Genomic DNA, 51,253 nt, shown 5'->3' with positions numbered 1-51,253 from the left:
CGACCGGAGCAACGTTGCTCCGGTCGCCCACCCTCCCGGCTCGCCGGGGTTGCTACAACCACGCCACTCGCGTTAGTGCTTGTGGTGGTCGCCGAAGTACTTCGCGGCCGGGTCGGCCTTGCCCCACACGTAGGCGAGCAGGTCGAGGATCTCGTCGCGGGTCAGCTTGTCGAGCAGGCCCTTCGGCATGATCGACGTCGTCAGCTTCTTCCGCTCCACGATCTGAGACGCCTTCAACTCCAGCGGCTTCGTGCTCGCCAGGGGGTTCTCGATCACCTTCACGACGCCGTCCTTCTCCTCAACGATCATCACGGTGATGACCTTCTCGTTGTCGAGCACGATGCGGTACATCGCGTACTTGTCGTCGATCCGCTTGGCGGTGTCGAGGATGTGCTCGGTGACCGCGGTCGCGTTCGTGAACACCTTCGGGTCGAGCTTGGCGAGGTCCGGGCCGAACTCGTTCCCCTGGCCGCCGAACTTGTGGCACGCCACGCACGTCGCCACGGTGAACATCTGCTTCCCGTTGGCGAAGCTGCGGCCGCCCTTGGCCTCCATCTCCTTCACCGCGTCGGCCAGTTCGTCGAGCTTCCACTCGGTCCGCGGGCGGTTGAACTTCAGCAGGTCGTCCTTCACCGGCAGCGGGTTCTTCGCGAGGTACTCTTCGGGGTTTTCCAGGTAGGCGTCGAGGTCCGCGACGACGTACAGCGCCCCGTGCATCCGCCGCCAGTGCCCCGGGTACGTGCAGACGTACGGGTAGATGCCGGGGTCCTTCGGGGCGGCGAACTTCAGTTGCTCGGCCTGCCGGGTCTGGAGCAGCTTGCTCGCGAGGAGCACGGTGCCCGCGGGCATCGGCGGCACGTACTGCTTCGCGGCCGCGGTTGGGTCGTTGGCGAACGCCTCGGCCGCGTTGCCGACCTTCTCCAGCGTGCCGGCCGCCACGATCACGAAGTTGTGCGGCATGATGTCGGTGTTCTCGAAGTGGAACTCGACCGGCTTGCCGGCCGCCACCACCAGCCGCTCCTTGTCGTAGCTCATCTGGTCGAAGAGCGTGCCGACGCGGATCACCCGCACGCCGACCTCGGACAGCTCCTTGCGGGCGGCCCGGGCGTCGGCGGCCGGCAGCAGCCCGGCGAGCCCCTCGCCGAGTTGCATCATGTCGAGCGCGACCGGCGTGGTCCGTTCGGCGACCGGCAGCGACCGGATGAACTTCAGCACCGCGTCGAGTTGCGGCTTGGCGTCGTCCTTCGGCCAGTCCTTGGCGGGGATGCGGAGCAGAGCTTGCACGGCCGCGCCGCGGTCGCGGTCCTCGGCGAGGAACTTCGCGATCGCCTTGAACGCGTCGGCCTCCTGCCCGCGGACGCTCGTGAGCGCGAACATCGCGGTCTTCCGCACGATCCGCTCGGGCGCTGTGGCCCCGACCGCGATCTCGGCCGTCTCCTTCGGCGTCGGGTTCTTCTCGCTCAGGAAGACCTCTTGCTTCTTGGCGTCGAGGACGCGGACGGTGAAGTCCTTGAGCCGCGTGTTGAGGTTCCCGTCGGTGCGGTTCCACACCACGATCTTCTCGATCGGCAGGTCGGCCCCGAGGTCCACCTCCCACCACGGGTCGTCGGTCCCCTCCTGGGTGTGGGTCTGGCCGCCGTCGGCGAACGCGCCGCTGCGGTTCCCGTCGATCGCCTTGCCCGCACCGGCGTTGTTCGAGGTGCTGGACTGGGTGGCCTTGCCCTTGCGGGCGACGTTCGTGCCGTCACTGAACACCTCCACCTCGGCCAGCGTCAGCGTCCGCTGCTTGCCGGGGAGTTCGATGCGGACGTACCGACCCACGGCCGCCTTCCCGCTGTTCAGGGTCTTCGCGAGTTCCGGCGGGAGCCCGGCCAGGAGCTCTTTCACCTTCGGGTACAGGGCGGCCCGCAGTGCCGGGTCGCGGACCATCGGGACCGCCGCGACGAAGTCCTGCAGCGCCGCGGTCGAACCCGTGGCGAGCTTCCAGGCCGGATCGACACCGGCGTCGGCCGCCAGCACCGCGACGTACCCGATCTGCCGGGTGAGGGCGGTGCGGCCCCTGGTCGCCATCGCTTCGAGGTCGCCGCGGCTCCTGGCGAGGTCCGCCTGCGGCTGCGACGTGAGGAGCCGGGCGAGGTCGAACGCGACCGATTCCTCGGTCGAGGCCGAGTCGTCGTGCGCCTTGATGGCGGTCACGAGGACGGCCGCCCCGGGCTTGTTGTCGATCTTCGCGAGCCCGACCAGCGCGTCGCGGCGGAACTCGTCGCGGACCCCGGGGCGGAACAGCAGTTCGAGCAGCACGCCCGGGGTGCGGTCCATCTTCAGGAGTTCGTCGGTGCCGACCGACTTCAGGAAGAACCGCGCGCCGGCCGGCGTCGTGAACTTGATCGGCCGCTTGTCGGCGATCGCCTTGTTCACGATCGGCGTCAGCGCCTTCATCGTCTCGGCGGCGACGTGGTTCACGAACTGGTCGGCCGGCTTGTCCTGGGCGATGAACACGACCTCGGCCGCCTCGGGGACGGTGAGGTAGCTCGCGGCCCGCACGGCTTCGAGCCGCACCCTCGGGTGGTCGTCGCCCGCGGCCACCTTGAACAGTTCAAGTGCCTCGGGCACGCGGTCGCGCCACGCCCAAAGCACGCGAACCGCGGCGGCACGGGCCTGGTACGTCGGCGACTTCAGCACGGTCTTCAGGAGGTCGGCGTGGACCGAGTTGTGGTACTGGTGGAGCCACAGGGCCTCGAGGCGATTGTGCTCGAAGTCCTTGTCCTTCTCGTCAAGTTTTGCGGCCCACGCCTGCACCGCGGGGATCACCTCCTCGGTCTTCCGGCCGCCGAGTTCGACCTTCGCCCGGTAGCGGACGCGGTCCTCGGGGTGCGTGAGCAGCTTCAGCAGGTTCTCGACGCTCTCGCCGGCGATCTTCGGCGACTGCGACGGCTGGCGGCCGTCGGCCGAGACACGGTAGATGCGGCCGTGGAGCCGGTCGCGGCTCGGGTCGCGGAGGTTGTGCTGCATGTGCCCGATGATCGGGTTCTGCCAGTCGGCGACGTAGATCGCGCCGTCCGGCCCGGTCTTGCAGTCCACCGGGCGGAAGTTCGGGTCGCTGCTCTTCAGCACCGGCTCCAGCTCCTCGCCCGCGAGGCTGCCCCCGACGTCGGAGAGCTTGTACCGCAGCACGCCGAGGAACCCGATGCAGTTGGTGACGAGCAGGTTCCCGTCGTACTCCGGGGGGAAGTGCTGGCTGGAGAGGATCTCCATGCCGCCGCTCGGCCGGGTCCGCTGCTGGTACACCTGCGGGGTCCGGGCGTGCTTCTGCGGGAACGGCAGGTACCCCGAGAACAGCGCGGCGTGGTACGGGTTCGCGCCGGTGCCGTCGATGACGATGTCCTGGCCCCACTTGTCGAACACGTGGCCGTGCGGGTTGGCGAACCCGTAGGTGACGTACACGTCGAACTTCTGGGTCCGCGGCTCGTACCGGAACACGCCGCCGTTGGCGAGCCGCTTCGGCGCGCCGTAGGGGTCCTCGACCTGCGAGTGGTGGAACGTCCCCTCTTGGAAGTACACGGCCCCGCCCGGGTCGAGCGCGAAGCTGTTCGAGGCGTGGTGCGTGTCGGCCGTGTCGAGGCCGTGGATCACGCGCTGCCCGACGTCGGCCCGGTCGTCGCCGTCGGTGTCCTTGAGGAACCACAGGTCCGGGGCCTGCGCGACCAGCACGCCGCCGTTGTAGAACTCGAACCCGGTCGGGTTCTGGAGGTTGTCGGCGAACACGGTCATCTTGTCGGCCTTGCCGTCCCCGTCAGTGTCCTCAAGAATCAGCAGCTTGTCGTTGTAGGGGTCGCCCGGCTTCCAGTGCGGGTAGTTCGGCCACACGGCGACCCACAGCCGGCCCTTCGCGTCCCACGCCATCTGCACCGGCTTGGCGAGCTCCGGCCACTTCTCCTCGCTGGCGAACAGCGTGACCTTCAGCCCCTTGGCGACGGTCATGCTCTTGATCGCGTCCTCGCCGGTCTGGAACAGGTGCTTCTTTTCCGGCCCGGCCCCGGGCTTGTTCGTCGGCACCGCGATCTGCTTCGGGAGGTTGCTGTCGTCGGGCTTCATCTGCTGGCCCTGCGCCGCGGCCCACACGACCTTGTCGCGGTTCCCGGTCATCAGGTCGAGGATGTCGAGTTCGCGCTGCGCGACCTCGTAGTTGGTCTGCCCGCCGACGAACTTGAGCCACGCGCGGCCGCCGTACACCGAGTACCCGTCGGTGACGCGGTGCCGCTGGAACCAGTGGAAGTTCCGGTCCTTCACGGCGGGAACGAGCTTGGCGACGTCATCCGCGGCGACCTTCGGAGCGGGGAACAGGGCCGCGTCGATGATCTCGGCGACCGCCCGGTTGCCGGTGTCGGTCAGGTGGACTCCGTTGATCGTCAGCGGCGTCTTCGCGGTCGCGTACGCGGCCTTGGTCGGGGCGTAGAGGTCGACGAACGGAACGTTCGCGGCCGCCGCGACCTCGCCCATCGCCTTCGCGTACAGTTCGAGGTTCTTGTTGGTCTCCTCGCCCTTCGGCAGGTTCGGCGACTTGTGGTCCTCGAACGCGATCGGGGAGAACAGGACGACCCGGGGGGCCGACTTGCCGTTGTACTTCTGCGACTGCTGGTGCTTGATGAACGCTTCGAGATCGGCCTTGAACTTCGGCAGCCCGGCCTCGCCCGCGAACGACTCGTTGTAGCCGAAGAACGCGAGGATCACGTCCGGCTTGGTGTTCACGTTCTCGAACCGGTTCTCGTTCGCGGCGCTCTTGTCCGCGACCTGGTTTGGCTGCGGGATGGGGGCCTTGCCGCCGAGCCACTGGTCGGCGGACCCGAAGTCCTGCGACCGGAGCCGCTTGTTGAAGTCCGGCTTGTCGGTGTACCCGCCGACCTCGTCGCCCGAGTACCCGAGGTTGCGGATCACGAGGTCGTGCTTCGGGAACCGGGCGTGGAGCCGGGCGTCGAGCCAGCCGTCGTGCTGCATCCGCTCGGCGAGGGTGTTGCCGACGATGCAGACGTGGTCGCCCTTCTCGAACGTGAAGGGCTTCACCGCCGGTTGCTCGGCCGCCGCGACCGCGACGGGCCGCGTGCCGGTTGGGTGGATGGTCAGCGCCGCGATCGCGGCAACGAGTGCGGCCGGCGCGAGGGCCGCGCTGGCGAGAGAACGTCCGCCGGGCATGGGAACTCTCCGGGGGGGAGAAGCGAAAAGTACGGTGGGCAAGAACCGTGATTGTACTCAGGGATCGCGACGGGGGGAACGAGTTACCGCGGAGCGATGGGAGCGAGCAGGCACCCGACGAGTTCACGCTCGAACGCGGCCCAGTCGAGCGCGTCCGAGAACACCTCCAAGCGGCTGTCGCGGCGGTACGCGGTGGGAGCGACGCTCACGGCCGTGCCCGAGCGGTTCACCGCCTCCCACTCGTCGGGCAGGTGGAACACGCCCTTGAGCCGCGCCACGCCCTTCGTGCCCGAGAGCAGCGCGAGGAGTTTGTTCTCGTCGAACACGTCGTCGGCGTGGAACACCCACCCGCAGCACGCCGGCAACACGCCGGGCGGCGAGGGGTAGCGCACCGGCGCACCTGGTTTGGCCGCAAGCCCGCCCATTGCGATGGGGGCGCTCTCATCGTGATGGTGGTGCGCGTGTGCCTCGGGGAACAAGGGCAGCCGCTCGTCGTTCGAGGTGAGGTCGAGCCACGCGGGGTCGAGGCGGCCGTTTGTCGTGCCGGCGATCAGCAGCTTGGGCGGGAACAGCCCCTCGGCCCACGCTTGGAAGTCGCCGACGAGTTCGGGCGTTGCCGTGTCGAGTTTGTTCATCACGACGACGTCCGAGAGTTGCACCTGATCGACGAAGATCGGGTTCGCTCGCATCTCGGGCTTGGCGAAGTCGGCCGGATCGACAATGCCGAGTGTGGCCCGCACGTCGAGGCGGTCGGCGTAGTTCTGGCGCAGCATGTCGAGGAGCCGGGCCGGGTGGCCGAGGCCGGTCGTCTCGATGATGAGCCGGTCGGGCTTGGCGTCGAGCAGCAGGAAGTGAATGGCGACGGGGAGGTACGGGGCGGTGGCGCAGCACACGCACCCGCCGCCGACCTCGCGGACCGAGACGCCGTCCGGCCCGCTGCCCTCGATCATCGCGCCGTCGATGCTGACGTCGCCGTACTCGTTGACGAGCACCGCCCACCGCGACCCGGCGGCCTTGTTCTTGAGGAGGTCGATGACCGCGGTCGTCTTGCCGACGCCGAGGAACCCGGTGATGAGATTAACGGGGATCGTCATGCGGGAATTGTATGCGGTCGGTTCACCAGAACTTCCACCACGGCCGCCGCGGCTCGGGTTCCGGGGCGGGCACCCGCATCCGCCCCATGCGGATGTCGCCCGGCCCGCCCGAACCGGAAAACACCTTACGGAGGCTGGGAGCGAGCGCGACGCACAGGCCGAGTTCCGAACGCTTCCGGGCCTCGCGGAAGGTCAGGCAGTAATAGACCTTCTTGTCGCACGTCTCGCAGTGACGCACTCGGGTGTCGTTCGTTCCCTTGAGTTGTTCCCATTGCTTCGGGCACTTGAACGCGAACTCGTCGTCGCAGTTGTCGATCGGCGGGCGCTCGAACACTGCCAGCCAGTCGGGGTCGAGCGACGGACGGAGTTCCTCGATCCGGTCGAGAACCCCAATCGGGTCGGGCCACATTCCTTCAGGATTCAGGAGCCGCACCTGTAGCCGAACGAACTCGGCGCGCGGGTCGTCGCGCTCGTCGAGCCAGTCGGCGTAGGCGAGCCAGCCGGTGAGGTCGGCGGGGTTGGTGAGGATGGCGCGGACGAACGCCTTGTCCTCGTCGCTGAGCGGGGCGGACATGACGGAACCCGGAACGGGGTAGGGGACGTGATGCGTTCAGCGTACCGCACACCGGGGTTGACCGCAAATTGCCCACCGGCCACAATCCGCCGCCCGAGTGTTGTCGGAAAGGAGTTCCCGTGCGGCCGTTGAACATCGCCGTCCTCGACGAAGAGTTGCCGTTCCCGCTCACCTCGGGCAAGCGCATCCGCACCTTCAACCTGCTCCGCCGCCTCGCGGACCGGCACCGCGTCACCGTGCTGTGCCACCGGAACCCGGACCGCCGCGAGGAACTCGACGCCGAGGACGCCTGCCGCTCCGCCGGCATCGAGACCGTCGTGGTCGAACGCGCCGTTCCGTCGAAGTCCGGCCCGGGGTTCTACGCGCGGCTCGCCGGGAACCTGCTGTCGCCGCTGCCGTACTCGGTCGCCACGCACACCAGCCCGGCCCTCGCACAGGCGATCCGCGAGTTCGCCGATGCCAACGCCGTGGACGTGTGGCACTGCGAGTGGACCCCCTACGCGCAGGTGCTCCGCACCGCCCTCGGCGACGCCCTCGACCACTCGGCGTGGACCGTGATGGCGCACAACGTCGAGTCGCTCATCTGGAAGCGGTACCTCGAAGCCGAAGCGAACCCGGTGCGGCGGTGGTACGTCCGCAAGCAGTGGCAGAAGTTCGAGCGGTTCGAGCGGTGGGCGTACTCGGCCGCCACGCGCGCGATTGCCGTGAGCCCCGAGGACGCGAAGCTCATGCGCGAGGAGTACGGGGCGACGCGGGCCGACGTGGTCGACAACGGCGTCGACGTCGGGTACTTCCAACCGCAGCACGACGTCGACCGCGACCCGAGCAAGCTCCTGTTTCTCGGCAGCCTCGACTGGCGGCCGAACCTCGACGGCGTCGTGCTCCTGCTCGACGACATCTTCCCGAAGGTCCGCGAGAGGCACCCGAGCGCGACCCTCTCGCTCGTCGGCCGCCGGCCCCCGGAGTGGCTCAAGGAGCGCGCCGCGAATACGCCCGGGGTGCGGGTGTTCGCCGACGTGCCGGACGTTCGCCCGTTCCTCGCGACCTGCGGAATGCTGGTGGTGCCGCTGCGGATCGGCGGCGGCTCGCGGCTGAAGATCCTCGAAGCGCTGGCGATGGAGACGCCGGTCGTCAGCACGCGGGTCGGGGCCGAGGGATTGACGCTCGCACCCGAGCGCGAGTTGATCGTCACCGAGACGCCGGCCGAGATGACCGAGCGCATCCTGGAAGGCATCCGCCGGCCCGACGAACTCCGCGAGACCGCCGAGCGCGGCCGCCGCCGGGTGCTGGCCCGGTACTCGTGGAACCCCCTCGCCGACAAGCTCGAAGCGGTGTGGCGCTCGGTCGCCCGCACCCCAGCGGCCATCCCCGCGTAACGGCCCGGACGGGATTTTTTCGCCCCCCGCAAGCGCGCGGGGATGCTCCCTCGTCGGGTAAGGTGAGACTCGCTCACTGGCCCCACCGGGCCACCGGCACACATCTCATCTCTCTGAGGGTAGCGCAATGGCATCGAAGTGGCTGAAGGTCGCCCCGGTCGCGGGCGTGGTCGGGCTCGGCGTGGGGCTCGGGATCGGGGCCGACAAGCTCGTGAGCGCCGCCCCCGAGGCCGCCGCGAAGCAGGACGTGAAGCCGGCCGTGTCGCTCCCCATCACCCGGGTGGTGATGTTCAACAGCGGCGTCGGGTACTTCTCGCGGTCCGGCGAGGTGACCGACGATGCCCGCGTCGACCTGTCGTTTCAGGAAACGGACATCAACGACCTGCTGAAGAGCATGGTCCTCGAGGACTTCGGCAAGGGCCGCATCGCCGCGGTGTCCTACGACAGCCGCGAGCCCATCTCCCGCACGCTATCCAGCTACGCCATTAACCTGAACGGCCAGCCGACGTTCGCCGGGATCGTCGCCCAGATGCGCGGCGAGCGCATCGAAGTGGTGACCACCCCCGGCGCGACGAACCAGCCGGGCAAGCTGTCGGGCGTGATCGTCGGCGTCGAGACCCAGAAGGTCCCGGCCGGCACGACGACCGTCGACGCGCAGGTCATGAACATGTGGTGCGCCGAGGGGCTCCGGGCCATCAAGCTGAGCGAGGTCCAGCAACTGCGGTTCGCGAACCCGGTCATCGAGAGCGAGTTCCGCCGCGCCCTGGACACGCTCGCGCTCACGCACGACTCGCAGAAGAAGTCGGTGTCGCTGCACTTCGCCGGGGACGGCCCGCGGAAGGTGCAGGTGGGCTACGTGGTCGAGGCGCCGATCTGGAAGACCTCGTACCGCATGGTCCTCGCCGACAAGGAGAAGCCGTACCTGCAGGGGTGGGCGCTGGTCGAGAACCCGACCGACGAGGACTGGGCCGGCGTCAAGATGGCGCTCATCTCGGGCCGCCCGATCTCGTTCAAGATGGACCTGTACAACCCGCTGTACATCAACCGCCCGACCGTCGAGCCCGAGCTGTTTGCCTCGCTCCGCCCCGTCACCTACCGCGGCGGGTTCAAGCAGAACGCCGACGGCGTGGCCTTCGAGCCGAACGCTGCGATGAAGGACCAACAGGCGGCTCTGGGCAAGGCGGCCCGCAGTGGGGCGATGCCGCCGGCGGCCCCGGGTGCGGGGTTCGGTGGTGGCGGCCCGGGGCGGATGGAGCTGGCCGAGGTGGAGAAGTCCCAGGACGCCAAGAAGTTCGCCGCCGACGTCGGCCGAGAACTCGGCGGCCGCATGAACACCAACACGGTCGGCAACTCGGCGACGGCCGGTGCGTTGGGGGACTTCTTCCAGTACACGATCGACCACCCGGTGACCCTCGGCCGGCAGAAGTCGGCGATGCTCCCGATCGTCGGCAAGGACGTCGAGGGCCAGAAGGTCTCGATCTACAACCAGAGCGTCCAGAAGACGCACCCGCTGCTCGGGCTCAAGTTCAAGAACACCTCGGGCGCGCACCTCAATCAAGGCCCGATCACCGTGCTCGAGGGCAGCGTGTACGCCGGGGACACCCGGGTCCTCGACGTCCAGCCCAACGAGGAGCGGCTCGTCAGCTACGCCATCGACCTGGGGACGGAAGTGGACCCGCAGGTCGGCCCGGGCACGCAGAAGATCACCAGCGTCAAGGCGGTCCGCGGCATCATCACGACCAAGACCCGGCTCACCGAGGAGAAGAAGTACCGGATCGTGAACCGGTCGCAGACGGACCGCACGCTGCTCATCGAGCACGCGAACCGCACGAACCAGCAGTTCAAGCTCGTGGACACGGACAAGCCGGTCGAGGACACCCCGGACGTGTACCGGTTCCAGACCCCGGTGAAGGCCCAGGAGACCAAGACGTTCGTGGTCAAGGAGGAGCGGGAGCTGGCGAACACGGTCACCCTGACCAACAACGGGGACGACACGATCCGGCACTTCATCAACCTGGCCGAGGCGGGCCCGGAGCTGAAGGCCCAGCTCACCGAGGCGCTCAAGGTCAAGGGGACGTGGGACCTGGCCCGGCGCGAGCTGGCCCAGGTGAACCTCGACCTCCAGCGGCTCAACGCGGACCAGGACCGGATCCGCAAGAACCTGCGGGAGACGCCGAAGGAAGCGGAGGTGTACGCGACCTACCTCAAGAAGCTGTCGGACCAGGAGAAGGAGATCGACGCCCTGACCGATCGGCAGAAGGCGCTGATGACCGGCGAGTTCGCCGCCCGCAAGAAGTACGACGACTTCCTCGCCAACATCTCCGACTGACGCGCGGTAATGCGAAACACCCCCGGCGTGCCGGGGGTGTTTTCGTTGATCCGCTCACTTTCCCGCGAGGGGCAGGTCGATGGTGTTGGCCCCGGGCTTTACGGTGAACTCCAGGCCGCTGGTCTTCGGGTCGCCGTACCGCCGCGGCGAGAGCGGGATCGCGGCCGGCGGCTCATTGCCCCTGGGCGGCGGGGGCGTGTCCATGACCTGCACCGCGACCCTGTAGACGCCGGCCGGCAGGCCGGTCCTGGCCCCGACCCTGAGAGTGTACGAGCCGTCCCGCTCGATCATCCCCCGCGGCGTCGGGCGGGCCGCGTCCCCGTCGGCGGGGTAGAACGTCACCTCGCCGATGGGCGCGTCGCGGCCGCCCACGGTGACCCTCCCGGTCACCGTGGCGTCCAACTCGTTGCGGCACCCCGTCAGGAACAGACCCGCGGTCAGAACCACCGCCCCCGCCCACGTTCGGTGCATCGCGTTTCCTCCGGTGCCGGCGTTCCTCGGGGTGGTCACGGGAGGTTCGCGACCTCCCCGCCGGCCTTCGTCGCGAGCTGGCGGTACACGACGACGTTGACGCTGTCCGGGACGAAGCGGACGGACCCGTCGGCCAGGCAGAAGTTCGCCCCGCCGAGGTGCAGGCTCCGGAACGAAATGGTGATCGGCCAGTACGTCGGGTCCGAGTGGAACGTGTTCAGCGCGACGTGGCACGAGGCGTAGTCGCCGTTCGAGAAGAACGCCGCGGTGTGGGTGTTCCACTTGGCCACGTCCTCGCCGACCGCGAACGTGTTGCTCAGCCCGTCGGTGATCTGGGTGAGGCGGACCGGCTCCTGGTAGTTGTTGCGGTAGAACAGGCCGGAGCACCCGACCGTGCTGTGGCAGTCGCTCGCGTCCACCCCCGGCTGGCCGGCGTTGTACCCGCCCATCGGCGTGGCCCCGATGTTCCCCTTGTAGTTCGTGTTCGTCTGCTCGACGCCCGACATCTGGTGCGGCTGAACAACGAGGGACGCCGCGTTCGGGTCGGTCGGGCACTGGAGCACCTTCACCGGCGCCTGGAGCACGGTCGACCCGTTGGCCGTCGAGCACGCGAACAGGCCGCCGCTCGGGCTGCCGAGGTTGCCGGCCCGCGTCGGTTCGAGCGCCTGGTACAGGCCCGCCTGTTCGAGGTACGGGAGCGCGGCGATGACCCACCCGCGGCCGTTGAACGGCGCGACCGGGTTCGGCCCCTGGGAGCCGTAACTGCGGCTGGTCGGAAGGGCGCCGGTCGCGTCGTGGTGGGCGTGCAGCGCGATGCCGATTTGCTTGAGGTTGTTCTGGCACTTGAGCCGGGCGGCGGCCTCGCGGACCTTCTGCACGGCCGGCAACAGGAGCCCGATCAGGATCGCAATGATGGCGATCACCACTAACAGTTCAATCAGTGTGAACCCGCGGTTCCGGCGACTGGACATGAGGCACCTCGAACAATGACGTGACGAACGGTGCGAAACGAAACCCGCGGCGGGCGGGCGGGGACGCGATGCCGATCACTGCCGCGGCGACCAACCAACGGGACCGATTCGACGGATGACATGCGGACGCGGTCCGGAGGCGCTTCAACCCCGAGTCCGCGTCCCTTCAAGAAAGCACATTTTCGCACGCCCGTCCGTTCAATGTCTTGGAGGGCGACCGCAGGAAAGTGTAAAATCGCCGCACCCCGACGCTCGTGCCGAGTCGCGAACTTGCACGCGGCCGCGTCCCGCGCGACGCTGAACGGGGCCTTCCACCTGCCGGAGCCGCAACAATGCCCCCGCTGGACGAACTCGGCCGCAAGCCCGCCAGTGCCGGTTCCGAGGCCGAGATCGACCCGTGGGTCAGTGGCCTCGTCGCGTTCCTCCTCAACGGCGTCGATTTCGTCGCCGCGGGGGCGGTGTTCCGCTTCGCCGAACTGGAGGCGTACTACCACGGGCCGGGGCACCTCGACCTGTTCGCCCACCGCGACCCTGTGCAACTCGAGAACGGCCGGTGGTACTTTCACCGCACCCGGGGCGAGTACCGCGGCGGGTCGTTCAAGGGGCTGGACCTCGCGTTCGGCGACGGCACGGCGCACTTCGGCATCCTGATCCGCACCGTGGTCGGGGCCGACGGCACCGTCCTCGACGGCCCGTGCGTGACGGTCGACCACCTCCTGGGGCTCACGAAGGCGAGGGACGTTGCAACACTCGACGGCGTGATCTCGGGCCGCAAGGTGTGGGACGCGACCGCCCCGCTGTTCATCCGCGCGAGCGCCGAGCGGCGGGCGGCCCCCGTGTACCGGTGCTCGCGGGTCGGTCTGTCGCTGAAGAAGGCGAAGGGGAAGCCGGACGCGCCGCGGTTCGTCGGCCGGCCGTACCGGTTCCTGACGGAGCCCCGGCTCGTCACGAAGGGCAAGCCGCACCTCGTCCTCGCGCTGCACCGCCGCGGCGAGACCGCCGACGCGATCGCGGTGCTCACCGGGTGCCCGAAGAAGACCGTGGAGCGGTACATCAAGGACTTCGAGGCGGGGAAGGCCGCAGACGCCTTCGACGGCTACGTGGGCAAGGATCTGAGCACGGGCGAGTTGTGCAACATGCTCGGGACATGGGCGGCGAAGTACGGCGGCCCGACCACCTGACCGGCCGGTCACCCCGGAGCCGCGGGGACGAACGCGCGAGCCCACTCGGCGTCGGCCGGGTCGAGCGGGGGCTCGGGGGGCGTACCGTAAATGCGGTACGCGTACCCGCCCTCGTCGTAGGTCGCGTCGAGGACGGCCTTGAGGTGGAGAACGGGTTCGGGCTCGTTCGGGCGCAGGGGCACGGGGACGGCGGGGAACGGGGTGCGGACCGAGATGGGCCACAGGCCGACCTTGGGTCGCTCCCACCAGCGGCTCACCAGGGCGTAATAGTCGCACCCCGCCGGGAGCGTGCGGATCGGGGGCCGCTGGCCGCCGCGGAGGAGGTCGAGTTCGATGAAGTTGGTCCGGCTCGCCAGGATCTCGTGCCGCTTCTCGATGTAGCGGTCCCGGTCCGCCCCGGGCTGCTTGTTCGTGGGGCTGAGCAACTCGATAACTGTGACGACCTCGCGGCTCTGGGTGTCGCGGACCACGACCCGGCGGACCTTCTTTTTCGTGACCCCGGGGATGGTGACGGTCACGGGAGCGGAGAGCGTCGCGACCGGAGCCGTGGCGCCCGAAGTGCGGTATTCCCCCGCCCCTGCAACGGCGACGTCTGCTATTGCGAACAGCCGGTCCGAGTCGTCGTTCGGATCAATGTAGAGGGACTCTTCGAGTTCCGCGAAGTACCGGGGCACGAGGAGCGGGGTGAGTGCCGCGATGACGCGGCCGAGGAGGGCGGTGTGGACGCCCCGCCACAGGCCGGCCTGCTCCAGGTACGGGTTCATCCCCGGGAACGGTGACGGCATCTCATCCCTCGGCTCAGCGGCGGCCGCCCGTCACGCGCCCTTGGCGGCGTCGCGGACCTCGCCCTTGGGCAGGTTCGGGGTCGCCTTGAGGTGCCGGGTCAGGTTCGACTTGTACGCCTCGACCCCGGGCTGGCCGTACGGGTTCACCCCCATCATCCGGCCCTCGACCACCGTCGCCAGCATGAGCATCTGCATCAACTGGCCGATCGTGTGCTCGGTGAGCGCCGGCAGGAGGACGTCGGCGGTCGGCCGGGCGGCCTCGGCGTAGGCGTCGGTGACCCCCTTGTGCGCCGACTCCATCAGGTCCGGGAGCCCCTTGCGGCTGAACTGGTTCAGGTCGTCCTCGTTGCGGTCGGCCATGCCGACCATGACGGCCGGGTGCGCGACGGTCCGGACCACGAGGTTGTTGACCATCTTGTCGCGCGCGCCGTCCTGGTGCTGCTGGCCGCGGGTGTGCAGGTCGCGGCTGGCCACCATCGTGACCGGGGTCGGCCCGCGGCCGGTCTTGCCCAGGGACTCGCTCAGGAGGTGGTCGTACCACCAGCCGACGGCCTCCAGCTTCCGGGTCCACACGGTGGTCACGCGGGTGTGCTTCTTCTGCTCCTCGGTGAGCAGGTAGTTGACGGCCGCGAACTGGAGGACCGGGTTGCGGTCGAACGGCTCCTCGAGGAACCGCCGGGTCATGGTGGCGGCCCCGAGGAGCATGGCCCGGATGTCGAGGCCGACGGTCGCGGCCGGGAGCAGCCCGACGGGGGTGAACACGCTGTACCGGCCGCCGACCTCTTCGGGGATGCTGAGGACGTCCTCGTCGGCGTACCCCTCGGCCCGGCACAGGTCGCGGAGCTTGCTCTTGGCCCCGGTGATCGGGACGATCACCCGCTTGAGCATGGGCGACTTCGGCCCGTAGAACTTGGCCGCCTCGGTCCGCACGGCCCGGTACGTCGCGGCCGTTTCGAGCGTGTCGCCGGACTTGCTGGCGACGATGATCCCCCACCGCTCGTCGGTCAGGTCCGGGTCGACGCAGGTGTTCTCCAGGAGCTCGAACAGGTCCTGGAGCGGGTCGTTGTCGTGGTTGTTGCCCTCGAAGTACATCCGGGGCTTGCCCATCCGCAGCTTCGCGGGCATCTCGTTGTGGTACGAGTGGCACAGCGCGTCGATGAGCGCGCGGGGGCCGAGGTAGCTGCCGCCGGTGCCGAGGACGACGATCCGGTCCACGTCCTCGCGGAGCCGGTTCGAGATCCGGATGATCTTCCCGACCTCGCTGGCGTCCTGCTTCCGCTTGAACTGGTCGAGGAGCTTCTGCGGGAGGTCGATGAACCCGGACTGGAGGGGCCGCAGCTTGGCCGGCGGGTTCAGGAGCTCGCGCTCGGCCCCGACGACCCCGCGGACGTCCATCGCGGCCTTCTTGAACGCGTCGAACCGGTCCGTCGAGATCAGGTGCTGGCCCTGTAACTCCGCCAGCGGGGTCCACGCCTCGGCCGGTTGGGCCAGGGCCCGCTGGTAGTTGTACTCGATGTTCTCGTCGGGCAGTTGCATCGTTCGTCCTAAGTCCATGGGCCGCGAGCGACGGTCCGTCCGAAGTCCTGTCCCGCCGGGGATGGGTGCGGGCCGCCGCGGAATGGGGCCGCCAACCGGTGTGGGAGCATGGACTAAGGACGAGGGACTAGCCCTACTGTACGTCATTTCCGGCGGGACGTAAACTATCCTCCATGAACATCCACGACCTTGTTCGCGAACTCCGCGAACCCAGCGCCTCCAAAATCGTCCTCCTGGTCGCCGACGGGCTCGGCGGTTTGCCACTGGAACCCGGTGGTAAGACCGAACTTGAGACCGCCGCGACGCCCCACTTCGACGACGCCGCGCGCGACGGTATAACCGGACTTTCTGTCCCGGTTTTGCCCGGAATAACCCCCGGCAGCGGCCCCGGGCACCTCGGCCTGTTCGGCTACGACCCCCTCGAGTACCGCATCGGCCGCGGCATCCTCGAGGCCCTCGGCATCAACTTCGCCGTGGGCGCGAAGGACGTCGCCATCCGCGGGAACTTCTGCACGCTGGGGGCCGACGGGAAGATCACCGACCGCCGCGCCGGCCGCCCGACCAACGAGAAGAACAGGGCCGCCGTCGAGCGGCTGCGGACCATCAAGGTCCCCGGCGTCGAGCTGTTCGTCGAGCCGGTCAAGGAGCACCGGTTCGTGCTGGTGATCCGCGGCGACGGGCTCGGCGACGCCGTCAACGACACCGACCCGCAGGCGGTCGGCGTGCCCCCGCTGCGGGCCGAGGGGCGGGACGCCGCCGGGGCGAAGACGGCCGCGGTCGTGAACCAGTTCGTCGCCGAGGCGACGAGGGTGCTGGCCCCGGAAGCGCCGGTCAACGGCGCGACGCTCCGCGGGTTCGCCACCTACCCGAAGATCGCGAAGTTCGAAGAGGTGTACGGGCTGAAGTCCGCGGCCATCGCCGTGTACCCGATGTACAAGGGGCTCGCCCGGCTCGTGGGCATGGACATCCTCGACCCGGGCACGTCGCTCCAGGGGCAGGTCGACACGCTCAAGCAGGTGTGGAACGACTACGACTTCTTCTTCCTGCACTACAAGTACACCGACAGCACCGGCGAGGACGGGAACTTCCCCGCGAAGGTGCAGATGATCGAGAAGCTCGACGAGGTGGTGCCGCAGATCCGGGCGCTGAAGCCGGACGTGTTCATCGTGACCGGCGACCACAGCACCCCGAGCCGGATGAAGTCGCACTCGTGGCACCCGGTGCCGACGCTCCTGGTGTCGGACGTGTGCCGGCCGGACGAGGTGACCGAGTTCAGCGAGCGAGCGTGCCTGCGGGGCGGCCTGGGCCAGTTCCAGGCGATGCACCTGATGCTCCTGGCGATGGCCAACGCCGGCCGCCTCGGGAAGTACGGCGCGTGACGCGGGGCCCGATCGCGCCGCACCCGGCCCCGGCGGAAGTGGTCTCACCCCCGGGGTTCCCATGCCGCCCAAGAGCCCGAAGCCGCACGCGAACTTCCCGGCACCGGCCGCGGCCCTTCGGGGCGAGGCCGATCTCCTCGCGGCGGTCCTCGCGGACCCCGGCGACGACACCGCGCGGCTCGTCTACGCCGACTGGCTCGACGAGCACGACGACCCCCGCGGCCAGTACCTCCGCGACACCGTCGCCGCGTTCCGCAACGGCACGAAGTTACCCCGCGAGTCGCGGACGTGGAAGGCGTGGTCCGATCTCGTCGGCATCGACTTGATGCGGCGGCTCTGGCAGCAGACGCCCACCGAGTTCAGCCAGACGGTGCTGGGCCTGGCCCGGCCGGCGGTCAACTTCGTCGCGAAGCGGACGGCCGAGGCGAAGATCCCCGTCGGTGCGAGCAAGTTCGGCGGCGGCCCGGACCTGCCGGCGGGCGCGAAGTGGCCAGTGTACCGCGGCGCGCCGCTGTCGTTCCTGGCGCAGATCAACCTCGCCGAACTCGCCCCCAGCCCCGCCTGCCGCGAACTCCCTTCCAGCGGGGTGCTCTCGGTGTTCTGCTACTACGACCCGGACGAGGGCAACGACGCCTTCCCCAAGGGAAGTTGGAAGCTGCTCCACTTCCCGGACGCGTCCAAGCTCACCCGCAACCTGCCGCCCGAAGTGTCGTTCAGCCCGTGCCGGCTCGTGTTCACGGAGTGCCTGACGGTCCCGGACCCCGACTCGCCGTGGAACAAGACCATCGGGTTCGGGCACCACGAGGACGCGGAGGACATGTACCGCGAGGTGATCGTCGGACCGGTCGGCGGGCACCAGCTCCTCGGCTACCCGGTGCCGATCCAGTGCGACCCGCTCGACAAGAAGACGGTGCGCCACCTGCTCACGATCGACGCCGACGACAAACCCGATTGGATGTGGGGCGACGGCGGCGCACTGTACTTCCTCATCACCGAGGCCGACCTGAAGGCCCACCGGTTCGACCGCGTCCGGCTCGCAATGCAGTGCTGCTGACCGCGTCACGCGCCGGGCCGCAGCGCCGCGATGCGGTCGAGCAGGTGGTCGGCCAGTTCCGCGCGCGTGACGCGCGCGAACCCGAGCGGGGCCGAGCCGACCAGCGCCCACTCGTGCATCCCCTCCAGCGTGTTCGCCGAGATCAGGTCGGCCCCCGAGTGGACGCGGGCGGCCTCGGCCACGGTGAGCAGTTCGTTGTCGGTCAGCCCCACTTCGAGCTTGAACTTTACCAGCACGCCGTTGAAGCCCCACGAAGTCCGGACGCGGTCTACGAGCTTCGGCGTCGGCGTCAGCTTCAGCCACAGTTCCGGGTGCGAACTCTTCACCTTCCCGGCCGTGACGTTCTCGAACGTCCCGTCGGCGAACGTGAACGCGCCGGCGACGCGGTAGTCGCTCACCGCCGCGGCGTGGACGATCGCGTCGAACCCGCCGCCCGACACCTCCGCGGCCATCAGCCGTTCGAGGTCGTCGAACGTGCGGTACGGCTTCACCCGCCAGTCGGGTTCCGTGCGGGGCCGGGCCGCCGGGATCGCGTCCACGACCGCGGGGTGCGACGTCAGCAGCGTGACGGCGTGGCCGCGGTCGAACGCGCGGGCCGCGATGCCCCCGCCCGTGCGGCCGGTGAAGATGTTCGTGATGCACCGCACGTCGTCCACAGGGGTCTGCGTGTTGCCGGCGGTCACGAGGATGTTCATGCGTCACCTGCTGCGATTCAAGGGGAACTCGCACCCCCGTTAGGTGTACGCCGCGGCGGCCCCGTGACACGCCCGACCGCACGGGGTACACTTCAGTTCCCGCCCACCCCCACGAGAGCCCGCCCATGTCCCGCCTCGCCGCACTGCCCCTCGCCCTCGCCCTCGCCCTCAGCGTCGCCGTCGGCCGGGCCGACAACTGGCCCGCGTGGCGCGGCCCGACGGGGCAGGGCCACTCCGCCGAGAAGAACCCCCCGGTGGCGTGGAGCGGGACCGAGAACGTGAAGTGGAAGGTGCCGCTGGAGCACCAGGGGAACTCCACGCCGGTCGTGTGGGGCGGGAAGGTGTTCCTCACCCAGGCGAACAAGGGCGGGACCGTCCGCAGCCTGATCTGCCTGGACCGCGCCGACGGCAAGCAGCTCTGGAAGAAGGACGTCGCCCACGACGCGAAGGAGAGGAACTGGGACCCGTCGTGGTACTGCAACGCCTCGCCCGCGACCGACGGAGAGCGGGTCGTCGCGTGCTTCGGCTCGGCCGGGCTGTACTGCTTCGACCTCGACGGTAAGGAATTGTGGAAGCGGACCGACCTTGGCACCTGGGAGCACCCCTTCGGGAACTCCGCGTCGCCCGTGCTCCACGGCGACCACGTGATCCAGTGGTGCGGGCCGAACGAGGGAAAGGGCGACAACTACCTCCTCGCCGTGAGCAAGAAGACCGGCGCGACGGTGTGGAAGCACGACGAGGCGTTCGGCTCGTGGAGCACGCCGGTGGTCGCGACGGTCAACGGTCAGGATCAACTCGTGCTGGGGCAGTCGCGGGACGTGAAGGGGCAGCCGGAGGCGAAGACCGGGCACCTCCGCGGGTTCGACCCGGCCACCGGCAAGGAACTGTGGGCGTGCCAGGGGCTCAACAGCTACGTCTACGCCTCGGCGCTCGTGGGCAACGGGGTCGCGGTCGGCACGTCCGGATACGGCGGGTCGGCGCTGGCGGTGAAGCTCGGCGGCACCGGCGACGTCACCAAAGACCGCCTGTGGCTGCACCCGAAGCCGGCCAGTCAGCGGGTCGGCTCGGGAGTGATCGTCGGCGAGCACGTCTACATGGTGGACGAGAACGGCGTGGCGCACTGCTACGACCTGGCGACGGGCAAGGACTCGTGGGAGGGCGAGCGGCTCAAGGGGCTGACGTGGGGCTCGCTGGTCCACGCCGACGGCCGGCTGTACCTCCTGATGCGGAACGGCGACACGCACGTCCTCGCGGCGAAGCCGAAGTTCGAGCTGCTGGCGACCAACTCCCTGGGGGCCGGGGAGCAGTCGAACTCGTCGGTCGCGGTGTCCGACGGCGAGCTGTTCCTCCGCACGTTCAAGCACCTGTACTGCGTCGCCGCGAAGAAGTGATACCGAATCGCATGGATTCGGTTCTTTGTGGGTGGGGCGCAGGCTTTCTTGCCTGCCCCCAGACGCCTTCGGAGGCAGGCAAGAATGCCCGCCCCACCAAGAGCAACTGATCCACGCGGTTCGGGATGACGCGGCCGCGGGCTCCGCTCTCCCGACAGCGGGTTCGGCGAATCGACTGCGGGAGCGGGGCGGTTGTGCCGATAACTTTCGGCGAGCGGTTGGCGTTGACGCAACCCCGGCACTCTGGGTATTTACTCGCGGAACCGCACGAGTCTCAGACATCGGCACGGGCGGCCGGCCCGCGGGAAAGGAGTCGAGCGTGGACATCCAGGACAAGCGTATCCTCGTCACCGGCGGGTCGGGGTTCCTCGGGAGCCACGTCGTCTCCCGGCTCCGGGCCATCGGGTGCCGCCGGATCATCGCCCCGCGGTCGGCGGAGTACGACCTCACCCGCGAGCCCGACGTGCTCCGGCTCATGCAGGTCGAGCGGCCCGAAGTGGTGCTGCACCTCGCCGCGAAGGTCGGCGGGATCGGGGCCAACCGCAAGTACCCCGGCACGTTCCTGTACCAGAACCTGATCATGGGGACGCACCTCATCGAGGCGTCCCGGCAGTACGGCGTCGAGAAGTTCGTGATGGTCGGCACCATCTGCTCGTACCCGAAGTTCACCCCGGTCCCGTTCAAAGAGTCGGACCTCTGGAACGGGTACCCGGAGGAGACGAACGCCCCGTACGGCCTCGCCAAGAAGATGCTCCTGGCCCAGCTCCAGGCGTACAAGCAGGAGTTCGGGTTCAACGGCGTGAACGTCATGCTGGTGAACCTGTACGGGCCGAACGACAACTTCGACCTGGAGAGCTCGCACGTCATCCCGGCCCTGATCCGCAAGTGCGTCGAGGCCAGGGAGCGGGGCGACAAGGTGCTCCCGGTGTGGGGCACCGGGAAGCCGACCCGCGAGTTCATCTACGCCGAGGACGCGGCCGAGGCGCTCGTGCGGGCCGCCGAGGTGCTCGACACCCCGGACCCGGTGAACGTCGGCTCGGGCGTCGAGATCGCCATCGGCGACCTGGTGAAGCTGGTCGCCGAGAAGACCGGGTTCACCGGCGAGCTGCGGTTCGACCCGAACATGCCCGACGGCCAGCCCCGGCGGTGCCTCGACGTGACCCGGGCCAAGGAGCTCTTCGGGTTCGAGGCCCGGACCTCGCTGGCCCAGGGGCTCGAAAAGACGATCAACTGGTACCTGGCGTCGCGGCGGGCCGCCGCGGCCGCATGAACGGACCCGGAGCCCCCGGGGTGACCCCCGGGCGCTCCGCCACGGCCGGCGCGACCGGGGACGATTTGTTTGTCGGGCCGCCCTCCGTGGCGGCCCGCACGTTATCAGGACACGGAGCCACGGATGAGCAGCGATTCGCAGGACGCGAAGCCGACGCAACAGCAGGACGGCGGGCCGTCGCACCTCGTGCTGGCGCAGCTCCAGGCCGAGGTCCGCGACCTCCGCGCCTACGTCACGGCGATGGAGGCCAACATCCGGAACATCACGTTCCTGGGCGTCCTCCGCCGCGTCTTCGCACGCGCGTCCGGCGCGCGGCTCCACAAGCTCGACCAGTACCGCTCGCGGCCGGTCCGCGTCCCGGCCGCGTACCACCGGGCCGAGCCCCCGGCGAACCCGCCGCTCATCTCGATCGTCACCCCGTCGTACAACCAGGGCCGGTTCCTCGAGGAGACCATCAAGAGCGTCCTCGACCAGAACTACCCGCGGCTCGAGTACGCGATCCAGGACGGCGGCTCGAAGGACGAGTCGGCCGCGCTCATCGAGAAGTACCGCTCCAAGCTGGTCCACGGCGAGTCCCGCCGCGACAAGGGGCAGGGGAACGCGATCAACCTCGGGTTCGCCCACGCCTGCAAGGGCGAGATCATGGCGTACCTGAACTCCGACGACCTGCTCATGCCCGGGGCGCTCAACTACGTCGCGTCGTACTTCGCCGCCCACCCCGAGGTGGACGTCGTGTACGGGCACCGGATCATCGTCGACCACCACACCCAGGAGGTCGGCCGGTGGGTGCTCCCGGCGCACTCCGAGAAGATGCTCGTGTGGGCCGACTACGTCCCGCAGGAGACGCTGTTCTGGCGGCGGCGGGTGTGGGACAAGGCCGGCGGGAAGATCGACGAGTCGTTCCAGTTCGCGCTCGACTGGGACCTGCTCCTGCGGTTCCGCGACGTCGGCGCGAGGTTCAAGCGGCTCCCGCGGTTCCTCGGCGCGTTCCGCATCCACCCGACGCAGAAGACCTCGGCCGAACTGGCCGCGACCGGCACCCCGGAAATGAACCGCATCCGCGAGCGGCTCCACGGCCGCACGGTGACCCTGGTGGACATCCGCAAGCACCTCCGCGGGTACATGCTCGCCCACGCCTGGCACAACTGGCTGTACCGCCTCGGCATCGCCCACCAGTGACCGACCGAGCCCCCGGCGAAGCCGGGGGCTCACGTGTTGCCGAACGAAAGTTGGTCACTCGCTCCGCGAGTGACACCAACCGCACGTCGCACACCGGGAACCGCCCACAGCACGGGGCGCGACTCGCGGAGCGAGTCGCCTACCGTCATCCGTGTGCCGCGAGTGCTACCGAGTCGGCAAGTACACCTCATGCCCTCTGGGACAGCACCAGCAACCGGAACACGTCGCCCAGGAACCCCTCGACGAACTCCTGGATCCCCGGCGACGTCCTCTCCGAGTTCCCCGCCACGTTCAGCACCCGCACGCCGGCCACCGCCAGCCACTCGCACACGTCCCCGGGCGCCACGCCCCCGCCCGGTGTCACGTCGAAGGTCGGCTTCCCGTGCTCCCCGCACAGCGCCAGCGTGAGCACCTCGCCTGGGGAGTCCCACACCGTCGCGAACCGCAGCGTCGCGTCCGACTCCTTGACGTTCAGCGATGTGCGGTGCGGGTACTGCGCCCCGGGCGTCTCGCGCATGCCGTACAGCTCGGCGAACTCGGGGTGCGTGCCGTCGTGCGCGAGGAACCCCGCGGGCATCCAGCCGCCGGTCGCGATGCCCGCGGCGCGTGCCGCGGCGAGCGCCGCCCGGTCGGCCCCCGTCTGCCCGCCCGAGATCACCCGCTCCAGGTTCATCCCCCCGTCCCCCTGGTCGCGCCCGGACCGCAATCCGCTCGGAGGGGTTTGCACGCGGAGCGCGAACCGGAGACAATCAAACCACCCTCGGAGGCCGCCATGCGCCCGCGCCGTGGTTTTACCTTGGTCGAATTACTGGTGGTGATCGCCATCATCGCGATCCTGATCGGGCTGCTGCTGCCGGCCGTTCAGAAGGTCCGCGAGGCCGCCGCCCGGACCCAGTGCGCCAACAACATGAAGCAGTTCGGCCTGGCGGCCCACAACTACGCCGGCGACAACGACGGTCGGCTCCCCCCGGTCGGTGCGAGCGGCGCGTACTGGGCGCCCTACGACGACCGCGTGGGCTACGCGGCCGCGTCGCTCCCGGACTTCGACCCGTCGCGGTCGATCCTCTGGCGGTACCTCGAAGGGAACGCCCGCGTGTTCCGGTGCCCGAACGGGTTCGACCGGGCCCCCGGCAGCGCGTCGCTGGGCCAGCCGCTCCAACTGAGTTACGCGCTCAACGGCGTCACCGGCGGCCCGGCGGGGCGGCCCCTGCTGCACGTCACCAACGGCAACGGCACGTCGCAGGTGACCTACCTCTGGGAGCACTGCCGCGCCCCGGGGTGCTCGACGAACGGCACGAACCCGGCCGGCCTCCCGGGCGGGCTCCCGTGGCCCGTGACCGACGCCGACGCGGTGAACCACTACCCCGAGGACCGGCACGGGGGCGTGTTCGGGGTCCAGTTCTGCGACGGCCACGTCTCGATGATGCGCGCCGCCGAGTTCACCACGGCGATGTACTACGTTCAGTGAGATCCGCACGCGGTCCCGCGGACCGCGGCGACACACTACTTCTTCTCGAACACCACCTTCCCGCCCACGACCGTGAGGACCACCTTCGTGTCGCGGACGTCGTCCACCGGGCACGTCAGCACGTCGCGGTCGGTGACGATCAGGTCGGCCAGCTTGCCGACTTCCAGCGAGCCCTTCTCCTTCTCCTCGCGGCCCAGGTAGGCGTTGTTGATCGTGTACAGCCGGATCGCCTGCTCGCGGGTGAGGCACTCGGCCGGTTCCAGCACCCCGCCGCGCTCCAGCTTCCGCGTGACCGCCGCCCACACGCCGAGCCACGGCGACCACGGGTTCGTGCTGTCGAGCGGGTCGAACCGGAGCATGTGGTCGCTGCCGCCGCCGATCGTCGTGTACTCCATCCACGACTTGTACGGCTGGAACCACCGCATCCGCTCCTGTCCCAGCACCTTGAGCAATGTGTGCCCGTCCTTGTACAGCCACGCGGGCTGGACGTCGGCACACACGCCGAGCTTCTTGCACCGTTCGAGGTTGTGCTGGCTCGGGAAGTTCGCGTGCGTGATGCAGAACCGCAGGTCCCTGATGGGCGCGATGCGGTCGGCCGTCTCGTAGGCGTCGAGGAGCACGTCCATCGCGCCCTCGCCCGCGGTGTGCGAGGTGACCGCCCACTTCCGCTTCGCGGCCTCCTCGGCGACGATCTGCAACTGCTCGGCCTTCGCGAACAGCAGCCCGCGGTAGTCGTCCTCCGTGACCTGATAGGTGTCGCCCTTGGGCCACGGCGCCCGCATGTACGCGGTGCCGTTGAGCATCCCGCCGTCGGTGAACATCTTGATCGGCCCGATGCGGACCCACTCGTCGCCGACGCCCGTCGGCCCGCCGCGGCCGTCCTTGCCGGGGAGGTCGTCGAGCCGCCTGGCGATCTCCTCGCGGGTGCCGCCGGGGCTGAACCCGCGGGCGACGTTCACCCGGACCGTGAGTTCGTCCGCCTCCCGCAGCGCGAGGTACAGGTCGAGGTCGCCGCGGCCGGCGTTGCGGTCCGCGACGCTCGTGATGCCGTGCTCGTTGTAGAGCGAGAACAGCTTCTTCACCGCCTCCCGCTTCTTCTCGGGACCGACGTTCTCGCCGCCGCCCGGCACGCCCTTCAGTACGCCGTAGGCGCTGCGGAGCATGCCGGTCGGCTCGCCGGTCACCGGGTCCTTCACCACGACGCCGGTGCCGGGGTTCTTCGTGTCCTTGGTGACGCCCGAGACCTTCAGCCCCATCGAGTTCGTGACCCCGGCGGGGCCGGCGTGGTACAGGACCGGGTGCTTCGGTGCGGCCCCGTCGAGTTCCGCCTTCGTGGGGAAGCGGGCCTCCTTCAGCCGCGTCGGGAAGGCGTAGCGGATGACGATCCACTGGCCCTCGGGCGTGTCGGCGGTGCGCTTCGTGATGTACTCCAGCACCTCCGGGATCGACCGCAGCAGCGGCACCGGGTCGCCGACCTCGCTGAGCGCCGCGCCGACCGGGTGAACGTGGCTGTCGTACAGCCCCGGCAGCACCAGCTTGCCGCCCGCGTCGATGACCCGCGTCTTGTCCCCCTTCAGCTTCAGCACCTCGGCGCTGGTGCCGACCGCGGCGATCCTCCCGCCCCGCACGGCGACGGCCTCGGCGATCGTGAACTTCGCGTCCACGGTCGCGACCCTGGCGTTGTGAACGATCAGGTCGGCGGGGTCGGCGGCCCGCGAGACGGGCGCGGCCGCCAGCAGCGCGGCCGCGAGCAGGAGGTGTTTCACCGGAGGGCTCCCGAGGGGTGTGTCGCAAGCCTACTCGCAGCGGCACCGGGCCGGAACAAGATTCCGCCGCCGTGTCGGGAGACTCCCGGCACCCGGTTTGCTTCCCGGTGACGCACGCGGCCCGGCGCGGCCGCCCCTTTGTCGAGGTTTTCACATGGTCGCCAACGGTGAAGTCGCCGCCCGAACTCCTGCTCCTCCAATCGTGCAGCGCGAAGGCCCGCTCGCGACCGGCGACCGGTTCCGCCCGGTCGCGCTGGCCGCACTCACGGTCATCCTCGTCGGCCTGTGCGTCTGGCTCACGACGCCGTTCCTCCCCGCGGTGACGTGGGGGCTGGCGCTGGCGATCCTCGCGTGGCCGCTGCACTCCTGGGTGCTCCGCAAGGTCACCGCGTCTCCGAACGCTGCGGCCGCGGTGTCGTCGCTCGTCGTGGTGCTGGTGATCGCCGTCCCCGGCGTGTTCGTCAGTTACCAGTTGATGCGGGAGGCGGAATCGGCGGCGGACCGGATGAAGGAGCAGCAGGTCGCCGGCACGGTCCGCGAGGTGATGAACCAGCGGCCCGAGACGGCGGCGGTCGTGGCGTGGACCGACCGGGTCGGCGTGGACCTCGACACCGAGGCCCGCAACGCCCTCGGGGCGCTCACCCGCGAGGGCGCGGGGCTGGTTCAGGGGTCCGTCATGGGCATCTTCCAGGCGGTCATCGCGCTGTTCATCCTCTTCTACCTGCTCCGCGACCGGTCCTCGCTCCGCGAGTCCCTGCGGCGGCTCCTCCCGGTCACGCGGCCCGAGGCCGACCGCGTGTTCGAGGACGCCGCCGGGTCGGTCTACGCGAACCTGTACGCCAACATCGTCACCAGCCTCATCGACGCGGTGCTCGGCGGGTTGCTGTTCTGGTGGGTCGGGCTCCCCTCTCCGTTCCTGTGGGGCGTGGTGATGTTCGTCCTGAGCCTGCTCCCGGTTCTCGGCGCGTTCATGGTGTGGGTGCCGGCGGCTGCGTACCTCGCGCTGGTCGGGCAGTGGGGCGGTGCGGCGCTGATCGTCGGGTGGGGCGTGATCGGCTCGGCCCTGATCGTGAACACCTACCTGTACCCGCGGCTCGTCGGGAACCGGATGCGGCTGCACGAGGTCCCGGCCCTGATCGCGTTCCTGGGCGGGGTGGCGGTGTTCGGCGCGGCCGGGATGATCCTCGGCCCCGGCATCCTCGCGGTCACCTCGGCCGTCATGGACCTGTGGCACCGCCGCTCCGAGACGACCGAAGCCGGGCCGGTCACGGTCGTGGCCTGATGGTCGTGAAGGTGGCAGCGGGCCGCGCGACCGCGATTCGGTCGCGCGGCCCAGTTTTTTTCACCCCGGCTGCGCCCGAAATCGCCCGGTGCCGTAGTCGCCCCCCCGCCCGGTCGCTATCATGATCGTTCTCTGCGTATTGTTGGATTCCGTGAGGTAGCCACCGTGGCCGTTCGCATTCGTATGAAGCAGATGGGCCGGACCCACCGGCACTACTACCGTATCGTCGCCATCGACGCCCGCCAGCCGCGGGATGGCAAGGTGATCGAGGAGCTGGGCGTCTACGACCCGCACGTCACCGACAAGGACGCGCGCGTCAAGCTCAAGCCGAGCCGCATCAAGTACTGGCAGAGCGTCGGGGCGCTGCCGTCCGAGCACTGCGCCGCGATCTTCTCCAAGTACATGAAGAAGTGGGAAGAGATCGAAACGCAGGAGGCCGCTCGGGCCGCCGAGGACAAGGCCAAGGCCGAGGCCGCCCCGAAGGCGTGACCCCGTGGACGCACCGACGGACCCGCCGGCCGCCGCGCCACGCCGCACGATCCGGTTCGACGTGCTGACGCTGTTCCCGGGCATCTTCGAGAGCTACGTCGGCCAGAGCCTGCTCGCCGACGCCATCGCCGCCGGATCGGTCCAGGTCAACACCTGGAACATCCGCGACTGGACGCTCAACAAGCACGACCGCGTGGACGACCGGCCCTTCGGCGGCGGCCCCGGGATGGTGCTGATGGCCCAGCCGGTGCTCGACGCGGTCGGGGCCGTCCAGGCGAAGGCCGAGTCGCCCGGAACGGTGGTCATGCTGACGCCGGCCGGCGAGCGGCTGACCCAGCGGGTGGTCGAGGAACTCGCCCGGGAGCCGCGGTTGCTGCTCCTGTGCGGTCGGTACGAGGGGTTCGACGACCGCATCCGCCAGACCCTGAGCCCCCGGGAACTGTCAATTGGAGACTTCGTCTGCAACGGCGGCGAGGTCCCCGCGATGGTTGTCATCGATGCGGTGATCCGGCTCATCCCCGGTGTCCTCGGCGACGAGCAGAGCGCGGCCGACGAGTCGCACAGCGAGCCCGGCCGGCTCGAGTACCCGCAGTTCACCCGGCCCCGGAGCTTCCGCGGGCTGGACGTTCCCGACGTGCTCCTGAGCGGGAACCACGCGGCCGTCGCGAAGTGGCGGCGCGAGCAGTCCGAGCGGCGGAGCCAGACGAACAACGAGCGGCGAGCGGGGGACGTCAGTCCCCCGGTTAGCGGGACGACGCCACCGGGGGACTGACGTCCCCCGCTCGCCCCGCGGAATCAACCAACGACGACACTCGGGGCGGACGCGACCGCCCAGAAAGACAAGGTGGGCCATGCTGAAACCCCTCATCGGCCTTGTTGAACGGGCCAGCCTCAAGTCCGACGTCCCCGACTTCCGCATCGGCGACCGCATCGAGGTGCACCAGAAGATCCTCGACGGCGTCAAGGAACGGGTCCAGGTGTTCGAGGGCGACGTGATCGGCCGCCAGAACGGCGGGATCCGCGAGACCGTCACCGTCCGCCGCCTGGTCCAGGGCGAGGGCGTCGAGCGGATCTTCCCGATCCACTCCCCCCGCATCGCCAAAATCGTCATCAAGAAGGCCGGGTCCGTCCGCCGGGCCAAGCTGTTCTACCTCCGTGATCGCGTCGGCAAGGCGACGAAGATCAAGGACGACGTGAAGCGGCAGACGAAGATCGACCTCGACCTCAAGCAGGCCGCCGAGGCCGCGTCGAGGGCCGCCCAGGAGGCCGCCGCCCGCGCCACCGCCGAGGGCGGGATGTCGAAGACCGCCCAGAAGAAGAAGGCCCGCAAGGAGGCCGAGGCCAGCAAGAAGAAGTAGCCCCCGGCTCGCCATGCCCGCCGCGCGTCAGGACGAGCCGCCCGGCGAACCCGGGTTCACCCGCTGGCCCTGGTGGCGGCGGTGGTTCGGCCGCCGCAGCGAGCGGGCCGCGGCCCGGTTCCTCCGGTCCCTCGGCTACCGCGTCCTCGCCGCCAACGTCTCGGACGCGGCCGGCGAACTCGACCTGCTCGCCCTCGACGGCGAGACCCTGGTGGTGGTCGAGGTCCGCTCGACCGCCTCGGACCGCCCGGACGCACTCGAAACGACCGCCGCCTCGGTGGACCTCCGCAAGCAGCGGAAGATCACCGGGGCGACGTTGCGTTTCCTGGCCACCCGCAAGCTGTTGGGAAAGGTCTCCGTGCGGTTCGACGTCCTCGCGATGAGCTGGCCGCACCACGCCCGCGAACCCGCGGTCAAGCACGTCCGTCATGCCTTCGAGGCCACCGGCAAGTTCCAGTGGTTCAGTTGAACAGGAAGAGTGTTGATCCGCAGATTCCGCAGATGGACACAGATTTTCAGACAGAAGAGCAGCAGAGACAGAAGAGAGTGATCCACAGATTACACAGAAGACACAGATTTCAGAGACAAGAAACCAGGGACAGAAGTCAGACATCAGGCGGATACTGACGGGTAAGGTGCTCGGTCTTCAAATCTGTGTCTTCTGTGTAATCTGTGGATCACTCTCTTCACTTCTGTCTTCAAATCTGCGTCCATCTGCGGAATCTGCGGATAAATGGATTCGGAGTTTGACATGCCGAGCTTTCCCCCGGTTGAAGAGCAGCTCGCGGTGATCCTCCGCGGGGCTGCGCAGATCGAGACCCGCGACGAGCTGAAGAAGAAGCTGGAGCGGAGCCACGCCACCGGCACCCCGCTGCGGATCAAGTACGGCATCGACCCGACCGGCTTCGACGTCCACCTCGGCCACACGGTCCCGCTGCGGAAGCTCCGGCAGTTCCAGGAACTCGGCCACCTGCCGGTCCTCATCATCGGCACGGCCACGGCCGCGGTCGGCGACCCGTCGGGCCGTGACGCCAGCCGCCAGGGGCTGACCACGGAGCAGATCGAGAAGAACGCGACGACGTACCTCGCCCAGATCGCCAAGGTGATCGACGTCACAAGGGCCGAGGTGCGGCCGAACGGCGAATGGTTCAACCGGTTCACGTTCGCGGAAATGCTCAAGCTGCTCGGCCAGACCACGATGCAGCGGATGCTGGAGCGGGACGACTTTACAAAGCGCGTAAAAGCGGGCACCGCGATTTACCTGCACGAGTGCCTGTACCCGCTGATGCAGGGGTGGGACTCCGTCGAGATCAAGGCCGACGTTGAGCTCGGGGGCACCGAACAGCTCTACAACCTGATGGTCGGCCGCGACCTCCAGCGGGGTGCCGGCCAGGAGCCGCAAATCTGCTTCACCATGCCCATCCTCCGCGGCCTCGACGGCGAGAAGAAGATGGGTAAGAGCCTGAACAACTACATCGGGCTCAACGAGCAGGTGACGGATGTGTTCGGCAAAACGATGAAAATCCCTGACACTCTCTTACGGGAGTGGTACACGCTTCTCACGGATCGGAGTGCCGACGAAATCGAGGGGTTGTTGGCAACCCCGCTCGAAGCAAAGAAGACGCTCGCAGGTGATATCGTTGGGTTCGTTCATGGCCGGGATGCCGTCGAAAGTGCCCGCGCGAACTGGGACAAGAGGTCACGAAACGAGGATCCCGATGACATCCCCGATGTGTCGATCGGCCGCGACAAACTCAAGGAAGGAGGGATGCTCGCGGTCGATCTGATCGCCGAGGCGAAGTTGGCCGCGAGTAAGGGCGAGGCGCGGCGGAAGATCGAGGAAGGGGCGTTCAACTACGGCCCGGACCGCACGAAGGTGGCCGACGTGAAGGCGACGGTGGCCGTGACGGACGGACTGGTGATCCGCCTCGGCCGCAAGATCCTCCGCGTGAAGCTCGCCTGATGCGGGTAGGAGTTACGGGTAGTCTGGTGAGGCAAGGCATTCTTGCCTGCCACCGGCCGGCTCACAGGGCAGACATTCGTGTCTGCTCCACCAGAGCCCAGCAAACACACACTCGACGGTATAACCCCTCACCGAATCCGACCCGCGCCGTTCGGCACTCGTCCGGCCGCGGACCGCGAGTTCGTCCGGGGTTTGCTCGTTCGGGCCGAACATCTTGTACCGCAGGGTGCTAACGGTAAGCGACGCACTCACTTAACTTTACAACTCAACCTGTTGCTCCAATTAGAATTTGTCCGCAAGAATTATGATGATTTGGCGAAATTGGAGTTCATCGGCGAGGGGTGGCGCACCCGCGCCGAAACAATGAGAAGTGCTTGAGTCTCGCAGCCGACCACATCACCGCCGGGCGTCGCGTCGGGGGGAACGTGACGCCCGGCGGCCACTCACGCCTCGATCGGCTCCGCTTCCAGAGTCGCCGGGGCGATGGCCCGACGGGACCGCACCACGCGCCGCAGGGTCGAGGGCTCGGCCCGCGGGGCGACCGCGTGCGAGACGGCGCACGCTTCGCGCTGGGCCTCTTCGAGCGTCAGGAAGGGGTCAAGGAGCAGGGCGGTCAGGGTCGAGAGGGTGCGGTCCATGCTCGTCGGGCTCCAGGGCGGGGGTGGGCGAACCGTGCGGGTTGCGGGGTCGGGGTAAAGTTTGTAGCGGGCGGTAAGAACTTCAGGCTCGGGGTTGCAACGGTTACCGGCGTCAGGCGGGGAGGTGAACCGCGCCGAGGTCCAGCCACCAGTCGCCCGAGTCGTCGCTCGGATTGAACGCGGCGTCGAGGAAGAATCGGGGGGCCGCGTCGTCGTCCGCGAGCGACAGCCGGGCAACGTCGGTGGTCTGGGGGGTCGGGATCATCGTGAGTCCTCGCGGGTCGGTTGGGGCCGGGTGGGCCAGCGTGGGTTCGATGCGAGTGGATACGCACCTGTCGTGCCGCGCCGCGGGCCGAAATACCCAAGAGAAGTGGGTGGGGTCCGGGTGGCCGCGCGACCCGCACGGGCACCGCAGGCGTTACGATTTCGCGGGCCCGCCAAGAGCGCCCGTCCGCTCCGGATTCACACGGTGCGTGGCCGCGAGGAGGATGCGGGCGCACGCCTCGGCGTCCGAGAGCGGGTCGTGGTGGACGAGGCCGATGCCGAGCCGCCGGCACACCGACGCGAGGTCGTTGGGCTTCAGCCCCCAGTGCCGCCGGGCGACCTGGACCGTGCAGACGAACGGCTGCGGCGGCGGGGGGACGCCCCCGGCCTCGCAGCACGCGAGCAGGACGCGGCGGTCGAACGGGGCGTTGTGGGCCGCGAGGAACTCGACGCCGTCGAGCAGCGGGGCCAACCGCCGCCACGCATCGCAGAACGCCGGCGCGTCCTTCACCATGTCCCAGGTGATCCCGTGCAGCCACGAGAACAGGACGCGCTCGCGGGGCGGCCGCACCAGCACCTTCTCGCGGGCGACAATGGCGCGGCCCTCGACGCGGACGATGCCCACGGCGCAGGCGCTGTCGGCACCGTTGTCGGCGGTCTCGAAGTCGATGGCGGCGAAGGGGGCGTCCGGGTGCGGGGGCGGCACGGGCGGTCGGCGGGGGGCCATGCGGGGCGCTCCGTCACGGGGCTGGCGACACGTCCATGATAGCCCGCGGGCGCGTCACGCGGCCGGTGCCGGGGTGACGGCCGCCAGGGCGGCGAGCAGCGCCCCGGGGGTGGGGAACCGATCGTCGGGGCTCTTCGCGAGGAGCCGCAGGCACACGGCGTCCAGTTCCGGCGTGACCTCGGGGCGGAACCGGCTCGGCGCGACCGGCACCGTGTTGGCGACGTGGTGGAACACGTCCGGCGTCGAGCCCGCGAAGCCGCCCGCGATCGTGGGCGCGCCGGGGGCCGCCTTCCCGAACGGCGGGTGCCCGACGAGCATCTCGTAGAGCACGCCGCCGAGGGCGTAGAGGTCGGTCCGGGTGTCGAGCCGCGACCCGAGCACGAGTTGCTCGGGGGCCATGTAGAGCGGGGTGCCGACGACGCTGGTGTCCACGGTCGCCTGCGGGTCGGGCGAGGCGAGCACCTGCCGCGCCAGGCCGAAGTCGGCGACGCGGACCTCGCCCTCCGGGGTCAGGAGCAGGTTCGCGGGCTTGATGTCGCGGTGGATGATCCCCAGTTCCTCGGCGGCCCCGAGCGCGGCGGCCACGTCCGCGGCGATGCGGACCGCGGAAGCGAGCGTCAGTCGGCGGCCGGGCTGGCGGTTCAACAGGTCGGCGAGGGTGCCCCCGCTGACGTACTCGAACGCGAGGTACACGCCGGAGTCGGTCTCGCCGACTTCGAGCAGCCGCACGATGTTCCGGTGCGCGAGCCGCACGGCGAGGCGGGCCTCGCGGAGCACCCGCTCGCGGGCGTTCGGCAGCGCCGTGAGTTCCGGCCGCATGAGCTTGACGGCCACGAACAGGTCGAGCAACTCGTGGTGCCCGAGGAACACGTCGCCCATGCCGCCGCTGCCCAGGGGCCGGCCGAGGATGATCCGCCCGAGCCGGGCCGGCATGGGCTCCTGCGGCACCGCCGCTCGCGGGTCGTCCGCCCGAGCCGGGGTGTGCTGCCAGACCGAGAGGGGCGCGGCGAGCGTCGGGGCCGCGGGCTGCGTGCTGGCGTGCAGCAGTTGCCGCTCCTGGTCCCGCTGACGCTTCTGGGCCAGGCACGCGCCGATGCGGGCGCGGAGGACCGCTTGATTGAACGGCTTCGGCAGGTAGTCCACGGCCCCCATCTCGATGCACCGGACGAGGTCGTCCTGGTCGCCGCCGCCCGAGATGATGAGCACGGGAATGTGCGCCAGCCGCGGGTCGTCGCGGACGGCCGCGAGCACCGCGTACCCGTTCACCTCGGGCATGTTGATGTCCAGGAGGACGACGTCGATGTGCTCGCGGGCGAGCGCCTCGAGCGCCTCGCGGCCGTTCTCGGCCATGACCGTGCGGTGCCCCTCCCGCTTCACGCGGACGTCGAGCATGCGGCGGGCCTCGGGGTTGTCGTCGGCGATGAGCACGACGCCCGCGGTCACGACCTCACTCATAACTTGACGACCCCCAGTTCCGTGAACGCGCCGATCGTCTGGTGGAACCGCTGCTCGAGTTCCTCGATCAGCGGCGGCGCGGCCCCGAGGTCGCCCGCCTGGCCGAGCCGCTCAAGGGCCGCGCACCGCCCGGCGACCGCCCCGGCCCCGACGTTCGCGGCCGTCCCCCGGAGCCGGTGCGCGAGTTGCCGGAGTTCCTCGCGGTCCCCCGCGGCCACGACCTGCCGGAACAGGGGCAGGTGCTCGGCGACCGCCTGCCGGAACCCGTCGATGAAGCTCTGCAACAGCCCCGGCTCGCCGGCGTCGAGGTCCCGGAGGTCGTCCAGCGTGACCTGGTCGATGAGCGTCGGGTCGGGCTCGGCCGCGGGGGCAGGTGCAGGCGGCGTGCCGTTCGGCTTCGGCGTGCCGTTCGGGGGCGTGGTGGGGCCGGGCGGGCGGTCCAGCCGCCGGCCCCACTCTTCGAGGCACCGGTGCAGGTCGACGGGCTTGACCGGCTTGGTCAGGAACCCGTCCATGCCCGCGGCCCGGCACTTCTGGGCGTCCTCGGTGCTGACGTTCGCGGTCAGCGCGACGACGGCCAGGGGCCGCTCCCAAGCCCGCGCCCGGATCACCCGGGCGCACTCCAGCCCGTCCATCTCGGGCATGTGCATGTCCATGAAGATCACGTCGTAGTGCCGCCGCTCCAGCGCCCGGAGCACCTCGATCCCGTTGTCGGCGAAGTCCGCGGCGTACCCCATGCGGCCGAGCATCACCTTCATCATCTGCTGGTTCACGGGCACGTCCTCGGCCACGAGCACCCGGAGCGGGAACCGCTTGCCGAGGGTCGCGTCGAACTCGGACCGGGCCCGCCGCTCGCCCCGCTGGACCTCCCGGCCCGTGAGCAGCGCGAGCAGCACCTCGAGCAGGGCCGCGGGCTTGAGCGGCTTGGTCACGAACGCGTCGAACTCGCGGCGGTCCCCGAGCGCCTCGCGGCGGGTGAGCGAGGTGAACGCAACCAGCGGCATCGCGCTCGCCGGCCCCTGCTTCTTGCGGATCGCCGCGGCCAGCGCGACGCCGTCCATTTCGGGCATGGCGATGTCGAGCAGGGCGAGGTCGAACTCGATCCCCGCCTCGACCCACCGGAGGGCCTCGAGCGGCGACCCGGTGTCGCGGGTCGTGAACCCCCACCCGCGGACTACGAGCGTCACGATCCGGCGGTTCGTTTCGTTGTCGTCCACGATCAGGATCCGCTTCCCGCCGAGCGACTCCAGGTCGGCCAGGTCCTGCGGGGCGGCGGGCTCCGGGGCCGGGGCCGCGGGCACCACGACGGTGAACGAGAACGTGGACCCGTGGCCCGGCTCGCTGGCCACCCACATGCGGCCGCCCATGAGTTCCGCGAGCCGCTTGCTGATGACCAGCCCGAGCCCGGTGCCGCCGTACTTCCGCGTGGTCGAGGCGTCCACCTGGCTGAACGACTGGAACAGCCGCGAGACGCGGTCCGGGGGGACGCCGATGCCCGTGTCGCGGACCGCGAACGTGATCTCGTGCCGGCCGTCGGGGGTGCGGGCCGCGTCCACGGTCACCACGACCTCGCCGCGCTCGGTGAACTTGACCGCGTTGCTCAGCAGGTTGATGAGCACCTGCCGGACCCGGGTCACGTCGCCGACGACCCACGCGGGCACCCGCGGGTCCAGGTGCGACGCGAGTTCGAGCCCCTTTTCGGACCCGCGGACGGCGATCACGTCGGTCGCGCCCTCGACGCACGCCCGCAGGTCGAACGCCTCGCGCTCCAGTTCGAGGTGCCCGGCCTCGATCTTCGAGAAGTCGAGGATGTCGTTGATGACCCCGAGGAGCGCCTCGCCGCTCGTGCGGATCACCCGCGCGAACTCCTGTTGCTGCTCGGTCAGTTCCGTGTCCTGCAACAGCGACGCCATCCCGAGCACCGCGTTGAGCGGCGTGCGGATCTCGTGGCTCATCGTCGCCAGGAACACGCTCTTGGCGAGGTTCGCTTGCTCGGCGGTTTCCCGGGCCGCCCTGAGCGATTCTTCGGCGGTCCGCCGCGCGGTGACATCCTCGACCGCGCCCTCGTAGTAGACCACGTTCCCGGCCGGGTCGCGGACGGCCCGCGCCTTCTCCCGGATCCAGACGACGCTCCCGTCCTTGCGGCGGATCTGCGACTCGAAGTCCGAGAGCGTGTCGTTCCGCTCCAGCAACTGGATGAATTCGGTGCGGCGGTTGGGATCGACGTACAGTTGCCGGCCGATGTTCGTGAACCCCTCGCGCATCTCCTCGACCGAGTCGAACCCGTAGATGCGGGCCAGGGCCGGGTTGGCGTTCAGGTACCGGCCGGCGGGGGTGGTCTGGAAGATCCCCTCGACCGAGTTCTCGAAGATGTTCCGGTACCGGGCCTCGGCCTCGCGGAGCGCGCCCTCGGCGGCCCTGGCCCGGCCGCTCTCCTCGCGGGCCTGCGCCCACTCCTCGCGGAGCCGCACGGCGATGTTGTTGAACGAGGTCGCGACCTGCCCCAACTCGTCCCGCGACTCGAGGGTCACGACGTGGTCGATGGACCCGCCGAGCATCCGCTCCGACGCCTCGCGGAGCCGGGCGACGGTCCGCATCACGCTGGCGTAGAACGCGACCCACAGGTACGCGACGAGGAGCAGGGCGGCGGCCGCGGCGGCGGCCACGAGCCACTTCTTGCGGACGAACCCGTCGCGGCGCGCGGCGAGGAGCGCGTCGAGTTCGGCGGCGGTCCGGTCCCACAGGGCGAAGTTCGCTTCCAAACTGGTCCGGGCGAGGCGGGCGTACTCCTCGGGCGAGACCGTCGGTGCCTTCGGGCTGGTGACGCCGGTCTCGGTGACGCGGAGCAGCGCGTCGGTTTCCCCGAGCCACCGGCGGAGCGGCTCGTCGAGGGCCGGGCCGAGCGTGTTCGCCGGGTTGCTCCTGAACGCGGTCTGCATCCCGGCGCGGGTCTCCTCGACGCTCGCCCGGAGCAGCCCGGAGAGCCGCACGAACTCGGCCCGCTGCTCGGCGGTGAGCGCCCCGCCGGGCGCCAGCGACTGCCGCGCGAGGCCGCGGACCTGCACCGTCAGCTCCTGGCTCTGCGGGAGCTTCAGGAGCACGGCGTCCATCAGGTAGTAGCTGTCCAGGTCCGGGTCGAGGATCAGGTTCGACGTGTCCCCCACCCGGCTCCCGAGGGCGCGGGTGTCCGCGAGCAGTTGCAGGTGCAGGTCGTCGGTGCTCACCGGGTCGAGGAGCAGGAGCTTCTCGCGGAGGAACCGCCAGTTCTCGCGGAGCGCCTCGTACTCCGCCGCCGTCTTGAGCCCGGCACCGAGGTCCCGCTGGACCGCCTGGAGCGCCGCGAAGTCCCCGTCGATCTCGGCCTGCTTGCGGACCAGCTCGGGCCGCACCGCGACCCGCCCGGCGGCGACCTCCTGGGCCAGCGCCCGGCTCTGTGCGGCGTGCTCGTAGATCCCGCGCAGGGGCCGCAGGTAGCGGGTGCCGTTGAGTTCGTTCTGGGTGAACGCGACCCGCTCGTTCAGCTCGGTGATGAGCAGGTACATGACGAGGACGAGGGGGAGCGCGAACAGCAGGCTGATGAGGAGGAACTTGTGCGGGTAGCGCAGCCGGTTGATGACCGCGAGGGCGGGCGCGAGGAGGGGGTTCGGCCGTCCGCGCGACGGGTGGGGGGCCAACGAACACCTCCTCGTTTGGGCGGGTCGCGGTTGCGCACGGGAGCGGCGCCGCGCTCGGTGCGGCACGGGCCGCCCGAGTGGCAACGAGCGGAGAGGTTCACGCAGTATAGAACAGAGAATTGACGGGTGCGAGCCCCGGGCGGCCCCGTTACCTGCCCGGTCGGGCTACCGACCGGCGATCTCGCGGGCCACGTCGCCGAGCTTCTTCAGGTCGAGTTTCCCGCTCCCGAGCACCGGCATCGCGTCCACGGTGTGGCAGTCGCGGTGGTCCGGTACCCACAGGTTCGGCAGCCCGCGCTTGCTCAGGGCGTCGAGCGCGCACGGGAGCCGCTCGGCGACGTCCGGGAGGTACAGCACGACGATGCGCTCGCCGCGGCGCTCGTCGGGGACCGCGGCGACGGCCAGCACCCGCTCGCCGTTGCTCCCGAGCGCGTCGTGCAGCTCCTCGTCGAGCCGCTCCAGCGGGACCATCTCGCCGGCGATCTTGGCGAACCGCGACATGCGGCCGGTGATGCGGACGAACCCGTCGGGCTCGATGAGGCCGACGTCGCCGGTCGAGTACCACCCGTCCCTGATGGCGGCCGCGGTCTTCTCGGGCTCGTCGAGGTAGCCGCTCATCACGTTCGGCCCCTTCACGCACAGCACCCCCTCGACCCCGACGGGGAGCGGCTCGCGGTCCACGGTGCCGAACGCCTTCACGCACACGCCGTAGATCGGCTGGCCGACCGTGCCGCGGTGGTTCCGCTCCTGTGCGAACCCGTCGCCGCGAACGTCCGGCAAGTTCGACGACACGACCGGCGACACCTCGGTGCACCCGTACCCCTCCAGCGGGAGGACGCCGAACTTCGCGTGGAACTCGTCCTGGAGCTTGACGGGGAGCTTCTCGGCCCCGCAGATGAGCAGCGCGACCGACTTGAAGTCGTCCTTGTCGCACCGGCGGATGTAGAACCGCAGGAACGTCGCGGTGCTGAGCATGACCGTGATGCGGTTGGCCCGGGTCAGCTCGCCGACCTCCTTCGCGGACCGCGGGTCGGGGTAGTACACCGCGAGGCACCCGACCACCAGCGGTGCCCAGAGGCAGACCGTGTACCCGAAGCTGTGGAAGAACGGCAGCACGCCGAACAGCCGGTCGTCGCGGGTGATGCCGAGTGTGTCAACGGCCGACCGGGCGTTGGTCCCGATGTTCCGGTGGGTGAGGACCACGCCCTTCGGGTCGCCGGTGCTGCCGCTGGAGAACACGATCGTGAGCGCGTCGTCCACCTTGTGTTGGTGCAGGCCGAGGGACCGCTCGATCGCCCACGCGGGGAGCAGGAGCACCGCGAGGAACGTGCGGACCCGCTGCCACCTCGTGACCGACGCGAGCACGTCTTCGAGGTAGATCGCGGTGACGCCGTCGGGGAGTTCGAGCGGCACACGCAGCAGGAACCGCTTCGACGTGACGACGACCCGCACGCCGGCCTTCCGCAGCGAGGCCCGGACCGGGTCCGCTCCGGCCGTGTAGTTCAGGTTCACCGACGTCTTGCCGAGGAACGCGATGGCGGCGTTCGCGAGCAGCCCCCCGAGGCTCGTCGGCATCCACACGCCGACGTTCCGGGCGTCACCGACTCGCGAGCGCAGGTACGCGGTGACGCACAGCGCGCCGACGAGGGTTTTCCCCCAGGTGAGGGTGCGGGGCGCGCCGGCGGCGTTGTCGGTGACGCACGGCCGGAACAGGTTCCGGAAGCTCGCGGCGTTCCGCACGAACGCCCGGTGGACCGGGACGATGTGGTCGCTCTCCCACAGCGCGAGTGCGGCCGACGCCTCCTGGACGGCGAGGCGGTAGTCGCCCGCGGTCAAGTCCTTCGGCAGCGGCTCGCCGAACCACACCCCGACGCGCGGCCGCCAGGCCCGCGGCCACTTTCGCGCGACCGGCCCCCGCCCGTGGCTGAAGAACCCGCCCCACAACCCGCCGAGGCACGCCGGGACGACCTTCACGTCGGTGCGCGTGAGACGCAGGACGCGCTCCAGCCCGCGGCCGAACGGGTACATGTTCCCCGTTCGCGTCAGGCCGCGCTCGGGGAAGATCACCACCACGCGGCCGGCGTCGAGCGCCGCGGCGACCCGAGCCAGGCCGTCGGCGACGGCGTGCGGGCGGCGCGGGTCGGTTTCGACGGGGATCGTGTTCCGCCGCGCCCACGACAGGAAGAACCGGGCGACCGGGTTCCGGCCGTACTTCGCCTGCGACACGAACGCGGCCGACCGCGGGCACGCGAGCCACAGCAAAAGCCAGTCGATGACGCTGACGTGGTTGCACACGACGAGCACGCCGCCCGATGCCGGCACACGGTCGCGGTGGTGGACCCGGACCCGATACATGGCACGGACCGCGACCCACAGGACCGGGCGCAGCAGGGCCGGGACGAGCCAGGTGGCGACGGCGGCCGCGGCGAGCGCACCGAGGACGAGTGCAACGGCGGAGAGGTCGTCGGGCATGGTCGCGTCCGTGGGACCGGGGCGTGGGCGCGTGCGCCCCCCAGATTACGGGACGCCCGGCGGGCCGCCAACAGCCGGCGGGGGGAGTTTTCTTCGCCGAGTCCGCTTGCGACGCCCGCGGCGGGCCGTTATACGCCCCGCTACTTCGCGACGACAACGGAACGGACGGGGGAAGGCGGTCACGCCGGGGTGGGTGGGGCCGCCCCCCCCCCCCCCCCCCCCCCCCCCCCCGCCGGGGGGGGGGGGGGGGGCCCGGGGGGGGGGGGGGGCCCCACCCGCCCGGCGGTGGCCGACTGGGGGCGGCCGCGCTTCGCGCGTGGCCCGAAGGTGGGGGAACCGAATGGCGATTTCGTGCGACCCGCTGCTGCGACACGTGCTCCGCGACGAGTCACTCACCCGGGGGCTGGGTGACATCGAGGCGCGGATGCTCATCGAATGGGTCACGGACTGGACGGAACTGCTGGCCGACGCGGCCCGCACCGAGGACGACGCCTGGTCGTGCGTCCGGCGGTTGTGCCGCCGCGGGAAGGCGATCAGCCGGTTCGTGCAGCTCTGGACCGACCCGGAGAACCGCGGCGCGGCCGGCCAACTCGCCGCCGCCGAGCGGTTCGCGTGGCCGCTGCCGACCCGATCCATCGACCCGGCCGACCTGATGCACCACATCCTCACGTGGGAGAACCAGCACCCGGACTCGTGACGAGCGGAGCGGGCCGCGCGGAAGTGGAACGAGGGGCGGAGCGGGCACCGGGCAGGTGCCCGCTCCTTCCGTGCGCCCGTCCTCACTCCTTCAGTTCGGCGCCGGCCACGACGAGGGCGCGGCCGCGGCTGCCGGCGGTGACGTCGATGCTGCGGGTGTACTCGTAGGTCTTCCCGTTCGCGGTCCACCGCCCCTTCACGTCGAACGTATAGGTGCTGAAGACACGGATCGCGGGGGACGTGAGGGTCCACTGGGTGTTGCGCTGGCCGGCGACCTTGTTCCCGTTGATCCACACCTCGGCCGGGGCCGGGAACTCGACGACCAGAACCGCCGGGAACTCCTCCAGTGCCAGGTTCCGACCGGGCGCGATCGGCTCCGGGGCCGGGTCGACAACCGAGAAGTTCGGGGCGAAGCTGGTCGCCGGCGCGTAGCCGAACCCGCCGCCGTAGGGGTACGGGTACCCGCGCTCGTGCCCGGCCCAGATGCCGGAGTATGGGTATCCCAGCCTCGGGGTGTACTCGTCCGAGTCCGCGCAGAACCCACCCCCGATGCCGCCTCGGGGCGGCCGCGGAGGGGGCGTCGGTGCCGGGGCGGGCGCTGCCGGGGGCTTGCGGCGAAAGCCGCCCTCCATCCCGGACTGTGCGGGCGCGAGTTGCGGCAGGGCGGCGAGTAGCCCTGCCGCGAGAAGGAAACGGGACATGGCGACTCCCAGTTGTTCGACCCGGACCGAGCGGGGCGGGGCGTCCCGTCGGCGTTGCGTGTTCGGCAGGTGTGGCCCGAGCGAGCGGACGCGCTGCGGTCCGGTGCCCGGGGGTGGAACACGCGACCCGGCGTGGGGCGGGCACGCGAAGGGGTAATCGGCAAACGTCCGGACAAGGGAGAACTTGCGCGCCTTCTTCGCGATTGTTCGCGAGTGCGACGGAACTCAGATGAGCTGGGAGCCCGTGAACGTTGCCACCGCATTGCTTTGAGTGCGGTTCAAGCGGACCCCGCGGCGGCGCGAACGCAGGAGCCTCACGCCGCTTGCGGCCGACGGGACCGCGCCGGTCGCGAGCAGGTACGCGACCACGACGGTTCCGGTGCGCCCGTGGCCGAGAGCGCAGTGAACATAAGTCGGTCCCGCGGCGACGGCCTCGGCCAACCAGCGGACCGCCCCGAGCAGTTGGATAGGGTCTGGCGCAGTCGCGTCGAGGACCGGAAGGGAGCGGTAGCGGGGAAGGGTGCGTAAGGCGGGCGCCTCGGCGAATTCCGGGGCGAGGTCGAGGACCGCGTGCCAGTGCAGTTGTTCCACCGCGGTGCGGGCCTCGGCGCTCGTGAGGCGGCGGCCGAAGTAGAGGTTCGGAACGACCTCGGCGAACGCCGGCTCGCGGCTCATCAGTCGGTGAAGCCCCCAGACGACCGCGTTGAGCAGAAAGTACGGGGCGAATAGTACGCAACTCACGGGAGCCTGCCGGCCCGTGTCGCGCTTGCCGAATACTCGCGGGCCGACGCCCGCGTAGGCGGCCGAGAGGGTGAGGAACGCGAGGGCCGTCCACCCGGGGACAATGCACAGCGTGTTCCCGTCTCCGACCGCGGCCCACGCGCACGCCCCGCAGACGCACGCCAGGACCAGGAAAATGACTGCGTACGCGGCGTGAACCGGGGCGGTTGGGCTCGCGGTCACTCCTTCACTTCCACCCCGGCGACCACGAGCGCCCGGCTCCGGTTGCCGCCGCCGACGTTCACCGTGCGGGCGTACTCGTAGGTCTTGCCGTTCAGGCTCCAGCGGGCCTTCACGTCGAACGTGAACTCGGTCCCGGTCTTCACGAGCGGGGACGTGAGCGTCCACTCGGTGGTCGGCTTCCCGTCGCCCCTTTTGCCGTTGACCCACACCTCGGCCGCCGCGGGGAACTCCAGCGTCAGCACCGCCGGGAACTCGTCCCCGATGGCCAGGTTCGGGCCGGCCTGGATCGGGGGCGGGTCGAAGGTCGGCGCGGTGAACGAGAAGCTCGTGGCGGGAGCGTACCCGTAGCCGTAGCCGGACCCATAGTACGGCACGCCGCCGAAGCCGTACCCGCCAGTCCAGATGCCGGAGAACGGGAACCCCGGGGCCGGGCACCCGGGGCCGAACCCCCCGCCCACGCCGCCCGCGCACGGGTACTTCGGGGGCAGGGGAATTGGCGACGGCCCGGCCGGGACCGGCGACCGCCACCCGGCCCCGAACCCGCCCCCCGGCGACGCGGCGATTCCGGGCGACAGCGGTGCCCGCCCCCCGCCCCCGAATCCGCCATTCGGCGACGCAGCAATTCCGGGCGACAGCGGCTGCGCGTGCGCCGCGGCCGGAACTGCGAGAAGGAGGAGGGCGGCGAGGGCGGGACGGATCATGGGTGCGGCTCCGGGGTGCGATTCACCCCATTGTACCCGTTTGAGGGTGCGGGTCGCGGGGATTCGCTGGGTGGGTCAGGCGCAAGAAGTGGGGCGCGAGATTCGGCGGGGGACTCGCATACCCCGCTAGTCTCGCGCCCGTGGTGGGTGGGAAGATCATCTCTCCTGAGTCGGGACTCGCATCCGACTCGACACAACGAATTGCAAGCACGGTGCCAATTCACCGCCGCAGACCCCGGGCCGCGTGCGGGGCGGGGGGAACTTGCGGAAAGGAAGCGGTTTACGCGGCCCGTGTGCCCGTGATTTTGTCCGCACCCCCCGAGAGGGAGACCTCGACACCGACTCGGTGCACGGTTCCGCAACACGTCGGTGTGCGATTCCGCGGGTCACAATCGAACCGCTCGGAGCCGCAGGGCGTTCGCCACTACCGACACCGAACTCAGGCTCATCGCGACCGCAGCGAGCACCGGGCCGAGCAGGATGCCGAACGCGGGGTACAGCACGCCGGCCGCGACGGGGACGCCGAGCAGGTTGTAGGCGAACGCGAAGAACAGGTTCTGGCGGATGTTCCGCATCGTCGCCCGGCTCAGCACGCGGGCCCACGCGATGCCCCGCAGGTCGCCCTTCGCAAGTGTCACGCCGGCCGATTCGATTGCCACGTCGGTCCCGGTGCCCATCGCGATGCCGACGTCCGCGGCCGCCAGCGCCGGGGCGTCGTAGATCCCGTCGCCGGCCATCGCGACCGTTCGGCCCTCGGCCCGGAGCCGTTCGAGGACGTCGGCCGAGCGGATCAGCACGCCGGCGGTGGCCCCGCGGCCGATCCCGACGATCACCGACATCAGCGTCGCCAGCCCGAGGGCGCGCGGACATGTGTACTTCGACCCCCGGGGCACGGGGAACCTCATGGTTGGACGGGCGTCGGACCGCCCTCACCAGTAGTCAACGGCGGGCATCAAGTTACGAAGGGTGACCGTGCAGCGGGCCGGTCTGTCTCGTCTAATGTGTGTGGCCGCGCCCGGAATGGGCCGGCGGCCCGTGGCAACCCGGGTGGTCCGGGCACCTTATCCGGTTGCAACCGCGGGGTTCGCCCGGATAGATTCAAGGGGCGTCAAACCCTCTCCCGAACAGGGCCGAACATGGCCGGCGGCTACAGTTGCTCGTTCGGACACACCTGGGCACCGCGTGAGGGGAACGCCCCGCGGGCCTGCCCGGTGTGTGGCGACACGCTGGTGACGCCGGCCAACGGCTCCCCGGGGGCCGCCCCGGCCCGCGGTGCGGTCGGCCGCCTCGACCTGATCGACGTGCCCGACGCCGACGTCGCGACGATGGAGTTCAACCCGGCCGCCCCCACGCCCCGCCAGTCGTCCGGCGACACCCCGTCGTTCGCGTCCCTGGTCGGCATGCCGGTCGCGGCCGCCCCGGTGGTGCCGCTGCCGCCGTACCCCGACGATGTGCCGATGGCCGAGCCGAAGTCCACGATGAACCCGGACTCGGTCGTCCCGTTCGCCCAGGCCATCGACTTCGCCCCGCCCGCGGTGCCGGGGTACGAGGTCCACGGCGAACTGGGCCGCGGCGGCATGGGCGTCGTCTACAAGGCCCGGCAACTGAGCCTGAACCGGCCGGTCGCGCTCAAGATGATCCTCGCCGGGAGCCACGCCGGGAAGAACGAGCGGGAGCGGTTTCGCCGCGAGGCCGAGGCCGTCGCCACCCTCCAGAACCCGCACATCGTCCAGATCTTCGAGATCGGTGAGGCCGACGGGCACCTGTACCTGGCCCTGGAGTTCGTGGACGGCGGGAACCTGGCGCAGCACCTCAAGAAGTCCCCGTGGTCGGCCCGCGACGCGGCGGAACTGGTCGAGGTACTGGCGCGGGCGATGCAGTACGCGCACAACCAGGGGGTCGTCCACCGCGACCTCAAGCCGGGGAACGTGCTCCTCCAGGGGGGCAGGGCCGAGGCCCCTGCGGGCGAGCACGCAGCGACCCGCGCGTGGGGCGCGGGCGACGCCGCGGCCGCGCCGCCCGACCTGCGGTTCCCGGTCATCGGCTACCGGCACAGCGGCAGCAAGTCCGCCCCGGCCAAGGTGGTCAAGCCGGTCCCGAAGGTCACCGACTTCGGGCTCGCCAAGCGGCTCAACGACACGGAGAACCCCGACGGCGGCACGAAGACGGGCGCGGTGATGGGCACGCCGAGTTACATCGCCCCCGAGCAGGCCTCGGGCAAGACGCGCGAGGTCGGCCCGTCGGTCGACATCTACGCGCTCGGGGCGATCCTCTACGAGCTCCTCACCGGCCGCCCGCCGTTCCTCGGCGAGACCCCACTCGACACCGTCCTGCAGGTGCTCCACGACGACCCGGTCCCGCCCCGGCAGCTCCAGCCGACGGTCCCCCGCGACCTCGAAACGATCTGCCTGAAGTGCCTGACGAAGAACCCGGCGAAGCGGTACCCGACGGCCGACGCGCTGGGCGACGACCTCCAGCGGTTCCTGCGGGGCGAGCCGATCGTCGCGCGGCCGCTCTCGGCGTGGGGCCGGGGCGTGAAGTGGGCGCGGCGGCACCCGTCGCTGGCGCTGCTGGCGTCGTTCACGTTCGTCGCCACGGTGTCGCTCGTCACCGTGCTGTCGGTGGCCTACGCCCGGGTGCGCGAGGCGGTCACCGAGAAGGACCTCCAGGCGAAGGCGGCCGAGGTTTCGCGGGCCAAGGAACATGAAGAGCGGAAGCGGGCCGAGAAGCTGGCCGCGGAGAACGAGCAGGCCCGCAAGAAGGCCGACCAGGACAACGAGAAGTTGCTGGCCGAGGGCAACCGGACCCGGCGGGCCGCGTACGCGCTGCAGTTGGCGCAGATCGCGGCGCTGTGCGAGCGCGACCCGCGGCGGGCGCGGGAACTGCTCGAGAGCGAGGCCCGGTGCCCGGCGGCGCTGCGGGACTTCGCGTGGGCGTACCTGCACCGGCTGTGCCAGCGCGAGGAGCGCGCGTACCGCGAGCACGCCGAAGCGGACGTGCTGCTCACCGTCGCCATTTCCCCCGGCGGCGCGCTGGCCGCGACCGCCGGGAAGGCCGGTCCGGTCCGGGTGTGGGACCCGCGGTCCGGGCGGTCGTGGGCCGTCCTCAGCGGGTTCGACGGCGAGGTCACCGGGGTCGCGTTCAGCCCCGACGGGGGACTGGTGGCCGCCTGCGGCGAGGACGGGGCCGTGCGGTTCTGGGAGCTCCCGGTCAACGTCCTCCGGGACACGAGTCGGTCGGTGGACTTCGTTCCGTACCTCCAGACCCTCGTCCAGCCGCTGGTCCTGCCCCCGACCGTGGAGTTGACCGGCGCGCACCCGGGCGGGGTCGGGTGCCTGGCGTTCAGCCCGGACGGGCGGTTCCTCGTCACCGGCGGCGAGGACGGCCGCGTGCGGTGGTGGGAACTGGACGGGTGGCGCGCCCGGAACCCCCTGGTCGCCGCCGTCGGCGGGCCGGCCGCGGCGGCGGCCGTGCGGGACCAGGCCCGCCAGGCGACCGGTCTGGTGTCCCCCGGCAAGGATTTGCCGGTCCACGACGACCGACCCCCGTCCGCGGTCCGGGCGCTGGCGTTCGCCGCGTCCGGGAAGTCCCTCGCCGTGGGGTGCGCCGACGGGTGGGTCCAGGTCCGCGCCGCCGACGGGTCGAGCGTCCTCCGCTCCCGGCGGCTCACCGCGGCCCCGGTGCGGGCCGTGGCGGCCGCCCCCGACGGCCGCACACTCGCCGTCGTGAACAACGACGCCGTCCACAGCATCCTGATCGTCGACGTCGAGCGGATGCAAGAGGTGCGCCGGCTGACCGGCCACACGCGGGAGATCTACGCGCTGGCGATGAGCCCCGACGGGGCCCTGCTGGCGTCCGCCGCGTTCGACCAGACGGTCCGGCTCTGGAGCACCGAGGACGGCCAGGAGCGGAGCGTCCTCTGGGGCCACGCGAAGCGGTCCCCGAGCGGCGAGGTGCAGCCCGTGGGGGTCACCGGCGTGGCGTTCGCCCCCGACCGCCGGAGCCTGATCTCGGTCGGGTTCGACGCGGCCGCCGTCGTCTGGCACACGATCCCCCGGGCGTTCGACGCCGCCGAGCCGCTCAAGGCCACCAGCCTGTCCGCGGTCGCCCTGTCGGCCACCGGGGCGACCCTGTTCGGCGGCGACCCCCTCGGCCGGGTCGTCGCCCTGCGGACCGACTCCCGCGCGGCCCGGCCCCACCTCCCGGCGGCCGCCGCCCCGTTCGTCCTCTTCTCGGCCCTCGACCACACCCTCGACGGGAACGCCCCCGCCGAGCCGCTCGTGGTCCGCGCGACGGCGGCCTCACCGGACGGCCTGACGCTGGTCGCCGCGACCGACCGCAGCGCCCTCGTCGTGTGGCGCGTCTTCCGGCTGCCCGAGGGGGCCACGGGCCTGTCCGCGTACGGCACGCTGCCACCGCTGGTCGTCGCGGTCCCGCGGCCCGTGTACGCGATGGCCGTGGACCCCACCGGTCGCTGGCTCGCCGCCCTCGACGCCGAGGGGGTCCGGCTCTGGGACCTGCGCGACCTCCCCCACGCCCACGCCGGGGCGACGGGGGCGGTGGCGCCCGCGGGGCCGGGGCTGGTTCACTCCGTCTCGGGGGCGCGCGAGTTGGTCTTCAGCCCCGCCGGCGACCGGCTCGCCGTGGCGGTCGAGCGGGGGCTGCGGGTCATCGACCTGAAGGGGAAGCAGGTCGCCGACGTGTTCGCGGCCCACGACGAGCCGGTGGAGGCGGTCGCGTACGGCGGGCGGGCCGGCGAGTGGCTCGCCACGGCCGACGCGGGCGGCGTGATCCGGGTCTGGAACCTCGCGGGGGCGACACTGGTGCCCCAGGCGGCGCTGGAGGGTCACACGGGACCGGTCTACGCGCTGGCGTTCAACGCCGACGGGCGGACGCTCGCGTCCGGCGGGGCGGATCGGGCCGTGGTGCTGTGGGACCCGGTCACCGGGAACGAGCGGGCGGTGCTGACCGGCCACGCCGACCGGGTGTTGCGGGTGCAGTTCCTGCCGGACGAGTCGGCGCTGGTGACGGTGAGCCGCGACGGGGCGGTGAAGCGGTGGCGCACGGTGCCACTCGCAAAGCCCGGCGACACGATCTTCGCTCCGCCCCGCGCGACGTTCGGCACCGGCTTCAAGGGCCGGGGGTGAGGGTGGTTTGTGGGACGTCGTTATTCATTCGAGTTGTTCTACCCGCGCGGTCGGGTTCGCGATGGGCTGGACGCACTCGATCGGTACCGTCCCACGGGAAGACCCCGGAGAAGCGCACGGCGAAAGCTGCGGCGTGCCTCGCTCGCGGATTCCATTTCGATCGCACGGCTTACCCCAGATACGCCGGTCTTCGTCGGACAATCCCTCTTGTTCCCCGCCGATGACCCCCTCCGACAGTTTCATGGCGAGGATCATGATGAGTTGCTCGAGTGGGACGACGAGGGACACGAGTACCTTCCCGTGGGAAGCATCGATCTGACGATTCGAGTTGGGGAAATGTTCGCGCTTTTCAGCTACGCCGCTTCTACCAGCTGGATGAGTGATCTGTTCGAGAAGTCGCGACCGATCTGGCGACAGTTCGACACCATTCGCGAATCATCAGGGGGTCTCGTCGGGTTCTTTAGTGGTTGCAGCACGCGTGGAATCTGGTGTTACCCTTTACTCCCGGACGGTCGCGATGGCGTGCCGCTCAATTTCTTCGAATTCGTGCTCGAAGAGCGGGACACCTATTGGCACCTCGACGTGGATCGTTTCGCCCATGCCGCACTCTCCACGCCGCGAACGCCGGTGAGTTCGAACCACTGACGCTCACACCCGTGCCACTTCGGGTTCGTCGGGGGGCTCGCCGTAGCACGGGTGGAGCCCGTAGGCGACCTTTTCGAACCGGTTCTCGAGGTACGGGTTCAGCCCGGCCCGCCAGCACAGGAAGCTCGACAGCCCGTACAGCGGCAGGAACAGCGGCCCGCACCGCATGTACTGACCGACGTGGACGTGCTCGTGGTTCCGGGTGAAGTTGAGCATCCGGCGGTCGCGGGCGACGATGACGTGGCCGAGGGTCATCGCCCCGGCCCCGCCCGCCACGTTCCGCAGGAACCACGCCGCGAACCCGTCGTACAGTTCCAGCACGCCCCACCGGAACTGGGCGCGGCCGCCGGACATCAGCACGAACGGGAGCAGTCCCAGACCCAGGAGCGTGTTCGGCGACGCCCACAGGTAGCCCACCGGGTAGCCGGCGTATCGGATCACGGCTTCACCTTCGCGTCGTAGTTCCGCTCGGCCAGTCCGACGCCCTTGAGGATCTCGTGCGGGCGGCCGAGGTAGTTGTCCACGATCATGTTGTCCCGGCCGCCCTGGGTGCGCACCGCGAGCGACGCGGCGTCCGGGCGGTCGTCGCGGATCAGGCACCCGCTGATGCGCGAGTTCGTCACGTCCGTCAACTCCAACCCGGCGCCGTCGTTGTCGAGCAGCGACAGGCCGGTGACGTTGAACCGCGAGCACCGTTCGAGGGTGAGCGCCGCGGGGGTCGCCCGGGTGCGGCTCACGGCGAACCCCGAGAGCGTGCAATCGGCGCAGTCGCGGAACATGAGGGCGTTGGTCGTCTCGGGCCGCTCCTCGGCGGCGTACCGCGGGTTCCGGTCGAAGTTGTTCGGGCCGACGACCACGGCCGCCGAGTTCTCGGCGAGCACGTTCCACTCGTAGGCCGTCCAGCACGTGTTCCCGGTGATGACCACCCCGCGGGCGTGCTGCAGGTGGATGTTCACCATCACGTCGCTGATGACGTTCCCGGTGATGACGACGTGGCCGTCGCGCAGTTCGTCGGTCCCCTTGACCGGCTTTGCGGTCGGCCCCTTGATGCGGACGTTCGCGGAGCCGGCGGCCTTGTGGTTGTGCTGGATCGTGCAGCCGGTGATGGCGACCTCGGCGTTCGACCCGCCGGTGCTCTCGACCAGGACGTTCGCGGTCGGCGGCCGCTGTGCGCCCTGGTTGCTCTCGATGTCGCACCCGGTGATCTGGAGGTTCCGCACCTCGCCGGCCCGGCACACGACGCCGCCGTCGTCGCAGTAGCTGATGTGGCACCCGGTCACGTTGATCTGGTGCAGGTTCACCGCGTCCATGAACACGCCGACGCCGCGGTTCTCGTAGATGTGCGAGTCGGAAATCAGGACGTTGCGGTCGCGGGCGGTGAGGTGGATTCCGTGGCGGCACTTGCGGATTAGCACCTTCGTCACCGTGAACTGCATCACCCCGGTCGCCTCGATCCCGTCGGCCGCTTCGTGGTCGCCGACGATCTCGACCCCCTCGAACACGGGCATCCGCTCCTTCGCCCAGACGCCGTCCTTGAACGTCTTCGGGTCGGCGGACCCCGGGTGCGTCCCGACGAACTTGAACGCCGGGCCGTCGCCGGCCATCACCACCCGCGGCATCCCGTCGCCGCGGACCGAGGTGAAGCCGGTCTTGGCGAGGTCGACCAGCACCGTCTTCGTGATGCGGTACGTGCCCGGGGGCAGCACCACGAGGCCCGGCGCGGCGTCCACGGCGGCCTGCAGCGCGGCGGTGTCGTCGGCGGTACCGTCGCCCTTCGCGCCGTGGTCGCGGACGTTGCCCGTGGGTGCGGGCCGGGGCGGGGCCGGGGGCTGGGTGCGGGCGGTCAGGGTCACCGCGGTGGCGACACCGAGCCCGGTAACGAGGAGAGGAACGAAAAGGCGTGACGACATCGGCAGCGCTCCGGACGGGCGAGAAAGCCAGAGGTTACCAGACGCGGCCGCGGGAGGGAACGACCGAGGGAATGTGTTCGGCTGTGTTGCCGCCCGCGGTCCACCGCGGCCCCTGCCGCGTCCCGCCTCGGCGGGCCGGGAACCGCCGGTACGCCGGTCGCGTCGACGGTCGGGTAGAATAGGTGTTCGTGTGGCACTTTCCCGGGCGGGACGAATCGGAGGGACGGCGATGGGCGAGAGAGTCGACAGGACCGGGAAGAAGGTCCGCCCGAGGACCGCCGAGCGGGGCAAGCGGTACCTGTGCGCCAGGTGCCGGAAGCGGAGCCCGCGGCCGGTGTACGGCCCCGCGCCGTGGTACTGTACGAAGTGCGCGCCGGCGGCCGACGGACAGCCGCCCGCCTAGACGCAATGCCCTTCAGTTAAGCACAACGACAGCCTCGCGGAAGGGTTTCGTCGGCT

Annotated in this window: 40 protein-coding genes and 1 pseudogene; 19 read left to right on the top strand and 22 right to left on the bottom strand. The window is 70.2% G+C overall.

Features of this window, described 5'->3' with window-relative positions; translation table 11 throughout:
• Window positions 1-72: 72 nt before the first annotated feature.
• The 3 genes from ACTIGN_RS22230 to ACTIGN_RS22220 form a co-directional block, all read right to left on the bottom strand.
• Window positions 73-5,190 (bottom strand): PVC-type heme-binding CxxCH protein, encoded by a 5,118-nt coding sequence (locus ACTIGN_RS22230; RefSeq protein ID WP_439627918.1) that lies wholly within the window; start codon window positions 5,188-5,190, stop codon window positions 73-75.
• 83 nt (window positions 5,191-5,273) lie between these two features.
• Window positions 5,274-6,284, bottom strand: a complete 1,011-nt coding sequence (locus tag ACTIGN_RS22225) for a CobW family GTP-binding protein (protein ID WP_439627916.1) — start codon at window positions 6,282-6,284, stop codon at window positions 5,274-5,276.
• A gap of 22 nt (window positions 6,285-6,306) precedes the next feature.
• A complete protein-coding gene (locus tag ACTIGN_RS22220) occupies window positions 6,307-6,858 on the bottom strand; it encodes a TIGR02996 domain-containing protein (protein WP_439627914.1) in 552 nt (183 codons plus the stop codon).
• Between the two features lie 119 nt (window positions 6,859-6,977).
• On the opposite strand from ACTIGN_RS22220, the gene ACTIGN_RS22215 reads away from it, so the two are divergent.
• Together ACTIGN_RS22215 and ACTIGN_RS22210 are read left to right on the top strand one after the other, a co-directional pair.
• A complete protein-coding gene (locus tag ACTIGN_RS22215; protein ID WP_439627912.1) occupies window positions 6,978-8,234 on the top strand; it encodes a glycosyltransferase in 1,257 nt (418 codons plus the stop codon).
• Window positions 8,235-8,361: 127 nt separating this feature from the next.
• Window positions 8,362-10,563 carry a DUF4139 domain-containing protein gene (locus ACTIGN_RS22210; RefSeq protein ID WP_439627910.1) on the top strand — a complete coding sequence of 734 codons (2,202 nt, stop codon included), beginning with the start codon at window positions 8,362-8,364 and terminating at the stop codon, window positions 10,561-10,563.
• 54 nt (window positions 10,564-10,617) lie between these two features.
• Here ACTIGN_RS22210 and ACTIGN_RS22205 read toward each other — a convergent pair whose 3' ends face one another.
• Both ACTIGN_RS22205 and ACTIGN_RS22200 read right to left on the bottom strand, forming a co-directional pair.
• Window positions 10,618-11,034 carry a hypothetical protein gene (locus ACTIGN_RS22205; protein WP_439627908.1) on the bottom strand — a complete coding sequence of 139 codons (417 nt, stop codon included), beginning with the start codon at window positions 11,032-11,034 and terminating at the stop codon, window positions 10,618-10,620.
• 35 nt (window positions 11,035-11,069) lie between these two features.
• Window positions 11,070-12,005 carry a DUF1559 domain-containing protein gene (locus ACTIGN_RS22200; RefSeq protein ID WP_439627906.1) on the bottom strand — a complete coding sequence of 312 codons (936 nt, stop codon included), beginning with the start codon at window positions 12,003-12,005 and terminating at the stop codon, window positions 11,070-11,072.
• A gap of 332 nt (window positions 12,006-12,337) precedes the next feature.
• On the opposite strand from ACTIGN_RS22200, the gene ACTIGN_RS22195 reads away from it, so the two are divergent.
• Window positions 12,338-13,186: a helix-turn-helix domain-containing protein gene (locus ACTIGN_RS22195; protein ID WP_439627904.1), complete on the top strand. Its 849-nt coding sequence runs from the start codon at window positions 12,338-12,340 to the stop codon at window positions 13,184-13,186.
• An 8-nt stretch (window positions 13,187-13,194) separates the two neighbouring features.
• Here ACTIGN_RS22195 and ACTIGN_RS22190 read toward each other — a convergent pair whose 3' ends face one another.
• Both ACTIGN_RS22190 and ACTIGN_RS22185 read right to left on the bottom strand, forming a co-directional pair.
• Window positions 13,195-13,971 carry a DUF4058 family protein gene (locus ACTIGN_RS22190; protein ID WP_439627902.1) on the bottom strand — a complete coding sequence of 259 codons (777 nt, stop codon included), beginning with the start codon at window positions 13,969-13,971 and terminating at the stop codon, window positions 13,195-13,197.
• Window positions 13,972-14,001: 30 nt separating this feature from the next.
• A complete protein-coding gene (locus ACTIGN_RS22185; RefSeq protein WP_439627900.1) occupies window positions 14,002-15,507 on the bottom strand; it encodes a glucose-6-phosphate isomerase in 1,506 nt (501 codons plus the stop codon).
• Between the two features lie 173 nt (window positions 15,508-15,680).
• On the opposite strand from ACTIGN_RS22185, the gene ACTIGN_RS22180 reads away from it, so the two are divergent.
• Together ACTIGN_RS22180 and ACTIGN_RS22175 are read left to right on the top strand one after the other, a co-directional pair.
• Window positions 15,681-16,886 carry a 2,3-bisphosphoglycerate-independent phosphoglycerate mutase gene (locus ACTIGN_RS22180; RefSeq protein WP_439627898.1) on the top strand — a complete coding sequence of 402 codons (1,206 nt, stop codon included), beginning with the start codon at window positions 15,681-15,683 and terminating at the stop codon, window positions 16,884-16,886.
• Window positions 16,887-16,947: 61 nt separating this feature from the next.
• Complete coding sequence (locus ACTIGN_RS22175) at window positions 16,948-17,940, top strand: DUF1963 domain-containing protein (RefSeq protein WP_439627896.1); 993 nt, start codon at window positions 16,948-16,950, stop codon at window positions 17,938-17,940.
• A 5-nt stretch (window positions 17,941-17,945) separates the two neighbouring features.
• On the opposite strand, the gene ACTIGN_RS22170 is transcribed toward ACTIGN_RS22175, so the two are convergent.
• The gene (locus ACTIGN_RS22170; protein WP_439627894.1) at window positions 17,946-18,635 is read right to left on the bottom strand and encodes a phosphopantothenoylcysteine decarboxylase domain-containing protein; all 690 of its coding nucleotides are present in this window, start codon (window positions 18,633-18,635) and stop codon (window positions 17,946-17,948) included.
• A 125-nt stretch (window positions 18,636-18,760) separates the two neighbouring features.
• Between ACTIGN_RS22170 and ACTIGN_RS22165 the strand changes: the two genes are divergently transcribed.
• From ACTIGN_RS22165 to ACTIGN_RS22155, 3 genes are all read left to right on the top strand, one after another.
• Window positions 18,761-20,026 carry a PQQ-binding-like beta-propeller repeat protein gene (locus tag ACTIGN_RS22165; protein ID WP_439627892.1) on the top strand — a complete coding sequence of 422 codons (1,266 nt, stop codon included), beginning with the start codon at window positions 18,761-18,763 and terminating at the stop codon, window positions 20,024-20,026.
• Between the two features lie 319 nt (window positions 20,027-20,345).
• Window positions 20,346-21,296, top strand: coding sequence for a GDP-L-fucose synthase family protein (locus ACTIGN_RS22160; protein WP_439627890.1), 951 nt, complete (start codon window positions 20,346-20,348; stop codon window positions 21,294-21,296).
• A gap of 123 nt (window positions 21,297-21,419) precedes the next feature.
• A complete protein-coding gene (locus tag ACTIGN_RS22155) occupies window positions 21,420-22,475 on the top strand; it encodes a glycosyltransferase family 2 protein (RefSeq protein ID WP_439627888.1) in 1,056 nt (351 codons plus the stop codon).
• A 187-nt stretch (window positions 22,476-22,662) separates the two neighbouring features.
• Here ACTIGN_RS22155 and ACTIGN_RS22150 read toward each other — a convergent pair whose 3' ends face one another.
• Window positions 22,663-23,148, bottom strand: a complete 486-nt coding sequence (locus ACTIGN_RS22150; RefSeq protein ID WP_439627886.1) for a YpsA SLOG family protein — start codon at window positions 23,146-23,148, stop codon at window positions 22,663-22,665.
• Window positions 23,149-23,247: 99 nt separating this feature from the next.
• Here ACTIGN_RS22150 and ACTIGN_RS22145 point away from each other — a divergent pair, with 99 nt between their 5' ends.
• Window positions 23,248-23,943, top strand: a complete 696-nt coding sequence (locus tag ACTIGN_RS22145; RefSeq protein WP_439627884.1) for a DUF1559 family PulG-like putative transporter — start codon at window positions 23,248-23,250, stop codon at window positions 23,941-23,943.
• 35 nt (window positions 23,944-23,978) lie between these two features.
• Here the strand turns inward: ACTIGN_RS22145 and ACTIGN_RS22140 are convergent, their stop codons facing one another.
• Entirely contained in the window at window positions 23,979-25,709 is a 1,731-nt protein-coding gene (locus ACTIGN_RS22140; RefSeq protein WP_439627882.1) for an amidohydrolase, read from the bottom strand.
• 154 nt (window positions 25,710-25,863) lie between these two features.
• On the opposite strand from ACTIGN_RS22140, the gene ACTIGN_RS22135 reads away from it, so the two are divergent.
• The 6 genes from ACTIGN_RS22135 (at window position 25,864) to tyrS (ending at window position 30,801) form a co-directional block, all read left to right on the top strand.
• Window positions 25,864-26,991, top strand: coding sequence for an AI-2E family transporter (locus tag ACTIGN_RS22135; protein ID WP_439627880.1), 1,128 nt, complete (start codon window positions 25,864-25,866; stop codon window positions 26,989-26,991).
• Window positions 26,992-27,156: 165 nt separating this feature from the next.
• Complete coding sequence (gene rpsP, locus ACTIGN_RS22130) at window positions 27,157-27,480, top strand: 30S ribosomal protein S16 (RefSeq protein ID WP_439627878.1); 324 nt, start codon at window positions 27,157-27,159, stop codon at window positions 27,478-27,480.
• A gap of 49 nt (window positions 27,481-27,529) precedes the next feature.
• Window positions 27,530-28,252: a tRNA (guanosine(37)-N1)-methyltransferase TrmD gene (gene trmD / locus ACTIGN_RS22125; RefSeq protein ID WP_439627920.1), complete on the top strand. Its 723-nt coding sequence runs from the start codon at window positions 27,530-27,532 to the stop codon at window positions 28,250-28,252.
• Window positions 28,253-28,331: 79 nt separating this feature from the next.
• Window positions 28,332-28,838 carry a 50S ribosomal protein L19 gene (rplS, locus tag ACTIGN_RS22120; protein ID WP_439627876.1) on the top strand — a complete coding sequence of 169 codons (507 nt, stop codon included), beginning with the start codon at window positions 28,332-28,334 and terminating at the stop codon, window positions 28,836-28,838.
• A 13-nt stretch (window positions 28,839-28,851) separates the two neighbouring features.
• The gene (locus tag ACTIGN_RS22115) at window positions 28,852-29,307 is read left to right on the top strand and encodes a YraN family protein (RefSeq protein WP_439627874.1); all 456 of its coding nucleotides are present in this window, start codon (window positions 28,852-28,854) and stop codon (window positions 29,305-29,307) included.
• Between the two features lie 282 nt (window positions 29,308-29,589).
• Window positions 29,590-30,801, top strand: a complete 1,212-nt coding sequence (gene tyrS / locus ACTIGN_RS22110) for a tyrosine--tRNA ligase (protein ID WP_439627872.1) — start codon at window positions 29,590-29,592, stop codon at window positions 30,799-30,801.
• A 443-nt stretch (window positions 30,802-31,244) separates the two neighbouring features.
• On the opposite strand, the gene ACTIGN_RS22105 is transcribed toward tyrS, so the two are convergent.
• From ACTIGN_RS22105 to ACTIGN_RS22080, 6 genes are all read right to left on the bottom strand, one after another.
• Entirely contained in the window at window positions 31,245-31,439 is a 195-nt protein-coding gene (locus ACTIGN_RS22105) for a hypothetical protein (RefSeq protein WP_439627870.1), read from the bottom strand.
• A gap of 112 nt (window positions 31,440-31,551) precedes the next feature.
• Entirely contained in the window at window positions 31,552-31,704 is a 153-nt protein-coding gene (locus tag ACTIGN_RS22100) for a hypothetical protein (RefSeq protein ID WP_439627868.1), read from the bottom strand.
• Window positions 31,705-31,857: 153 nt separating this feature from the next.
• The gene (locus ACTIGN_RS22095) at window positions 31,858-32,430 is read right to left on the bottom strand and encodes a 3'-5' exonuclease (RefSeq protein WP_439627866.1); all 573 of its coding nucleotides are present in this window, start codon (window positions 32,428-32,430) and stop codon (window positions 31,858-31,860) included.
• Window positions 32,431-32,484: 54 nt separating this feature from the next.
• Window positions 32,485-33,885, bottom strand: coding sequence for a protein kinase domain-containing protein (locus tag ACTIGN_RS22090; RefSeq protein ID WP_439627864.1), 1,401 nt, complete (start codon window positions 33,883-33,885; stop codon window positions 32,485-32,487).
• A complete protein-coding gene (locus ACTIGN_RS22085; protein ID WP_439627862.1) occupies window positions 33,882-37,559 on the bottom strand; it encodes a response regulator in 3,678 nt (1,225 codons plus the stop codon). The genes ACTIGN_RS22090 and ACTIGN_RS22085 overlap by 4 nt, the downstream gene beginning before the upstream one ends.
• A gap of 165 nt (window positions 37,560-37,724) precedes the next feature.
• Entirely contained in the window at window positions 37,725-40,031 is a 2,307-nt protein-coding gene (locus tag ACTIGN_RS22080; protein WP_439627860.1) for an AMP-binding protein, read from the bottom strand.
• Window positions 40,032-40,371: 340 nt separating this feature from the next.
• Between ACTIGN_RS22080 and ACTIGN_RS22075 the strand changes: the two genes are divergently transcribed.
• Window positions 40,372-40,728 carry a hypothetical protein gene (locus ACTIGN_RS22075; protein ID WP_144949300.1) on the top strand — a complete coding sequence of 119 codons (357 nt, stop codon included), beginning with the start codon at window positions 40,372-40,374 and terminating at the stop codon, window positions 40,726-40,728.
• An 82-nt stretch (window positions 40,729-40,810) separates the two neighbouring features.
• Here the strand turns inward: ACTIGN_RS22075 and ACTIGN_RS22070 are convergent, their stop codons facing one another.
• The 4 genes and pseudogenes from ACTIGN_RS22070 to ACTIGN_RS22055 all read right to left on the bottom strand — a co-directional run.
• Entirely contained in the window at window positions 40,811-41,428 is a 618-nt protein-coding gene (locus tag ACTIGN_RS22070) for a hypothetical protein (protein WP_439627858.1), read from the bottom strand.
• A gap of 225 nt (window positions 41,429-41,653) precedes the next feature.
• Window positions 41,654-42,391, bottom strand: a complete 738-nt coding sequence (locus tag ACTIGN_RS22065; RefSeq protein WP_439627856.1) for a phosphatase domain-containing protein — start codon at window positions 42,389-42,391, stop codon at window positions 41,654-41,656.
• Window positions 42,388-43,092 carry a hypothetical protein gene (locus tag ACTIGN_RS22060; RefSeq protein ID WP_439627854.1) on the bottom strand — a complete coding sequence of 235 codons (705 nt, stop codon included), beginning with the start codon at window positions 43,090-43,092 and terminating at the stop codon, window positions 42,388-42,390. Before ACTIGN_RS22060 ends, ACTIGN_RS22065 begins: the two co-directional genes overlap by 4 nt.
• A 386-nt stretch (window positions 43,093-43,478) precedes the next feature.
• Window positions 43,479-43,862, bottom strand: a pseudogene (locus tag ACTIGN_RS22055) (copper-transporting ATPase); the annotation flags it as partial.
• A gap of 366 nt (window positions 43,863-44,228) precedes the next feature.
• Here ACTIGN_RS22055 and ACTIGN_RS22050 point away from each other — a divergent pair.
• Together ACTIGN_RS22050 and ACTIGN_RS22045 are read left to right on the top strand one after the other, a co-directional pair.
• Window positions 44,229-48,239 (top strand): protein kinase domain-containing protein, encoded by a 4,011-nt coding sequence (locus tag ACTIGN_RS22050; RefSeq protein WP_439627852.1) that lies wholly within the window; start codon window positions 44,229-44,231, stop codon window positions 48,237-48,239.
• A gap of 207 nt (window positions 48,240-48,446) precedes the next feature.
• Window positions 48,447-48,884 (top strand): hypothetical protein, encoded by a 438-nt coding sequence (locus tag ACTIGN_RS22045; protein WP_439627850.1) that lies wholly within the window; start codon window positions 48,447-48,449, stop codon window positions 48,882-48,884.
• Between the two features lie 3 nt (window positions 48,885-48,887).
• On the opposite strand, the gene ACTIGN_RS22040 is transcribed toward ACTIGN_RS22045, so the two are convergent.
• Both ACTIGN_RS22040 and ACTIGN_RS22035 read right to left on the bottom strand, forming a co-directional pair.
• A complete protein-coding gene (locus ACTIGN_RS22040; RefSeq protein WP_439627848.1) occupies window positions 48,888-49,325 on the bottom strand; it encodes a hypothetical protein in 438 nt (145 codons plus the stop codon).
• On the bottom strand, window positions 49,322-50,794 hold the full coding sequence (locus tag ACTIGN_RS22035) for a right-handed parallel beta-helix repeat-containing protein (protein ID WP_439627847.1): 1,473 nt from the start codon (window positions 50,792-50,794) through the stop codon (window positions 49,322-49,324). The genes ACTIGN_RS22040 and ACTIGN_RS22035 overlap by 4 nt, the downstream gene beginning before the upstream one ends.
• A gap of 229 nt (window positions 50,795-51,023) precedes the next feature.
• Here ACTIGN_RS22035 and ACTIGN_RS22030 point away from each other — a divergent pair, with 229 nt between their 5' ends.
• Window positions 51,024-51,197, top strand: coding sequence for a hypothetical protein (locus tag ACTIGN_RS22030; RefSeq protein WP_439627845.1), 174 nt, complete (start codon window positions 51,024-51,026; stop codon window positions 51,195-51,197).
• Window positions 51,198-51,253 lie beyond the last annotated feature (56 nt).

This window comes from Gemmata sp. (assembly GCF_051859125.1).
In the GTDB taxonomy this organism is placed as follows: Bacteria; Planctomycetota; Planctomycetia; order Gemmatales; family Gemmataceae; genus Gemmata.
Note: the sequence above shows the minus strand (reverse complement) of the source record. Positions and strands in the feature narration are given on the sequence as shown.

Coding starts and splice junctions, on each gene's coding strand:
- ACTIGN_RS22070 (WP_439627858.1), bottom strand. CDS start 41,428: ATGTCCCGTTTCCTTCTCGCGGCAGGGCTACTCGCCGCCCTGCCGCAA.
- ACTIGN_RS22205 (WP_439627908.1), bottom strand. CDS start 11,034: ATGCACCGAACGTGGGCGGGGGCGGTGGTTCTGACCGCGGGTCTGTTC.
- ACTIGN_RS22075 (WP_144949300.1), top strand. CDS start 40,372: ATGGCGATTTCGTGCGACCCGCTGCTGCGACACGTGCTCCGCGACGAG.
- ACTIGN_RS22050 (WP_439627852.1), top strand. CDS start 44,229: ATGGCCGGCGGCTACAGTTGCTCGTTCGGACACACCTGGGCACCGCGT.
- ACTIGN_RS22165 (WP_439627892.1), top strand. CDS start 18,761: ATGTCCCGCCTCGCCGCACTGCCCCTCGCCCTCGCCCTCGCCCTCAGC.
- rplS (WP_439627876.1), top strand. CDS start 28,332: ATGCTGAAACCCCTCATCGGCCTTGTTGAACGGGCCAGCCTCAAGTCC.
- ACTIGN_RS22155 (WP_439627888.1), top strand. CDS start 21,420: ATGAGCAGCGATTCGCAGGACGCGAAGCCGACGCAACAGCAGGACGGC.
- ACTIGN_RS22150 (WP_439627886.1), bottom strand. CDS start 23,148: ATGAACCTGGAGCGGGTGATCTCGGGCGGGCAGACGGGGGCCGACCGG.
- ACTIGN_RS22225 (WP_439627916.1), bottom strand. CDS start 6,284: ATGACGATCCCCGTTAATCTCATCACCGGGTTCCTCGGCGTCGGCAAG.
- ACTIGN_RS22115 (WP_439627874.1), top strand. CDS start 28,852: ATGCCCGCCGCGCGTCAGGACGAGCCGCCCGGCGAACCCGGGTTCACC.
- ACTIGN_RS22200 (WP_439627906.1), bottom strand. CDS start 12,005: ATGTCCAGTCGCCGGAACCGCGGGTTCACACTGATTGAACTGTTAGTG.
- ACTIGN_RS22190 (WP_439627902.1), bottom strand. CDS start 13,971: ATGCCGTCACCGTTCCCGGGGATGAACCCGTACCTGGAGCAGGCCGGC.
- ACTIGN_RS22195 (WP_439627904.1), top strand. CDS start 12,338: ATGCCCCCGCTGGACGAACTCGGCCGCAAGCCCGCCAGTGCCGGTTCC.
- ACTIGN_RS22080 (WP_439627860.1), bottom strand. CDS start 40,031: ATGCCCGACGACCTCTCCGCCGTTGCACTCGTCCTCGGTGCGCTCGCC.
- ACTIGN_RS22105 (WP_439627870.1), bottom strand. CDS start 31,439: ATGGACCGCACCCTCTCGACCCTGACCGCCCTGCTCCTTGACCCCTTC.
- ACTIGN_RS22030 (WP_439627845.1), top strand. CDS start 51,024: ATGGGCGAGAGAGTCGACAGGACCGGGAAGAAGGTCCGCCCGAGGACC.
- ACTIGN_RS22230 (WP_439627918.1), bottom strand. CDS start 5,190: ATGCCCGGCGGACGTTCTCTCGCCAGCGCGGCCCTCGCGCCGGCCGCA.
- ACTIGN_RS22095 (WP_439627866.1), bottom strand. CDS start 32,430: ATGGCCCCCCGCCGACCGCCCGTGCCGCCCCCGCACCCGGACGCCCCC.
- ACTIGN_RS22180 (WP_439627898.1), top strand. CDS start 15,681: ATGAACATCCACGACCTTGTTCGCGAACTCCGCGAACCCAGCGCCTCC.
- ACTIGN_RS22210 (WP_439627910.1), top strand. CDS start 8,362: ATGGCATCGAAGTGGCTGAAGGTCGCCCCGGTCGCGGGCGTGGTCGGG.
- ACTIGN_RS22145 (WP_439627884.1), top strand. CDS start 23,248: ATGCGCCCGCGCCGTGGTTTTACCTTGGTCGAATTACTGGTGGTGATC.
- ACTIGN_RS22185 (WP_439627900.1), bottom strand. CDS start 15,507: ATGCAACTGCCCGACGAGAACATCGAGTACAACTACCAGCGGGCCCTG.
- ACTIGN_RS22100 (WP_439627868.1), bottom strand. CDS start 31,704: ATGATCCCGACCCCCCAGACCACCGACGTTGCCCGGCTGTCGCTCGCG.
- ACTIGN_RS22135 (WP_439627880.1), top strand. CDS start 25,864: ATGGTCGCCAACGGTGAAGTCGCCGCCCGAACTCCTGCTCCTCCAATC.
- tyrS (WP_439627872.1), top strand. CDS start 29,590: ATGCCGAGCTTTCCCCCGGTTGAAGAGCAGCTCGCGGTGATCCTCCGC.
- ACTIGN_RS22220 (WP_439627914.1), bottom strand. CDS start 6,858: ATGTCCGCCCCGCTCAGCGACGAGGACAAGGCGTTCGTCCGCGCCATC.
- ACTIGN_RS22060 (WP_439627854.1), bottom strand. CDS start 43,092: ATGATCCGTCCCGCCCTCGCCGCCCTCCTCCTTCTCGCAGTTCCGGCC.
- ACTIGN_RS22170 (WP_439627894.1), bottom strand. CDS start 18,635: ATGAACATCCTCGTGACCGCCGGCAACACGCAGACCCCTGTGGACGAC.
- ACTIGN_RS22035 (WP_439627847.1), bottom strand. CDS start 50,794: ATGTCGTCACGCCTTTTCGTTCCTCTCCTCGTTACCGGGCTCGGTGTC.
- ACTIGN_RS22175 (WP_439627896.1), top strand. CDS start 16,948: ATGCCGCCCAAGAGCCCGAAGCCGCACGCGAACTTCCCGGCACCGGCC.
- ACTIGN_RS22090 (WP_439627864.1), bottom strand. CDS start 33,885: ATGAGTGAGGTCGTGACCGCGGGCGTCGTGCTCATCGCCGACGACAAC.